The organism is Aquabacterium soli (assembly GCF_003933735.1).
GTDB lineage: Bacteria > Pseudomonadota > Gammaproteobacteria > Burkholderiales > Burkholderiaceae_C > Aquabacterium > Aquabacterium soli.
Genome location: NZ_RSED01000007.1, coordinates 229918 through 287588 on the forward strand (window position 1 = coordinate 229918; position 57671 = coordinate 287588).

The window sequence follows — 57671 nt, forward strand, 5'->3', positions numbered from 1 at the left end:
GTTGTGCGCATCGCACTGACGCGCTCTACGTAGACGAGTCGACGGGTTCCAGACGCCGCTAGGCCGTGTGGACTTGTGCTGCCAGGCTTCGGCTGAGGTGGGCAGGGCGGCCTCCCTGGCCCTGACCCGCCGCGGGAAAGCCCATCGGCTCGGAGACAATGCCCCGGCGCATCGCAACGTTGGCAGCCTCGGTGCGGCCGCGCACGCCCAGCTTGCCCAAGATGGCTTTCACATGACACTTGATGGTGCCTTCGGTCACGCCGAGCTGGTTGGCGATCATCTTGTTGCTTCGTCCCATGGCGACCAGGGTCAGGACTTCAACCTCGCGCTGAGTGAGGGGTTGGTAGCCGAACTGGCTTGCCACCAACTCGGCGGCGGACGCGGTCAGGAATCGTTGGCCTCGACCTGCGGCAATGACCGCATCGACCACCTCCTGCAACTGGCAGCCGAGAAGGAGATACCCCAGGACGCCTCGCGACAGGGCAAGCTGGACATCGGCCTCCTTGTCTCTTGGGGTCACGATGACCACACGGGGGCTGACGCGATTCCCCCACGCCTTCTCGACGAGCGTCAATCCAGTGTCGAAATCGCAGACGAAGACAGCGCCAGTGCCGTGCCCCCCGGATGGAGGTGCATTCTGGAATGGATCTATCCGGTTCACATGGAATCGATCAGTGCTGCGCAGCGCAGACGCGACCCCAAGAGAAATCAGTGGGTCGCAATGGCAGATGAAGACGTCACTTAGGTGTTCGTCGGCAATGCTTGTGGCATCAGGCACGATGGTCCCCCGGTTGAGAGCAGATGCCTTGACCATAGTCATGAAATCTCAAACTGAACATTGAGCCTTGGTATAGGCGCCGTTTGTGCCGCCAGCCATGTTGGCTTCGCTCCCCTTGACGGTGGGTCCGAACACTCTCTCCATCGGAGGATGTCCAGTGGGCCGTTGCTGTGCAGACTGCACTTGCGCGCAGGCGCTGGGCCGCATCAGACGTCTCAGCCGCGTCTGGCACCTGGACCTCAAAAGCACAACATGAACCGTACAACATTCGCCGCGGCGACTTCACGCCCGGGTACCACTTGTCCAACATCGTCTCGGCAGCCCTTCTTCAGGAGGGCTTGTCATGGTTGAGGGTGCCGTCAGCGCCATGCTGGCAGGGGACGCGTCTCAGGCGAAACGACCTGTGCTGTCACGGCTGTCCGTTGCCATGTTCGGCATGGTGATGGGCATCGGCGGCTTGGCCAATGCATGGGGCGCTGCGAGTAAGACCTTCGGCTTTCCCTTGGTCATCAGCCAGGTGCTCCTTGGGATCGCCACGGCCATCTTCGCTGTTCTGGTGCTGGCGCATCTTGCCAAGCTGCTCTTGCACTTTCCCGACGTGGCAGAGGAGTTCGCGCACCCGGTGCGGTCGAGCTTCTTCCCGGCCATCTCTGTCGCGTCCATCGTTCTTTCAATCGGCCTGCGGAACTATGCCTTCGAGGTGGCCAACGTCCTGTGGTGCATGGGTGCAGGACTTCACCTCATCTTCGCAATGGTGCTGATCCGCCGTTGGGTGCTGCATGCGCAGGACGAGGGTGTGTTGACCCCCGCGTGGTTCATCCCGGTCGTCGGAAACATCCTGGTGCCAGTTGGTGGTGTGCCGCTAGGCTACGTGGAAGTGAGCTGGTTCTTCTTCTCCGTCGGGCTGATGCTGTGGCTGTCCTTCTTCACCATCGTCCTGCACCGGGTGCTGTTTGTGCCTGCAATGAGCCAGAGAAGCCTGCCCACGCTGTTCATCCTGCTGGCACCACCGTCCATTGGCCTGTCGGCCTACTTGGCCTTTACCGGCGGCCAGGCGGGGGCGATGGGCGACATCCTCTACTGCCTGGCCTTGTTCATCGCGATGCTCTTGCTGAGCCTCATCCGCCACGCCGCGCACGGCCCATTCTTCATGAGCTGGTGGGCAATGACCTTCCCGGTGGACGGATGGGCGGGAGCCTCCATCGGCTACTACCATGCACGACCTTCCACTTACACGGCAGCGATCGCGCTGGTCGCGCTTGGTCTCGCGAGTTGCGTCGTCCTCTGGGTCACAACCCGCACCACGTTCCACATGGCCTCCGGCGCAGCCTTCAACGAAGACTGAGCCGGATGTGTGGTTCTCTCTCGGTCATGGCTGTGGTGCCGGCCGATGCGTCAAGCTGCCCCGCACTGCGACGGGGCAACTCGCTCAAGCTGGTGAGTCCTTGGCCACCGAAAGATCCACCCGGAACGTGATTTCGATGAGCTGCTCCGGGAAGGCCAGGCGAGAGACACCAATGAGATTGCTCGCCACACGCGGCGTCTTGCCATAGACGCCGCGTCGCACTTCACCGGCCACGGCAAACGCTGCGGGAACGTCGAGGACGAACAGGGTCTCCTCGACGACTTGATCGAAGGTCGCCCCGAAATGGGAAAGCAGTTTGCGAGCGTTCTCATAGGTCGCCTGCATCTGCAGGCCCATGTTCGAGAACCCCGAGGGGCGGCCGGCAGCGTCAAGCGTGGCCGCGCCGATCAGGTTGCCCTGCGCATCGTGGCTCAGTTGCCCTGACACGTAGATCGTGTCGCCCACCTTGACGGCTTGGGCATAGCCATAGGCATCCTCCCACGGCACACCGTGGTTGGCGATTTGCTTCGACTGAGGCGTTGTGGTCTGGGTCATTTCAAAATCCTGGATAAAAATGGCAACTCGCCAAGAGGCGGGGTTGCCCCGCCTCAAAGTCGTCAACGCTCGATGACAGCAGCGTGAACAGGCGCGAGCGATTCGTGCTGGGTCTGCGTGCGTTGAGCCGCCTTGTGAACCATGGTGTAGGCGTAATCGACGCCCATGCCATAAGCGCCAGAGTGCTCCTTGGCGACTTTCATGACGGCGTCGTATGTGTCGCGGTTCTTCCAGTCGCGTTGCCATTCCAGCAGGACTTGCTGCCAGGTCACTGGCACCACGCCGGCTTGCACCATCCGTTGCATGGCGTAGTCATGCGCGTCCTTCGTGGTGCCGCCCGACGCGTCGGCGACCATGTATATCTCGTAGTTCCCTTCAAGCATCGCGCACAAGGCGAAGGTGGTGTTGCAGACCTCGGTCCACAGGCCCGCGACGATGACCTTCTTGCGGCCGTTGGCGGCCAGGGCATCGCGTACCTTCTGGTCGTCCCACGAGTTCATCGAAGTGCGCTCCAGCGTCTTCTTCTCGGGAAAAACGTCGAGCAGTTCGGGATAGGTGAAGCCGGAGAAAGTCTCGGATTCAACCGTGGTGATGGTCGTGGGGACGTCGAAGATCCTGGCAGCCTTGGCCAGGCCGATGACGTTGTTCTTCATCGCTTGTCGGTCCATCGACTGCACACCGAAGGCCATCTGGGGCTGATGGTCGATGATGATCAGCTGACTGTTCTTGGGTGTCAGGACTTCAAGTTTGGCTTGGGAGGACATGTTCGTTCCAGAGGGAGTTGTAGAGCTGAGCCCACGGTTGGGGCAGCGGCCTTCGCGAGCGAGTTGAGCTCGCGAGTCCATGGGGACGTCGGCAGAATAGGTTTCCAGGCAGCCCTTGCCATCTCCACTTCGACATAGAGAGACGGTGCAGCCGCGCACAGAATCACGCCGATCCCGGCAGCGCCCGCGCTTTTCGCTCCTACGGCTTGGGTCGGCATCTTTCGATGGAGGGATGTGTGCCGACGGGAAGTCGGCCACCATCGGCTCGTGGAAGGAGCATCGCCGGTCAGCGTTGCACTGCGCTTTCCTGTGTTCCACGTATCAGACGCGAACTCGATGCTTCTTACCGACGACCGATTCAATGACTTGTGCGAGGCCTTTCGGTCGACGGGCGGTGTCATTGGGGCAGAGGAACTGGCGAGCACCCTGCAGCGCTCGCACGGACAAGGCGTCGGACTGGTCGCGCGCTGGATTGTCGACGGGCATCTGATCTCGTTCCACTGGCGAGGCGGCTACTGGATTCCGCGATTTCAACTCTTGCCGACCGCGGAGCACATCGCGCCACAGCTGCCCCCGGTGCTCGCGGAGCTCCCGCACACGAGCGATGCCCTGTCAAGAGCTGAATGGTTTGCCGATGCGAACGCTGCTCTTGACGGGGAAAGGCCATGCGATGTTCTGGCGAGGGCACCGCAACGTGTTCGCGAAGCCGCCAGAATGCTGCGCTTTGCCGTCGATGGTTGACTGCAAGCGCATGGGGGCACGTGGAAGAAGGGGCCGCTATACAAAGGTATAGTGGTCCTTCGGGTTGCGGTCGTGCAGCATGGGCCAATGAGCGTGCAGAATCGACGTCGGGTCGACTCTCCCTGCTTCTGCAGGATGTACCGACCTCACGCCATCTGTGGCCACCGCGTGCTGGGCTTTGAAACAACCGCTCAATGACAAGGTTTCCAGATGGCCGGCAACCAGTCCACAAGCTCCGCGTGGTCACCCGTGCATGCTAGACCCGTCTCCTTCGCTGCCCTTTTCTGTTGCTGACGCGCTGACAAGCGGTCGTGACGCCCAGTGTCCACTCGACGTTTCGGAGTTGCGCCGCGACGCCTGGACGCGGCTCTTTCGCGCACGCCACGGCGACAGGCACGACACCTCCCTGGTGCTGGTCGCCGATACCCATGCGCCTGACTTCGTCCGGCAGCGTCTGCGCCGGGCGGCAACGTTGTCACCGATGCTGTCTGGAGACTTCGCTGTTCAAGCCCAGCGATTGCTGGAGACGGATGCGGGCATGTGCCTCGTGTTGGACGACCCAGGCGGGCAACTGCTTGAGCATCCGACCTTGCGGGAACGCTCCGTCGGCGACGCGTTGCGCCTTGTCCGCGGCATCGCCGAGGCGGTGGCCAGCAGCCACGCTCGCGGCTGCGTGCACAACGACCTGCGGCCCGCGAACGTGCTGACACGCGACGATGGCCGAGCCTGGCTGCTGGGTTATGGCCGGGCGTCGTGCGCCGACGAGCCATCAGCGCCACTGGTTCTCACGGACGCAGCAGATTCGCTACCGTACATGTCGCCGGAGCTGACCGGCCGCATGAATCGGCCGGTTGACGAACGAAGCGACCTGTACTCACTGGGCGTCATGCTGTATGAGTTGCTGGCGGGTGATTTGCCGTTCACGGCCCACAGCCCGATGGAGTGGGTTCACTGTCATGTCGCACGTGAGCCGTTGAAGCTGTCTCAGAAGGTTCCAGACTGCCCGCTGATGGTGCTCGGTATCGTTGACCGGCTGCTCGCCAAGGCCGCCGAGGACCGCTACCAGACGGCCGGTGCACTCATCGAAGACCTTGACCGGGCCATCTCCGATTGGCATGCACACGATGGGGCTGCCGTCGTTTCCGCGGCAGAACACCTGCAGCGGCTCGCCGCTCCCCAGCGTCTGCGCGACCGGACAAGCCAACTCGATGCGCTGAAGGCCGCCTACGAGCGTGTCGGCAAATCCGGTGCGGTGGAGCTTGTGCTGGTGAGCGGCGCTTCAGGTATCGGCAAGTCGGCGCTCGTCCATGAGCTGCGCCGCCACGTCTCGCAGCAAGGCGGACTCTTTGCATCGGGCAAGTTCGAGCAAAGCCAGAACGACGCCCCGTACGCCACATTGGCCCAAGGCTTTGGCGCCTTGCTGGCCGATGTGTTGCTGCTGGATGAGGCCCAGCGCGCGCACTGGCGGAGCAAGCTCGGGGCCGCATTGGGCGTGAATGCCGTCAGCCTGCAGGGAACATTGCCCGAACTGGCGGCGCTGCTGGGACCCATCAACGCAGCGCCCGATCTTTCTCCGACCGATGCCGCCACGCGATTCCGGATGGCGATGGCCAATCTGGTCACGGCCCTGGTGGACGCCGGCCAGCCCCTCGTGCTGTTCATTGACGATCTGCAGTGGCTTGACGAATCGACGCTGGATGTCCTGCAGCACCTCATGTCGAGTGGTGAGCCATGCCGCTGGCTCTTCATTGGCGCCTACCGCACCAATGAAGTCGGTGCCGAGCATGGGCTGCACAGGCTCATCGGCACGGCTCAAGCACAGGGCGTGCGCACGACAGAGTTGCCGCTCTCAGCGTTGCCCGTCTCAGAACTCCGCAATCTGCTCGCAGAAACTCTGGACATGGCCCCGGAACGCGTGGCTTCGCTTGCCAGCTACCTGGCCGAATGCACAGGCGGTAATCCATTCTTCTCACTTCAGCTGATCCGGGCCCTGGCTGACGATGGCCTGCTTCATTTCGATGCCGCAAGCCAGGCCTGGAACTGGGACCTTGGCGCCATCAAGGCTCATGAACAGAAGAATGATGTCAGGGAGTTCCTGATCGCCAAGCTGGCGCGCCTGCCCGACGACCTGCGCTACCGCATCGAGACGCTGAGCTGCTTCGGCTCATCAGCCAACACGCGCTGCATGGCGGTCGCCTGCGACGTGGAGATGGATCAGTGCGGTGTCTATGCGGATGCTGCTGAGCAGGGGGGCTTCATCACCAAGACCGAGGGTGGGTACCGTTTCGCGCACGACCGCATCCAGGAGGCCGCCTACGCGCTCATTCCGGAGGCGGACAGACCGCGCAGGCATCTTGAGATTGCACGCCGCTTGTGCGCGAACCTGACAGACGACGAGGTCAAGACACACATCTTCGACATCGCGAACCAACTCGCACCCGGCATAACGCTCATAGAAGAGCATGAACGGCTGCGCGCCGCCGCTCATTTCAAGGCTGCAGGCGAACGTGCCAGGGCTGAGACGGCGTACGCCGCGGCGCTGCGGCATTTCGAACACGCCGATGCGCTGCTGGGCAGCGACCGTTGGACCTCCAGTTACGCACTCGCACTGGCCGTGGCCATCGGCATGGCGGAATGCCGATTCCTGCTCGGAGAGATGCACGCGGCAGAAGCGCTGTTGCTGGATGTTCAAGACCACGCACGAAACACCGTGGACCGCGCAGACGTGACCTGGCGGCAGGTCACGCTCTACACGGCGCTGGACCGCAGCGACGAGGCCATCCGCACCTGCCTGCGCTTCCTTGGGACAGCAGGCGTCGAGATTCCGCCGCATCCAGAAGACGCAGAGGTTGAGCGGGAATACCAGGCCATGGTCGAGCAGCTCGATGCCCTGGGTGGTGCACGTGCCCTGCTGACACTGCCGGCGGCAAGCGATCCGGCACAGCGCGCGGTGCTGGATGCCTTGGCGGCGATGCTTCCCCCAGCCTTCTTCAGCGATGCCAACCTGGTCTGCTATGCCCTGTGCCGCATGGCGCGCCTGAGCCTGGCGCACGGCAACGGCGATGCGTCGGCGCTGGCCTATGCTTACCTGGGCATGGTCATCAGCCACCGCTTCGATGCGTATGCCTTGGCCTTTGAGCTGGGGCGTGTCGGTTATGAGCTGGTCGAGCGCAACGAAGGCAACCGCTACCGTGGACGGGTCTACATGACCTTTGCGTACCACGTCAGCGCCTGGGCCAAGCCGCTGGGCAACAGCCTGGACCTGCTGCGTCAGGCCTATCGCATCGCACGCGATGGCGGCGACGTGACCTACGCGGGCTTCAGCTCCTGCACGCTTGTGACCAGCCTGCTGTCGCACAGCACCCACCTGGCGGATGTGCAAGCTGAAGCGCGTGAACGCCTGCGCTACGTGTCCCATGCCAAGTTCGGCCTCGTGAGCGACATCATGACTGCGCAGCTGCAGCTGATCGCCACACTGCGTGGCCAGACACGCGACATCGGATCGTTCGACGACGAGCACTTCTCGGAGGCAGAGCACGAGGCCCGGCTGATGGCCGACCGCAACCTGGACATCGCCCGCTGCTGGTACTGGATACGCAAGGCCCACGCGCGTTTCATGACCAACCGCTTCGAGGAGGCTGAGGAGGCGTTGCAGCAGGCCGAGCCGCTGCTGTGGACATCCACGGGCCATTTCGAAATGGCGCAGTACCAGTTCGGTGCCGCGCTCACACGGACGGCCTGTTGCCATGGCATGCCGCAGGCGCACCAGGATGCATTGATGTCCAAAGTGCAGACACACCTCAACCAGTTGCGAACCTGGGCCGTCCATTGCCCGGATACCTTTGGTTTTCGCGTGTCGCTGGTGGAGGCCGAGATGGCCGGCGTACAGGGCCGGATGATGGAGGCGATGCAAGGATACGAGCGTGCGTTGGCGCAGGTGCATCAGAAGGCCCCGCAACACATCGCCCTGACGCTGGAGACCGCGGCGCGCTTCTATCGGCGCAACGGGCTCGGTAGAACCGCGCAGAGTCTGCTTGCGCAGGCGCGCGACTTGTACCAGCGATGGGGCGCAGATGGCAAGGTCGCACAGCTTGAACGCGACTTCCCGGACATCCGCCCCACTGGCCTGCCGCGTCAAGTGTCTGAGGTGGCGCCAAACCCGTTTCAGGATGCCGATGCGGCTTCCATGCTCAAGACGTCCCAGGCCGTCAGCCATGATGCGGGCCTGGACGAACTGATGCGGGCGCTGATGGAAATTGCGCTGGAACATGCGGGCGCCAACCGGGGGGTGCTGATCCTGCCCAAGGGCGACCAGCTGCGCATCGAGGCACTGGCACGGTTTGGCGCGGATGGCGCGGAGGTCGGTCTGCAGTCCGTGGCCGTCGCTCCGACGGACCTGCCCCTTGCCGTGCTGCACCACGTCATCCGCACGGCGGGAGCGGTGCTGCTGGACGACGCTCGTGAATCAGATGAGTTTTCCAAGGACCCCTACATCGCCGAAGGCCGATGCCGGTCGGTGCTGTGCCTGCCGCTGATCCGGAAAAACGAGCTCATCGCCGTGCTGTACCTGGAGAACAGCCTGGTCAGCCATGTGTTCACGCAGTCCCGCGTGGCTCTGCTCAACCTGCTGGTCGTCACGGCTGCGCTCTACATCGAGAACGCCTCGCTGGAGGAGAAGGAGTCGCTTCTCAAGGAAGTGCACCACCGCGTCAAGAACAACCTGCAGCTGATCAGCAGCCTTCTGAGCCTTCAGGCATCGCGCATTCCCGACAAGGATGTCGCCGAGCTCTTCGCCGAAAGCCGTCATCGTGTGCGCTCCATGGCCATGGTGCACGAGAACCTTTACCGCGCTGGCAATTTCGCCCGGGTGCCCATGCCCGCCCACATCGGCAAGCTGTGCGCGGAACTGTCACACGCCTATGGGATGGCGGCACAGCGCGTCGAAGTGCAGGTCGAGGTCGACGACATCCAGCTTGACCTCGACCGCGCAGTCTCTTGCGGTCTCATCATCAACGAGCTGCTTTCCAATGCGCTCAAGCATGCCTTCCGGCAGCGAGACCATGGCCGGGTGCAAGTGAGCCTGCACCTGGTAGGCGACGGGCAATGCGAGTTGAGCGTTGCGGACGATGGCACGGGCTTGCCAGCCGACCTGGACATCTCGCGCGCGGCCACGCTGGGCTTGCAGCTTGTCGATGACCTTGCGGCCCAGTTGCGTGGTGAGTTGACCCTGGAGCGGGACGGTGGCGCGCGCTTTCGCATCCGCTTCCCTGTCAACGATGAAGGAGGTCGGTGAGCATGGTCAACATCCTGGTTGTGGAAGACGACCGCATCGTCGCGCGCGACATCCGGCAGCAGCTCGAGGCCATGGGCCATGCCGTGACTGCCATGACCGCGGACGGCGCGGACGCCGCAGCGCTGGCGAGCGCATCGAAGGCCGACATCGTCCTCATGGACATCCGGCTGGCCGGGCCGGTGGATGGCATCCAGGCCGCCCAGACCATCCGTGAGCAGTGCGACATCCCGGTCATCTTCCTGACAGCCTATGCGGACGACGAGACCATCCGCCGGGCCAACCTGACCGAGCCTTTCGGCTACCTGCTCAAGCCGTTCGAGACCACGCAGCTTCGTACCGTGGTCGAGATGGCGCTTTACAAGCATGCCGCCGAGCGCCGGCTGCGCCAGAGCGAGCGCCGTTACGCCGCGACACTGGCCAGCATCGGCGACGCCGTCATCGTGGTAGACCCGGGCGCTGTGGTGTCCTACCTCAACCCCGTCGCGCTGCGGCTCACGGGTTGGACGTCGGCCGAGGTCGCGGGACGCCCTCTTGAAGAGGTGTTCCGCATCGTCGAGGAGACGACGCGTGAGCCCCTGCGGTCCACTGCACTGGAGGTCCTGCAGGATCCGGAGCAGGGTGCGCCGCTGGTGCGCAATGCCTTGCTGCTCTCCCGCACGGGCGAGGAGTGGCCGGTCGAGGAGCAGAGTACGCCCCTCGCTGGTGACCGCGAGCCTTCGGCCGGCGCCGTGCTCGTGTTCCGCGAGCTGTCACGCCGCCGCGCCATGGAGCACGCGTTGCGTGTTGCACACCGGGAGCTTGGGAAGGCCTCCCTGCTCACAAGCATGGGCGAGGTCACGGCCTCGATTGCGCACGAAGTCAACCAGCCGCTGGCCGCCATCGTGACCAACGCCAGCGCAGGCCTGAACTGGCTTAGAAAGGCCGCGCCCGAGATAGAGGAGGCACGTCAATGCTTGGAGCGCATCAAGTCGGACGGCAGCCGCGCGGGCGAGGTCATTGCCAGCCTGCGAGCCCTGGTGAAGAGCGCGGCGTCTTCGGTCGACGTGCTGGATGTGCAGTCACTGGTGCTGCAGGCCGTGGAACTGATGCGCCCTGAGCTGGACCGCCATGCGGTGCGACTGCAGGTGCAGTTTCCCCACCAGCGCCCGCAGGTGCTGGCAGACCGCGTGCAGATTCAACAAGTCCTCATCAATCTGATCGCCAATGCCATAGACGCCATGGCAGAGCGGACGACTGGGGGACGAAGCTTGGACATCAGCATGCGGACCGAGGCTGCCGCGAGCAGAGTCCATCTTGCCATTGGCGATACAGGTTCAGGCCTGCCGCCTGGCGCTGCCAACGACATCTTCAAACCGTTCTTCACCACCAAGGCCGATGGCATGGGCATGGGGTTGTCCATCTGCCGAACCATCGTGGAAGCGCATGGCGGTACCCTGGTCGCTGCGCCCAGGCTTCCCTGCGGGGCCGTGCTGGCCTTCGACTTGCCGCTGGCGGCGGGGATGGCAGCGCATCCTGCCACGGGCTGAGAGTCCGGTGGGGCTCAGCCCGTGAGCTGCCACTGGCGCTGGGGTAGCCCCGCTACTTCTCCAGCGCTTTCGCCAGACAGTCCATGAGGGCTTCGGTCGTGAAGGGCTTGGTCAGCAGGCAGCACGCGCCGAGGGCATCGGAGCGTTCAGCGTAGCCTCTTGCCTTGTGAGCGGTCATGAAGATCACGGGCTGTTGGTGGCCGGCCGCGCGCAGGCGTTCGAGCAACTCGAAGCCGTTTGCATCCGGCATGACCACGTCGCTGAGGAAGCACCCGAACTCTGACAGTCTCGGCGATGCAAGCATGGCTTGAGCATCGCGGAACGCCTCGGACCGTATGTCAAACGACGCCAGAAGGCTGCCGATGGCTTCTCGTAAGGAGGCGTCGTCGTCAATGATGGCAACGACCGTACCTGCGTTCAAAAGAAGGCCTCCATTGAGAGGCCTGTGTAGCCAACGGAAGAGTAGAAGGGATGCTGCATGGCCGTGCGTGCGCACTCAAGCGCGGAGGAACAGGCCGCTCGCATCGAATGACCATTCCAGGCATCTTAACTGCTTGGTCTGCCGCGCACACCTATACCAAAGCACGAGGCTCTGAGCACTGGGGTGGCTTGCCCCGGGGAACGAGGCTTTCCTGGGAGAGCAGGCTGTCATCCGCCCATCGCCATATGGCCCAAGAGCATATTCCTGTTGCGGTTGTCAGCGCGACCGGCAAGCCGATGTACAGGACGCCGATGCCAGTGACCGAAGCGATGTGAGATGCCATGGTGTACCTGCTTGGTGTACCAATCCAGGCGGGCAGCGACATGCGGCACAAGTAAAAAGCCCCTGACTCCGTTAGGAATCAAGGGCTTGGCATTTGTGGTGGCCAAGGGCGGAATCGAACCACCGACACGCGGATTTTCAATCCGCTGCTCTACCGACTGAGCTACTTGGCCATCAACCCGATCTGCGCTGTAGCGATCTCGGGAAACCAAGAGTATATATCAGTTTGCGACCGCTTTGCGATTGCGGCTGAGATCGACGCCCAATTGTTTGAGCTTGCGGTAGAGGTGGGTGCGCTCCAGGCCGGTCTTTTCGGCCACGCGGGTCATGCTGCCGCCTTCGCGGGCCAGGTGGAACTCGAAGTAAGCGCGTTCGAAATCGTCGCGGGCTTCGCGCAGGGGGCGGTCCAGCTCGAACAGTTGCTCATGCGCCAGACCGCTGGACAGCGCGCCAGCAGCGCCGTGGCCGTTGTGCAGGCCATGTGCGGCCGGGTGGTGGCCATGGCTGCTGTGCAGCGGCTGGTTGCCGATCACATCGGTGCTGCGAAGCGGCACCACCTGTGAGGGCGCGTTGTGGTGGTACGAGGGCGCGGCCGTGATGGGGGTGACGCTGGCCAGGTGAGGGGTGCCAGGCATGCCCAGGCCCACAGGGCGTGACAGCGGTGCGGGTGTGGCGGGGGCAGGCTTGGCCAGACCCTGCTCGACCGCGCGCAGCAGCTTCTGCATGGTGATGGGCTTTTCCAGGAAAGCCTGGGCGCCCACCTTGGTGGCCTCGACGGCGGTGTCGATGGTGCCGTGGCCCGACATCATGATCACGGGCATCGTGAGCTGGCCGTTGGCGCCCCATTCCTTGAGCAGCGTGACACCGTCCACATCAGGCATCCAGATGTCCAGCAGCACCAGATCGGGGTTGCAGCGCTCGCGCATGGTGCGGGCCTGGGCGGCGTTCTCGGCCAGTTCGACGGAGTGGCCTTCGTCGGTCAGGATGTCCGACAGCAGGGCCCGAATGCCCAGTTCGTCGTCAACTACAAGGATGGTTGCCATGAATTTTGTGTCTCTGTGGTGTGCGCTACACGCCTGGATGCGCCGCCACGGGAGTATGGGATGACAGCTTTGAAAATGATAGCGAAACTTGTGCCCCTCTCAAACCGCCGGGCGCTGAGGGATTGCCAGGGGATTCCAGGTTTCGCAGCCGCACGGTGGCGTCGTGTTCGTCGGCGATCTTCTTGACCACGGCCAAGCCCAGGCCCGTGCCGTGTGATTTCGTGGTGACGTAGGGTTCGAACGCCCTTTTGAGCACCTGTTCTGGAAAACCGGGTCCGTTGTCTCGGATCACGAGTCGAACGGCAGGGGTGTGCCCCGGTGGGTTCTGCCGCACTTCGGTGAGCAGCGTGACGCGCGGTGGGCGGGTGTCGTCGCTGGCTGTCGTCTGCACGGCATCAAGCGCATTTTGCACCAGGTTGTGCACAACCTGGCGTAACAGGGTGGCATCGCCCAGGATGTGGGGCAGGTCGTGCGCCAGTTGAACGGTCAGCAGGCCGCTCTCGACGGCCTGGCCGTACAGGGCCAGGACATCGTTGACCAGGGTGTTGAGGTCCAGCGGCGCCAGCCGTGACGAGGGCAGGCGCGCAAAGTCGCGGAACTCGTTGATCAGTGTCTTGAGCGCCTGCACCTGGGTGACGATGGTGGTGACGGAGCGGTTGAGCAGGTGCTGGCCGGGCTCGTCCAGCTTGGCCTCCAGCTTCATCTGCAGGCGCTCGGCCGACAGCTGGATGGGCGTGAGCGGGTTCTTGATCTCGTGCGCCACACGCCGCGCCACCTCGCCCCAGGCCTTGGAGCGCTGGGCCGACACCAGCTCGCTGATGTCGTCGAACACGATCAGGCGGGCGTCGGCGGGCAGGTCGGCACCGCGCACCAGCAGGGTCTGGGCCGCGGCCTTCGGGTCCTCAGGGTTGGTGCTGCCGCCCTCGGCCAGGGGGCGCTCGAAGGATTCCTGCCATTGCTGGCGCTCGCCGGGTTCGGGGTCGCTGGCGTAGGACGCGAAGCGCTCGTCGATGGACACGGCCAGGGCCTGCAGGCCGGGCACGGCATGGAGCGGCTGGCCGCGGTAGGCCGACAGTGGCGCCCGCAGGATGCGCGTGGCGCCGGGGTTGACGGTGTCGATCAGGCCGTGCCGATCGAACACGATCACGCCCGAGGTCAGGTTGTCCAGGATGGTCTGCACGTGCACATAGGCGCTGTCGACCTGCAGGGCGCTGATCTCGGCCTGCGTGCGGGCATCGGCCAGTTGCTGGGTCATGGCCGCGAAATCGCGGGTCAGGCCGCCGAGTTCGTCCTTCGAGGCGAAGATGGGCTTGGGACTGAGGTCGCCGCCAGCCACGTCGCGCACGCCTTCGGCCAGCAGCAGCAGGGGGCGGGCCAACTGCTGGCCGAGGATGGCGGCCAGCACCATGGCGCCGAACACCGCCAGCACCAGCGACAGCGTCAGCGTGCCGATGTACATGCTGCGCAGCCCTTCACGCCCCAGCGAGCGTTGCTGGTATTCACGGTAGGCGTTCTGCACGTCCAGCGCATTGCGCACCAGATCGGCCGGCAGGCGCTGCTGCACCAGCAGGAAGTGGCCGCGGCCCTGCAGGCTGAAGCTGCGGTCGGGCATCCAGGCCAGTGCGATGACGCGGGGGGTGTCGCCCTCGTCCAGGCCGTCGATCAGGGAGATGACGCCTTTCTGGCGGGCATCCTGCCGCCAGGTGGCGTTGACGCGCTGGGTGCGCAACTGCGTGGCGGTGTCGCCGCCCACGCGGGTCTCGACCATGCCGGATTCGCTGACCAGGGCGATGGATTCGGCGCCCAGTTGCTCGCGCAGGCGCTCGAGCTCCAGCAGTTGCGGGGCGGTGTCGATGAGGCGCTGGCTGGGCAGGATGGACATGCGCTCGGCGGCCAGCTGGGTTTTTTGCCCCAGGTCCTGGCTGAGGGTGTCGAGTGTGTTGCGGCCCAGGTTGAGCCCGGCTTCCAGCGCCCCTTCGACGCGCACGTCGAACCAGGTCTCGATGCTGCGCGAGACGAACTGGTAGGACACACCATAGATCAGCAGGCCCGGCACCAGGGCCACCAGCGCGAAGATGCTGGCCAGCTTGAGCAGCAACTGGCTGCCGAACTTGCGCCGGCGTATGCGCAGCGCCAGGGTGCCCAGGGCCAGCACGATGGCCAGGCCGAGCAGCGAGGCGATGGCCACGTTCGTCCAGAACAGCCAGGCGAACAGGGGCTCGAAGCGCTCGCGGTTCTGCGTGGCGAACACCAGCATGAAGGCCAGCACGAGGCCGGCGCCCAGCATGGCCAGGCCGGCGACGATCCAGGCCCAGCGGTTGGCCTTGATGGTGCTCATCTCTGAAGACTCATCGGGTGGCGGGAACGGCCAGGCGGCGCTGCACGGCCAGCGTCCATTCGTTCTGGTCGCTCAGGCCGATCTGAAGGGGGCGGGGCAGCTCGTCGCGGTCGAGCTCGAAACTGAACTCGATGTAGTGGCTGCGGTCGTCGGGCGCGGGCGCGCCGTCCATGATGCGCCAGCGGCTGCTGCGCTGCAGCACGCCCAGCGCCTCGGTGAGGCTGGCGTAGTGCTGGCTCAGGCCGTCGAAACTGACGCGCCAGCGGCGGGTGAGGGGCTGGTAGGCCAGGCGCCAGCGGCGTTCGGCCACGGCGCGGGAGCGGTCGCTCCAGTACCAGCGTTCGCGAAACACCTCGGCACGGGCTACGAACACCACCGCCACGCCTTTGTAGAGCGCGTCTTCCACGTCCCGCGGCAGGTCGAAATGCACGTCGTAGCTCAGCACCAGGCCGTCCTCGGCGCGCTGGACCTGCAACTGGGTGAGCTCGACCTGGGGCTTGCCGCTGGTGGTGATCTGCGCGTGGACGGCCCCGGCCATGGCGGCTGCGGCCACGGTGGTGGCGACTCGCAGCAAAAAGACGCGACGGCGGGACTCGGGCATGGTCAGCGGGTGGCGGACTTGCTCAGCAAGGCGTAGTAGAAGCCATCCCCCGGATCGCGAGGGCCGGCAGACTCGGCGGGGCTGCCCGTGGGGACCGCCTCAAGGTATTCGACCACAGGCAGCAGGTGGCCTGGGGCCGGCAGGCGGCTCGCCTGGGGCTGGCGTTGCAAAAATGCGTCGATGCGCTGCTCGCCCTCCTGCTTGAAGAGCGAGCAAGTGCAGTAGAGCAGATGGCCTCCTGGCGCCAGCAGGGGCCACAGGGCGTCGAGCAGGCGGTCCTGGGTCTCGGCCAGGGCGGGGATGTCGCTGGCGCGGCGCAGCCAGCGGGCGTCCGGGTGGCGGCGCACGATGCCGGAACCGCTGCAGGGCGCGTCCAGCAGGATGGCGTCGAAGGGGCGGCCGTCCCACCAGGCGCTGGTGTCGGCGGCGTCGGCCGCGCGGGTGGTGGCACGGGCCGTGGCGGGCAGGTGCAGGCGCTGGAGGGTGTCGTCCACGCGGCGCAGGCGGGCGGCATCAAAGTCCAGGGCCAGCACGTCCAGGTCGGCGGTTTCCAGCAGGTGGGCGGTCTTGCCGCCTGGGGCGCTGCAGGCATCGAGCACCCGGGTGCCCGGCATCAGGCGATCGCCCAGCGCTTCGAGCAGCAAGGGTGCGGCGCGCTGGGCCGAGGTGTCCTGCACGGACACGTCGCCTTGCTCGAACCCGGGCAGCAGGTGCACCGGCACGGCCTGGGTGAGCAACAGCCCGTCGCCGAGCACCGGGGTGGCGTTCAATCCGGCGTCCTGCAGGCGGGCGAGGTAGGCCTCGCGCGTGCCGTGGCGCCGGTTGACGCGCAGCACCATGGGGCCGGGGTGCTGGTTGGCCTGCAGCAGGGCCTGCCAGTGATCGGGCCAGTCCTGCTTCAACTGGTCGATCCACCAGCGGGGGTGGTTCCAGCGCGCTTCTTCATCCTGCTCGGCCTGGGCGAGCAGGGCATCGCGCTCGCGCAGGAAACGGCGCAGCACGGCATTGACCATGCCCGAGGCCGGTCTGGCCTGGCGCTTGGCCGCGTCCACGGCCTGGTCGACCAGGGTGTGCGGGCTGTACTCTGTGCCGCAGGCCAGGGCCAGGGCCGACAGCAGCAGGCCATCGACCGAGGGGGCTGGCGCGCGCGGCACCAGCAGCGCGCGCAGCCGGCGCGCCAGGCCCAGGCGGCGCATCACGGCGAAGGACAAGGCCTGGGTGCCGGGTCGCACGGCGGGCGGGCAGGCGTCCAGCGCGTCGGTCAGCGATCGCCCGGCCTGCACGGCGGCCACGGCATCGGCGCAGTGGCTGAGCAGGCGCCACAAAGGCGGGGCGCCGGCGGGGCTGGCAGGGGCATTCCGGGATGCGGAATGCGGAGGTCGGGACGGAGCAGGCATGGCGCGCAGTCTATGCGCTGCGCGTGTAGTTTCGTGAAGCGGGGGGCAGGGGCCAGGCGGTCAGGCGCCCAGGAAGTGGCGGCGGTAGCGGGCCGGCAGGTCGGCGATGCGCATCATCATGGGCAGGTCGGCGGTGTTGAAATCAGGGTCCCAGGCGGGTGCGCCCAGGATCTTGGCGCCGCAGCGCAGGTAGCCCTTGATCAGCGCGGGCGGCTCGACGGCCAGGTGGCTGTCCAGGTCGGCCACGGGCAGGGGCAGGCGGGGGCGCACCTGCCACTCGATGGGGGCCAGGTGGGTGTGGCGCAGCTGCTCCCACAGGCTGGCGGCCACGTGGCCGCCGTCACGCATGCTGATGCTGGCGCAGCCGATCATGGTGTCCAGGTCGTTGCGCACCATGAACTCGGCCAGCGCGCCCCACAGGGCCAGGATCACGCCGCCCTGGCGGTGGTCGGGGTGCACGCAGGAGCGGCCCAGCTCGACCATCTTGCCGCGCAGCGGGCGCAGGCGGGTCAGGTCGAACTCGGTCTCGCTGTACAGGCCGCCCACGCGTTTGGCCGCTTCCGGCGTCAGCACGCGGTAGGTGCCGATCACCTCGCCGGGCTCGCCGCCTTGGCCTTCCAGGCGCACCAGCAGGTGCTCGCAGTAGGGATCGAACAGGTCGATGTCATGGCCGGGCGGGCTGCCGGCGGGCACGCTCAGGCGCGCCCCCATCTCGTCGGCGAAGATCTGGTGCCTCAGGCGCTGGGCCGCGAGAACATCCTGCGCAGTGCGCGCCCAAACGACTTCCAGTTTCGGGGCTGCGGCAGCATCGGGGGGTGTTGAGCCACGATGAAGGGACCTCCGGGACGGCGCGGAGCCGCGTGCGAGCGAAGGGCTCAGGTCCGACAGTGGCAGGGTGGGCAAAGGCAGGTCCCGCATCGTCATCTCCGGTTGGTCGTTGATGCACGGCAGTGTGGGCGGCGGGCATGACCGCGCCATGAACCTTGTGTGACGGAACCATGACGCAGGGCAAGACCCTGACGGGCTGCATCCTGGTTAAATCCGGAGTCCCTTCCACCGCCTGAACTGCTAGCATCCCCACATGAGCATCCAGATCTTCGGCCTGCCAGTTTCACGGGGGGTGGCCATCGGCCGCGCCGTGCTGATTGCGTCCGGACGTGTGGACGTGCCTCACCACTTCGTCGATCCTGCCCGGGTCGACGAAGAAATCGCACGCCTGACCGAGGCCCGCGACACGGTGGCGGTCGAGTTCGATGCCCTCAAGCGCGATCTGCCCAGCGACGTGCCGGCCGAACTGGCCGCCCTGCTGGACGTGCACCAGATGCTGCTGCAGGACGAGGCCCTGATCGGGGCCGCCGGCGACTGGATCCGCGAGCGCCACTACAACGCCGAGTGGGCGCTGTCGGCGCAGCTCGAGGTGCTGGCCCGGCAGTTCGACGAGATGGAAGACGCCTACCTGCGCGAGCGCAAGGCCGACCTGGAGCAGGTGGTCGAGCGATTGCTGCGGGTGCTGGGCCGAGGGGTGGGCCTGCCCGCCATGCAGCCGCACGCACGCGATTTCGGCGGCGATGAGCCGCTGGTGCTGGTGGCCAGCGATATTTCACCTGCCGACATGCTGACCTTCAAGCGCAGCGTGTTCACGGGCTTCGTCACCGATGTCGGCGGCAAGACCTCGCACACCGCCATCGTGGCGCGCAGCATGGACATCCCCGCGGTGGTGGGGGCGCGCCAGGCCAGCGGCCTGATCCGGCAGGACGACTGCATCATCATCGACGGCGACGCCGGCCTGGTGATCGTCGATCCCTCGCCCATCGTGCTGGAGGAATACCGCTTCCGCCAGCGCCAGAGCGAGCTCGAGCGCAGCCGCCTGGCCCGCCTGCGGCACACGCCGGCCGTCACGCTCGACGGCGAGCGCATCGAGCTGCTGGCCAACATCGAGATGCCCGAAGACGCGCCCGTGGCGCTGGAGGCGGGTTCGGCCGGTGTGGGCCTGTTCCGCAGCGAGTTTTTGTTCATGGGACGCGGCATCGACCTGCCCGATGAGGAAGAGCAGTACGGTGCCTACCGCCGCGCGGTCGAAGGCATGAACGGCCTGCCGGTCACCATCCGCACGGTCGACATCGGCGCCGACAAGCCGCTGGAGGGCATGACGCAGAGCGAGCTGCGCCACGAATCGGTGCTGAACCCGGCGCTGGGCTTGCGGGCCATCCGCTGGAGCCTGTCAGAGCCCAGCATGTTCCGCCGCCAATTGCGCGCGCTCTTCCGGGCGGCCGCCCATGGGCCGGTCAAGATCCTGATCCCGATGCTGGGCAGTGCCCACGAGATCCGCCAGACGCTGGAGCAGGTGGCGCTGGTGCAGCGGCAACTGTCTGAATCGGGCAAGCCGATCGGCAAGGTGCAGCTGGGCGCCATGATCGAGGTGCCGGCCGCGGCGCTCACACTGCCGATCTTCCTGAAGCACTTCGATTTCCTGTCGATAGGCACGAACGACCTGATCCAGTACACGCTGGCCATCGACCGCGCCGACGAGGCCGTGGCCCACCTGTACGACCCGTGGCACCCCGCGGTGCTCAACCTGGTCTACCAGACCATCCAGCAGGCCAATGCCGCCGGGCGCGGCGTGAGCGTGTGCGGTGAAATGGCAGGCGATCCGGCCTTCACCGAACTGCTGCTGGCCATGGGCCTGCGCAGTTTCTCGATGCACCCCACGCAGGTCGCGGCCGTCAAGCAGCGCGTGCTGCGCGCCGACACGCGCCGTCTGGCCGGTGCCGTCGACATCGTGCTGGCCAGCGACGAGCCCGAGAAGGCCTGGGCCGAGGCCCAGGTGGCGGGTGGGGCGCCCGCCCTGTCACCCGCGCGTCTGGCTTCCGTGGCCTGACCCGCTCTCTGCGGGCTCTGTGGGCCTGGTGTGAGCCCTGAGCGCCTCAGGCGCCGCCCAGTGTTTCCCAACGTTCGAGCAAGCCCAGCAGTTCTTCGTCGATGCTGGCGTGGCGCGCCTGCAGGCCGGCGATGCTGTGCGCGTCCTGCTTCTTGTAAAGATCAGGGTCGGCCAGCGCCGCGTTCAGTTGGGCCTGCTCCTCTTCCAGGGCTTCGATGCGGCCCGGTAGCTCGTCCAGCTCGCGCTGTTCCTTGTAGCTGAGCTTCTTCTTGGGCTGGCTGGTCACCGGCGGGGGCGCAACGGGCGCGGAGGCTGCCGGCGCAGGCGCTGCGGCGGCCTTGGGCGGGGTCGACTTGGACGCCGCCAGGGCCTGGGCACGGCGCGACTGGATCAGCCAGTCCTCGACACTGCCTTCGTACTCGCGCCAGCGGCCTTCGCCCTCGGCCACGATGGAGCTGGTGATCACGTTGTCCAGGAAGCGCCGGTCATGGCTGACCAGGAACACGGTGCCCGGGTAGTCGGCCAGCAGGTCTTCCAGCAGGTCCAGCGTGTCGATGTCCAGGTCGTTCGTGGGCTCGTCGAGCACCAGCACGTTGCTGGGACGCGCGAACAGGCGCGCCAGCAGCAGGCGGTTGCGCTCGCCACCGCTGAGCGTGCGCACGGGCGAGTTGGCGCGGGCAGGCGAGAACAGAAAATCCGTCAGGTAGCTCATCACGTGCTTGCGCGAGCCGTTGATCTCGATCCATTCGCTGCCCGGGCTGATGAAGTCGGCCAGCGTGGCATCGAGGTTGAGGTTGTCGCGCATCTGGTCGAAGTAGGCCACGCCCAGGTTGGCGCCCTGGCGCACCGTGCCGCTGTCGGGGGCCAGCTCGCCCAGGATCAGCTTGAGCAGCGTGGTCTTGCCGGCGCCGTTGGAGCCGATCAGGCCGACCTTGTCGCCGCGCAGGATGGTGCCGGTGAAGCCCTTGACGATGTCGCGATCGCCATAGCGCTTGGACACGTCTTCCAGCTCGGCCACGATCTTGCCGCCGCGCTCGCCCTGCGACACCTCCAGCTTCACGCGGCCGATCACGTCACGGCGCGAGGCGCGGGTGTCTCGCAGCACCTCCAGGCGCTTGATGCGGGCCACGCTGCGGGTGCGGCGGGCCTCCACGCCCTTGCGGATCCAGACCTCTTCCTGCGCCAGCAGCTTGTCGGCCCGGGCGTTGGACAAGGCCTCATCCGCCAGTTGCTGGGCTTTGAGCGCCTCATAGGCCGCGAAGTTGCCGGGGTAGGAGCGCAGGGTGCCACGGTCCAGCTCGACGATGCGGGTGCACACGGCATCCAGGAAGGCGCGGTCGTGGCTGATCAGGAAGACGCTGCCCTTGAAGGCGACCAGCAGTTCTTCCAGCCAGGTGATGGCGTCCAGGTCCAGGTGGTTGGTCGGCTCGTCGAGCAGCAGCACATCGGGGCTGGCCACCAGCGCGCGGGCCAGGGCCACGCGCTTCTTGGTGCCGCCCGACAGGCCGTCGATGGGCAGTTCGGGCGCCAGGCGCAGGCGCTGCAGGGTCTCGTCCACGCGCTGTTCCCAGTTCCAGCCGTTGCGGGCCTCGATCTGGGTCATCAGGGCGTCCAGATCCTCGCCATCGGCATGGGCCTCGAAGCGCTCGCGCAGGCTGCGGATGTCGCCCAGGCCTTCGCTCACGGTGCTGAACACGGTGGCGCCCGGGGCGAAATCGGGCTCCTGCGGCACATAGGCCAGCTCGGTGCCGCTCTGCATCTGCAGCAGACCGTCGTCCGGCTTTTCCAGGCCGGCCAGGATCTTGAGCAGGGAGGATTTGCCCGTGCCGTTGCGGCCGATCAGGCCGACGCGTTCGCCGGTTTCGAGCGAGAAGGCGGCATTGTCGAGCAGGGCGACGTGGCCGAAGGCCAGTTGGGCCTGGCTGAGGGTCAGAACGGCCATGGTGGGTGGGCAGGCGAAAAATGGGGGAAAAACGGCAGGAGCGACGACAAAGGCGGGCCCATCCGGAAACAGTCGGCATGTGGCCGAATCCCCGATTGTCGCCGCTTCGGCGCGGTATGGCCAATTCCCTGAAGGAGCGGGGGTGCGCGGCGCGGTGGACAAGGTCACAATCTCGGCCATGCACGATCGACATTGGATCGCCAGCCGGGCCCGCGTGGCGGCGCACCGGCGCCTGAGCCCCTCCGGGCTTGCGCTCTGGGGGCTGCTGTGCGCGTGCCTGCTGGCGCTGGTGTGCTGCTTGCCCGTGCGCGCGGCCGAATCTGCTGCGGCGGCGCCCGCTGAAATCCACCCCTGGGTGGCCTTGCCGCTGGGGCAGGTCACCGAGCTGCCCGAGGCCTGCCTGCTGGCCGATCTGCAACCCGGCCTGCCCCCGGGTGATGCGGCACCGTGGCTGCACGTGCATTTGCCTCACCGCTGGAAGGACACGCACGCCGGCTTCGAAGGCTCCATGTGGTATCGGTTCCGCATCACGCTGCCTGCGGCACCGGATGCGCCCTGGGCCGTGTACCTGCCGCGGGTGGTGATGAACGCGCAGGTGTGGGTCAACGGCGTGGCGCTGGACTACACCGGCTCCATGGCCGATCCGGTGACGCGGCACTGGTACGTGCCCCTGTTGTTCAGCGTGCCGGCGAACCTGTGGAAGCCGGGCGAGAACATCGTCCACGTGCGCGTGGCCAGTGGCTACCAGGCGCGCAACGGCCTGGCGCCCATCCAGATCGGTCCGGTGGACACCGTGGCCACCGTCTACAAGCACCGCAAGTGGGCCCAGGTCGATGGGGTGCAGATCGCCCATGTCGCCATGATCTCGCTGGGCCTGGTGATGGTGATCGTGTGGCTGCGTGACCGGGCGCAGTCGGCCTTCGGCTTCATGGGGGCATCGGCCCTGTTCTGGGGGCTGAGCACCTTGATGATGATCAGCCCGACGCCACTGACCGACCTGCTGGTCTGGGAGCGCCTGAGCTTCACGGCCACGGTGTGGTACCAGCTGGCGCTGACGGCCTTCTTCTTCCGCTTCACCGAACGGCCCTGGCCCTGGGTGGACCGGCTGGTCGTCACGATGGCGCTGCTGGTGCCGGCCTACTACCTGTTCTTCCCGCGCTTCGAGATCACGGCGGCCATCTACGCCCTGATCTACGGCATGGCGCTGACGGGCATGGTCGCGGCCATCGGCCACGTGCTGCGCACCCGCCGGCCCGATGGCGCCTGGCTGGTGCTGGGCTGCGCGCTGGTGGTGCCGGCCGGCGCGCACGACGTGATGGTGCAACTGGGCAGCCTGCCCTTCGATTCGGTGTACTGGCTGCCGCTGGCCGGCCCCAGCATGATCGCCTGCAGCTTCATGATCCTGGCGGGTGACTATGCCCGCTCGCGCCAGGCGCTGGCCGACCTCAACGCCAGCCTGGCCAGCCGCGTGGCCGAACGCGAACAGGCCCTGCGAGAGAGCTTCGAGCGCCTGGCCGCGCTGGAAAGCGCCCAGGCCGTGTCGGCCGAGCGCAGCCGCATCCTCAAGGACATGCACGATGGCGTGGGCGCCCACCTGACCTCGGCCCTGCGCCAGCTGCAGGGCCCGCCCGATACCCCGGTCGACGTGCCCCTGGTCACCCAGACCTTGCGCGATTCGCTGGATCACCTCAAGCTCTCGATCGATGCGATGTCGCTGCAGCCGGGCGATGTGGTGGGCCTGCTGGCCAGCTGGCGCTTTCGCCTCACGCCGCGCCTGAAAGCCGCCGGGCTGGAGCTGGTGTGGGATGTGGACGACCTGCCGTCCTGGCCGCCCGGCCAGACGCCGGTGCTGCGCCAGGTGCAGTACATCCTGTTCGAAGGCCTGTCCAATGTGCTGCAGCACTCGGGGGCGACGCGGCTGGTGCTGTCGGCCCGCGTGTTCGACGACCACCTGCGCCTGAGCCTGATCGACAACGGCCGCGGCTGGCACACCTCGCCCAAGGCCTCGGGCCATGGCCTGCAGACCATGCAGGGCCGGGCTTCGCTGATCGGTGCGAGGCTGGAGTTCCTGGTGCCCGCGCAGGGCGGTCTGGAGTTGCGCCTGAGTCTGCCGCGCACGGCCCGGCAGCCCGGTCCTGCCTTATCCTCGGCGGCATGAACCCGAACGAATCCAGTGTGTGGCGTGTCGTGGTGGTGGAAGACAACCACCAGCACCGTGAGTTCCTCGAATCCTGCGTGCAGGCCCACCCGGCGCTGAGCCTGTCGGGTGCGTTCTCGACCCTGGCGCCGGCGCGCCACTGGTTCGCGCAGCACGAGGCGGATCTGCTGCTGATCGACCTGGGCCTGCCCGATGGCAGCGGTCTGACCCTGATGCGCGAGGTGCACGCCCGCTGGCCGGCCTGCGACATGCTGGTCGTCTCGATGTTCGGGGATGAAGAGAACGTGGTCGCCAGCATCGAAGCCGGCGCCGTGGGCTACGTGCACAAGGACGATGACGCCGCCGACATTGCGCAGACCCTGCTGGCCGTCAAGCAGGGCGCCTCGCCCATCTCGCCGATGATCGCGCGGCACCTGCTGCGCCGCATGCAGCCCCTGGCCAGGCCCGAGGCCCCGCATGCGGATGCGCTGGCTGCACCGGTGGCAGTGGAGGGCACCGAGGGTACGTCGGGCGATGAAGCCGCCCCCGTGGTGCTGTCGCGCCGGGAGCAGGAGGTGCTGGAGTTCATCGCGCGGGGCTTCTCATACGCCGAGATCGCCCGCCAGCAGGGCATCACCGTGCACACGGTGCAGACCTACATCAAGAAGCTCTACGGCAAGCTGGCCGTGCACTCACGCAGCGAGGCCGTGTTCGAGGCGCACCGCCTGGGGCTGCTGGACACCTTCAGCGCGCCGGCCCGGGCCGATGGGGCCGCGGCCAAGCGCTGAGGGCCGCGCTGACTTGCGTGCTTACTCGCGGTAGTCGGCCGTGGTGGCCTGCGCGGCCGTGGCTGCGGCCACCTGCTGCTCCAGCGCATCGATGAAGCGCGAAGCCACATCCCAGCCCGTCTGCTGCGTGATCTCCTGAAAGCACGTGGGGCTGGTCACGTTGATCTCGGTCAGGCGGTCGCCGATGATGTCCAGGCCCACCAGCAGCAGACCGCGCGCGGCCAGGATTGGGGCCAGGGTCTCGGCGATGGCGCGGTCGCTGGCGCTCAGCGGCTGGGCCACGCCCTTGCCGCCGGCCGCCAGGTTGCCGCGCACCTCGGTGCCCTGCGGGATGCGGGCCAGCGCGTAAGGCACCGGCTCGCCGCCGATCAGCAGCACGCGCTTGTCGCCCTGCGTGATGGCCGGCAGGTAGCGCTGCGCCATGATCGTGCGGGTGCCCAGCAAGGTCAGCGATTCGAGGATGCTGCCCAGGTTCAAGGCGTCCTGCTTGACGCGGAAGATGCCGGCGCCGCCCATGCCGTCCAGCGGCTTGAGGATCACATCGCCATGCTCTGCGTGAAAGGCCTTGAGCGTGTCCACGTCCGAGCTGACCAGCGTGGGTGCGATGAACTGGGGAAACTCCAGGATCGCCAGCTTCTCGGGGTGCTCGCGCAGGGCCTGCGCACGGTTGAACACGCGCGCGCCTTCTCGCTCGGCCTGGGTCAGCAGGTGGGTGGCGTAGAGGTACTCGGTGTCGAAGGGCGGGTCCTTGCGCATCACCACCGCATCCATGTCGCGCAGCGCGATGCGGGCTTCTTCTTCCACGGTGAACCAGGCCAGCTCATCGCCCGTCAGGCGGATGCGGCGCGCTGCCGTGCCCACGGGGTGGTCCTGGCGCCAGCCCATCTCGCGCGCCTCGCAGGCCCACAGTTCGTGGCCGCGGCGGGCGGCCTCGCGCATCATGGCGAAGGTGCTGTCCTTGTAGGTCTTGAAGGTGGCCAGCGGGTCGGCGACGAACAGCAGTTTCATGGCGAATCGGCGGAATCGGGTGAGGGAGCCCTGTAGTGTTCCACGAACAGCGCGATCGTGCCGGCGACCAGCCCCCAGAAGGCCGAGCCCACGCCCCACAGCGTCATGCCCGACAAGGTGACCAGGAAGGTGATCAAGGCCGCTTCACGGTGTGCCGCGCCGCTCAAGGCCGTGGCCAGGCCACCCCCGATGGTGCCCAGCAGGGCCAGGCCGGCCACGCCCATCACCAGCGCCGGCGGAAACGCCGCCAGGATGCCCGCCACGGCGCCGCCCAGCAGGCCCATCAGCACATAGAACAGCCCCGACCACAGGGCGGCCGTGTAGCGCTTGCCTGGTTCGTCATGGGCGTGCGGGCTGAGCACGATGGCCGCCGTGATGGCTGCCAGGTTGAAGGTGTAGCCGCCAAAGGGCGCCAGCAGCAGCGTGAACACGCCCGACCAGCTCATCAGCGGCGACACGGGGGGTTTGTAGCCCGCCACGCGGATGGCCGACACGCCAGGCACCGCCTGCGAGGCCATGGTCACGATGAACAGCGGCACGCCCATGCCCAGCACCGCCTGCCACGACCAGGCCGGCATCACCGGCACGGGCACGGCCAGCCCGCCTTGCAGCGCCGACGGGTTGAGCAGGCCGTGCGCCAGGGCCACCACCGTGCCACCCAGCAGCACGCCCAGCACCGCGAAGCGCGGCCACCAGCGCCGTCCGACCAGGTACAGCAGGAACATGGTGATGACCAGCCCCGGCTGCTCGGTGGTACCGGCAAAGGCCAGCAGGGCGAACTTGGTCAGGATGCCGGCCAGCAGCGCGGCGGCCAGCGTGATCGGGATGCGGTTCATCAGCTTGTCGAACCAGCCGGTCAGGCCCGACAGCAGCATCAGCGCACCGCACACCAGAAAGGCCCCCACCGCTTCGGGCATTGAAATGCCCCCCGCCCCGCCGGCCGCTGCGGCGATCACGGCGGCGCCTGGTGTGGACCAGGTGATCAGGATGGGGATGCGTGTCCACAGCGACAGGCCAATGGTGCCCAGGCCCATGCCGATGCCCAGCGCCCACACCCAAGAGGCCGTCTGCGCCGGCGTGGCACCCAGTGATTGCGCCGCATGGAAGACCAGCGCGATGGTGCTGGTGAAGCCCACCAGCATGGCCACGAACCCTGCGGCCACGGCGGCGAAGGACGAATCGGCCACCGCCCGCAGCAGGCGCGGGATCAGGGCGTTGTCGGAAGTGGGTGAGGTGCTCAGATCTCGACCTTGGAGCCCATCTCGATGACGCGGTTGGCAGGCAGGCTCAGGAAGTCAGCGACACCGGACGCGTTGCGGTGCATGGAGGCAAAGAGTTTTTCACGCCAGGGCGCCATGCCGCTGCCGATGGTGGGAATGACGATGTCGCGCGACAGGAAGTAGCTGGTCTCCATGTCGTCGAGCTTGACGCCGCGCTGCTTGAGCAGCTTGAGTGCCTCGGGCACATCGGGCTCGTTCTTGAAGCCGAAGTGCAGCATCACCTGCCAGCAGTCCTTGCCCAGCGATTTGAGCTCCACGCGCTTTTCGAAGCCGATCCAGGGCACCTCGTGCGAGCGCACCGTGACGAACATGTTCTGCTCGTGCAGCACCTTGTTGTGCTTGAGGTTGTGCAGCAGGGCGTTGGGCGTGGTGCCCGCATCGGCGATCAGGAACACGGCCGTGCCGGGCACGCGCGTGGGCGGGCTGGAGAACACCGCGTCCAGGAAGGGTTCGAGCTCGATGGAATCGGTGCGCAGGCGCTCGCTGAGCAGCGCGCGGCCTTCCTTCCAGGTCATCATCAGCGTGAACATCACCGCCCCGATCAGCAGCGGGAACCAGCCGCCATCGATCACCTTGACCACGTTGGCGCTGAAGAACAGCACGTCGATGACGAAGAAGAAGCCCGTGGCGAACAGGCACAGCGCCAGGGACAGCTTCCACGCGTAGCGGATCACGAAGAAGGTCATCACCGTGGTGATCAGCATGTCGATGGTGACGGTGATGCCGTAGGCCGCCGCCAGCTTGCTGGCCGAGCCGAAGAACACCACTGCCAGCACGATGCAGGCGTACAGCGTCCAGTTGACGAAGGGGATGTAGATCTGTCCTGTCTCGTTGACCGAGGTGTGCAGGATGCGCAGGCGAGGCAGATAGCCCAGCTGGATGATCTGCTTGGTGACCGAGAACGCTGCCGAGATCAGGGCCTGCGAGGCGATCACCGCAGCGAAGGTGGCCATCACCACCAGCGGGTACAGCGCCCAGTGTGGCGCCATCTCGAAGAAGGGGTTGTTGATGTTCTCGGGGTGCTGCAGCAGCATCGCGCCCTGGCCGAAGTAGTTCAGCACCAGGGCTGGCATGGCCAGCGCGAACCAGGCCACGCGGATGGGCTTCTTGCCGAAGTGGCCCATGTCGGCGTAGAGCGCCTCCACCCCTGTGGCGCACAGGATGATGGCGCTCAGGGCCACGAAGGCCAGCTGTGGGTGGTTGACGATGAAGCTCAGCGCGTAGTGGGGGCTCATCGCGGCCAGCACCGCGGGGTTGCGGGACACGTGGATGAAGCCCAGGACGGCCAGCACCAGGAACCACATCACCATGATCGGCCCGAAGAACTTGCCGATGCCGCCGGTGCCGTGCTTTTGCACCATGAACAGGATGGTCAGCACCACCAGCGTGATGGGCACCACGAAGCGCTCCAGCCCTGGGGCGGCCACTTTCACGCCCTCGACGGCCGAGAGCACCGACACCGCTGGTGTGATCACCCCATCGCCGAAGAAGATGGCCGTGCCGAAGATGCCGACGGCGAGCAGCAAGCGCCGCAGCGCCGGCTTGTCCTTCACGGCGGTGGAGGCCAGGGCCAGCATGGCGATCAGGCCGCCTTCGCCGTTGTTGTCGGCCCGCAGGATCAGCGTCACGTACTTGAGCGAGACGATGATCGTCAGCGTCCAGAACATCAGCGACAGGATGCCGAAGATGTTCTCCGCGGTGACCGGCAGGTGCCCGTGGGTGAAGGCTTCCTTGAAGGCGTACAGGGGGCTGGTGCCGATATCGCCATAGACAATACCGATGGCGCCCAGCGTGAGCGCGCCCAGCTGAGCGCGGCTCAGCGTTTCTTTGGAGCTTGGTTGCACGGAAACTCGTTGCAGATCGGCGGAAGCCGCATTGTGCCGTGAACCCAGCCCCAAATGTCAGCCCTGCATGTCAGTCGTAGACCTCGGCGTTCGGGTCGGTGGCCTCCAGCTCGTAGGCGGCGGCCAGCATGGCCAGGCGGCCCACCACGCCGTACATGTAGAAGCGGTTGGGCACGCTGGCGCCGGGTTTGGCGCCCGGCTTGGGCAGGTGCGAAGGCTCGGCAAAGCCCAGCGGCACGAAGCTCGAGCCCGGGGCGTTGAGGTTCTCGTCGATGCCGCGGTCGGCGTGCACGCGGTAGAAGCCCCCAATCACGTAGCGGTCCAGCATGTAGACCACCGGCTCGGCCACGGCGTCGTTGATCTGCTCGTAGGTGGGCACGCCCTCCTGGATGATCACGCGGGTGACCTCCTGGCCGTCTTTCACCACCGACATCTTGTTGCGGGTGCGGCGGTTCAGGTCGGCCAGGTCCTTCGCATCGCGCACGGTCATGATGCCCATGCCGTAGGTGCCGTTGTCGGCCTTGACGATGACGAAGGGCTTCTCGTTGATGCCGTATTCCTTGTACTTGCGGCGGATCTTGTTCAGCAGCGTCTCGACCTGCACCTGCAGGTTCTCGTTGATGGTGTCGTCCTGGAAGTTGATGTCGTCGCAGACGGCGTACATCGGGTTGATCAGCCACGGGTCCATGCCCAGCAGCTTGGCGAACTTCTTGGCGACTTCCTCGTAGGCCTGGAAATGCTGGCTCTTGCGGCGCACGGCCCAGCCGGCGTGCAGCGGCGGCAGCAGGTACTGCTCGTGCAGGCCCTGCAGGATCTCAGGGATGCCGGCCGACAGGTCGTTGTTGAGCAGGATGGTGCAGGGATCGAAGTGCTTGAGGCCCAGGCGGCGCTTGGTGCGCACCAGCGGCTCGAGCGTGAGCGTGTTGCCGTCGGGCAGGTTCAGCACGGTGGGCTCGGTGATGGTTTCATCGAGCGAGCCCAGGCGCACGTTCAGGCCGGCGGCCGAGAAAATCTCGACCAGGCGCGCGACGTTGGTCAGGTAGAACGAGTTGCGGGTGTGGCGCTCGGGGATCAGCAGCAGGTTCTTGGCTTCGGGGCAGATCTTCTCGATGGCGGCCATGGCGGCCTGCACGGCCAGGGGCAGCATCTCGGGCGTCAGGTTGTTGAAGCCGCCGGGATACAGGTTGGTGTCGACCGGGGCCAGCTTGAAGCCGGCATTGCGCAGATCGACCGAGGTGTAGAACGGGGGCGTGTGCTCCATCCATTCCAGGCGGAACCAGCGTTCGATGGCGGGCATGGATTCCAGCATGCGCTGTTCCAGCTCGTTGATGGGGCCGGTCAGCGCGGTGATCAGGTGTGGAACCATGGGGTGGTGCTCTTCGGTGTCGTGGCGGACATTGTAGGCCGGCCGTCGGGGGCGTTTTTCGTGACGATATGCCCAAGTGGGGATGCTTTGGCAGATTTCCAGGGGGTGTTCGCTGACGTTGGTCATTTGTCCGGAAATGCAAAAGGGCTGCCCGAAGGCAGCCCTTGAAGCTTGGCAGGGGATCCGCCCGGTGGCGGGGCCCCTTGGTCTATCACTTGTGATAGGCCGTTTCGCCGTGCGAGGTGATGTCCAGACCTTCGCGCTCTTCGTCCTCGGGGACACGCAGGCCCACCACCAGATCGACGATCTTGAAGGCGATCACGGAGACCACACCCGACCACACGATGGTGATCAGCACGCCCTTGAGCTGGATCCACAGCTGGCTGGCGATGGAGTAGTCGGCACCAGTCACCATGGTGACGGTCGTCCAGTCGGCCACCAGCGAGGGGCCACCCAGGTTGGGCGAGTTGAACACGCCGGTCAGCAGGGCACCCAGGATGCCGCCGACACCGTGCACGCCGAACACGTCCAGCGAGTCGTCCGCGCCCAGCAGCTTCTTCAGGCCGGTCACACCCCACAAGCAGATCAGGCCGGCCAGCAGGCCGATGATCAGGGCACCACCGATGCCGACGTTGCCGGCGGCGGGGGTGATGGCGACCAGGCCGGCGACGGCACCGGAAGCCGCACCCAGCATCGAGGCCTTGCCCTTGAGCAGCGACTCACCCAGGATCCAGCCCAGCACGGCGGCGGCGGTGGCTACCAGCGTGTTGGCGAAAGCCAGGGCGGCAAAACCGTTGGCTTCCAGGGCGGAGCCGGCGTTGAAGCCGAACCAGCCCACCCACAGCAGCGAGGCACCGACCATGGTCAGCGTCAGCGAGTGAGGGGTGAAGGATTCCTTGCCGTAGCCGATGCGCTTGCCCACCATGTAGGCACCCACCAGGCCAGCGACGGCGGCGTTGATGTGCACCACGGTGCCGCCGGCGAAGTCCAGCGCGCCGTGTTGCCAGATCAGGCCGGCCTTGCTGTTCATCTCGGCGACGACGTCAGCCGAGGTGTAGGCATCCGGGCCCATCCAGAACCAGACCATGTGGGCCATCGGGATGTAGCTGAAGGTGAACCACAGCACCATGAACAGCAGCACGGCCGAGAACTTGATGCGTTCGGCAAAGGCGCCGACGATCAGGGCGCAGGTGATGCCGGCGAACGTGGCCTGGAAGGAGGCGAACACGATCTCGGGGATCACGACACCCTTGCTGAAGGTGGCGCCATTGGCGAACGTGCCGGCGACGTTGTCCCAGATGCCCTTCATCATCAGACGATCGAAACCGCCGATGAAGGCATTGCCCTCCGTGAAGGCCAGGCTGTAGCCATACACGAACCACAGCACGGCGATCAGCGAGAAGGTCACCATGACCTGCATCAGCACCGACAGCATGTTCTTGCTGCGGACCAGGCCGCCGTAGAACAGGGCCAGGCCGGGCACGACCATCAGGATCACCAGGATGGTGGAGACCATCATCCAGGCGGTGTCGCCCTTGTTGGGCACGGGGGCTGCCGCGGCGGCAACAGGCGCGGCCGCGGAAGCGGCGGCTTCTGCGGCGGGTGCGGGTTCAGCGGCGGGCGCTGCTGCGGATGCGGTATCGGCTGCGGCCGAAGCTGCAACCGGGGTCGCCGTGGCGGCGTCCTGGGCGTGCGATACGCCCAGCAGACCGAACGCTGCGAGACCCAGTGCGAGCGACGCAATGAGTTTTCTCATGGATTGCCTCTTGGAATCGGGTTGAATGGACAGGTCGAAGCCGTGGTGCACCAGGCGGTGCCGGCGAAGTTCAGAAAATGGCGCAGGGCGTCAGAGCGCGTCCTTGCCGGTCTCGCCGGTGCGGATGCGGATGACCTGTTCGAGCGAGGTCACGAAGATCTTGCCGTCACCGATCTTGCCGGTGCGGGCAGCTGCTTCGATGGCTTCGATCACGCGGTCGAGGATGGACTCGTCGACGGCCGCTTCGATCTTGACCTTGGGCAGGAAATCGACCACATACTCCGCGCCACGGTACAGCTCGGTGTGGCCCTTTTGGCGACCGAAGCCTTTGACTTCGGTCACGGTGATGCCTTGCACGCCGATGGCGGACAGGGCCTCACGCACTTCATCAAGCTTGAACGGCTTGATGATGGCGGTCACCATTTTCATGAGGGGCTCCTTTAAAGATGGAAAGCTTTGCGGGAACTCAAACTGCACGATCCATGCCACCTCGGGCCTTCAGGGTGCACTCACAACCGTGCGCCTGACTTGGCACCAAGATAAGGCAATGAGGACATTGAGCACCGGCATGGTGCATTAATTTGGTGCATTTGTCTGCTGCGGCAGCGCTGCAAGGGTGTTTGCACTGTAGTGGTGCTGGTTGGTGTTGGGCGGTGCGCCAGCAGATGGTCCATCCTGGGGCTTGAGGTGAGGTCGCCCATCACCCTTCAGGGGGGCATGGCGTCCGGTTTTCCTCCACACAATGGGCGATCAGGCGTGAGCGTCGCTCGCAGCCCATCACAACATCAGGAAGACGACATGACCTTGGCAGTGGTCCGCAGCCGCGCGCTCGATGGCCTGAACGCGCCCGAAGTGACGGTGGAGGTGCACCTGGCCAATGGCCTGCCTTGTTTCACCCTGGTGGGCTTGGCAGACACCGAGGTCAAGGAGGCGCGCGAACGGGTACGTGCGGCTCTGAGCAACAGTGGCCTTGAGTTCCCGCACAACAAGCGCATCACGATCAATCTGGCGCCTGCCGATTTGCCCAAGGAATCCGGGCGCTTCGATTTGCCCATGGCCGTGGGCATCCTGGCGGCGCTGGGGCATGTGGATGCGCGCCAGCTTGAGGCGATGGAGTTCGCCGGCGAATTGTCGCTGGGCGGCGAGTTGCGGCCCGTGCGCGGCGCCCTGGCCATGGCACTGGCGCTGCGGCGCCAGGCCTCGGGCGATTCGTCTGGGCGTGATACCCGCCCAGCGCCGCCCGCTCGCAGCCTGGTGCTGCCCACCGACAGCGCCAGGCAGGCCGCACGGGTGGAGGGTGTGACCTTGCTGGAGGCGCAGCACCTGTCGCAGGTGGTGGCCGCGCTGCGGCCGCACCGCGATGGTGAGCCGCCGCCCGAACCACTGCGCGTGGCCCGCCCGGACGGCATGGTGGAAGAGTCCTTGTCCGCCGCCTTCGGCGATCTGCAGGACGTGAAGGGGCAGGGCGCGGCCAAGCGAGCGCTGGAAGTGGCGGCCGCCGGCGCGCACAGCCTGCTGATGGTCGGCCCGCCGGGCACGGGCAAGTCCATGCTGGCACGGCGCCTGGCCTCGGTGCTGCCGATGCTCACGCAGGATGAAGCACTGGAGGCCGCGGCCGTGCAGAGCCTGGCGGGCAGCTTCCGGCCGGAGGCCTGGCGCCACAGGCCCTGGCGTGCGCCGCACCATTCAGCGTCGTCGGTGGCATTGGTGGGTGGGGGCTCGCCGCCCAGGCCGGGTGAGATCTCCCTGGCCCACCGTGGCCTGCTCTTCCTCGATGAACTGCCCGAGTACGCCCGCGGGGCGCTCGAGGCCTTGCGCGAGCCGCTGGAAACCGGCCACATCACCATCTCCCGGGCGGCGCGGCGCCATGATTTCCCGGCCTGCTTCCAACTGGTGGCGGCCATGAACCCGTGTCCGTGCGGCCACCTGGGCAATCCGCTCAAGACCTGCCGTTGCACGCCCGAGCAGGTGCTGCGCTACCAGTCCCGCCTGAGTGGCCCCTTGCTCGACCGCATCGATGTGCAGGTGGAGGTGCCGGCCGTGAGCCCGGAGGTGCTGTCCGGCGCGCCCGATGGCGAGCCCAGCGCGGTGGTGGCCGAGCGCGTGCTGCGCGCCCAGACAAGGCAGCGTGCCAGGCAGGGTTGCCTGAACGCCGCACTGGACGGCAGCGGCCTGGACCGGCATGCCGCGCTGGAGCCGGCGGCCCAGCAGTTCCTCAAGGCGGCCAGCGCCCGGCTGGGATGGTCTGGACGGGGCTTTCACCGCGTGCTGCGGCTGGCACGCACCATCGCGGACCTGGCCGAGGTGGACACGGTGTCGGCCGCGCACGTGGCCGAGGCGATCCAGTACCGGCGGGCCTTGCCGGGCGCTTGAGGCCGCCGCGGCGTCTCCCACGTTCTAGGTGGTGCACGGGCAGGGCTGCCGTGCCACATTGTGAAGTTCAAGGGTGGCCCTGGCGTCGCTTCGAGAACCATACACAACCATGCAACAGGGGGCTCCCCATGTGGATGTCACGTTTGGCGGCATTGGCGGCCGTGCTCAGCCTGCAGGGCTGCGCTTACTTCACCACCTACAAATCCGATCTGGGTTCACCAACGACGGGCGTCTCTGTCGACATCAAGCAGCGCATGCTGTTGATGAACACCAAGATCGGCGATGCAGACGGCAAGGAGTGGAAGCGCATCTGCGTGGAGCCGAGCCCCGATGCACTGGCGTCTCTCGGCGCGAGCCTGGGCGCAAGCCATTCGACCCCGGTGGGGTCGAGCTCCCAGTTGTCGGCCGCCATCAATGAGAGCGCGGCCTATGTCGGCCTGAGGACGCAGTCCATCCAGTTGATGCGTGACGCCATGTACCGGGCCTGCGAAGCCTACATGAGCGGCGCCATCGGCAACGACGATTACCTGTTCCTGCAGCGGCGCTTCCAGGCCCAGGTGGTGGGCCTGCTGGCCATCGAGCAACTGACAGGCGCCATCGCCTCGCAACCGATCTCCGTGCACACCAATGCCTCGGCCTTGACCGGCGGCGGTGCGAATGCAGAGGCGGACCGTCTGGTGGAAGCTCAGAAGAATCTGGCGCAGCAGCAGGCGCGGCTCGATGAGCTCAAGGCAGTCCATGACGAGGCCCAGGCCAGCTTCCATGCCTTGGACCAGCAATCCGCGCCGCTCAAGGGCAAGGAAGAGTCCGCCCTGAGCGAGGCCGAGAAGAAGGCCCTGGCCGACACCAAGCTGGCACAGGATGAACTGAAGAAGGCCCACCGGGACGTCAACCTGCAGGCGCATCTTGTGGAGGTCTACCAGGAGGCGGTAGAGATCGCCGAGTCCGATTTCAAGGCGGCCAAGGGCCGAACCGCGGCGTCGACCTCCGGGTACTCCACGGCCCCCATGCGGATCGCGTCCAGGCCGGTGTCCGATCGTGCGGTCGAGAAGGTGGCCGATGCGGTGACCAACATTGTGAAGACGGTGTTCTCCGGCGCATTCAATGACGAAGGCGGGCGCTGCCTTCGCAAGCTCTATGCAAGCACGTCCGACGTGGAGTGGTCGAGGCTGACTCCGGTGTGCTTTTCCGTGGCCGTGCAGGATTACAAGGCCGCCGTGATCGAGGCCAAGGAAGACGTCAAGCGCAAGACGGGTGCCTCCGAGGTCGATGATGCGGCAGTGCAGAATGACCCCCGGGTGCAATCGACCCGGGCTGTGCGGGACGCATTGCAGTCGATCGTTCCCAAGGGGGCGGCTGTTCCGGGCAGCAGCACCCCACCGTAGTCGACCCCTGTCAGCGCTTTCACATGGACCACCTGCATTACCTCACTGTCGACCTCAGCGATGACACCGATGGCGTCGGCACCATCGAGGCCTCGGCCTCCACGGCGCCCGAGCAGGGCGATGCCGTGGATGCAGAGATCCAGCAGGTGCTGGGCTGGGCGTCGCGGCGCTTTCCTGGTGACCACGGCCCGCTGGACGAAGGCCATGCCTGGGACCACGACCTGCAGGTGACGCAGGAGCGCACTGGCGACCGTTTGTGGCGCACCGTGACGCTCACGATCAGTGCCTCCCCCGCGTTCATGGAGGCGTTCGCCGCGCACTTTGCCGAGGCGCTGGACGGCTGACCGCTCCACGGCGGTCAATGGAAATTGCGGCTGTGGATGCTCAAGCCCTGCAGCAGCGGCGTGAGGTTCTCCAGGTGATGGGCCACCAGGTTGCACACGCCATCCACGTTCTGCCATGTGCCGTGCACCGCCAGCAGCTGTGATTGCAGCAGCGCGGCGCGGCACTGGTCGCGCACGCTGCTCCACACCACCACATTGACACTGCCGGTCTCGTCTTCGATCGACACGAAGATGGTGCCCTTGGCGGTTTCCGGTTGCTGGCGCATGGTGACCAGGCCGCAGGCGCGTGCGGGTTTGCCGTTGTCCAGGCTCTGCAATGCGGCGGCGCTGTGCAGCCGGCGGCGTGTGAGCTCGTCGCGCAGCAGGGCCAGGGGGTGGCGGCGCAGCGTCAGGCCCGTGGCGGCGTAATCGATGGTGATCTCATCGGCTTCGGGCGCGGCGGGCAGCAGCAGGATCTGTTCGTGCACAGGCGCCTCGCGCAGCAGGGGCGGGGCCTTGTGCCGGGCCGCGGCCTCCCACACCTGCTGGCGCCGGTGGCCGGCGAGGCTCTGCAGGGCATCGGCGGCGGCCAGGTGGCGCAGGTCTGATTGGTCGAGCTGGGCGCGGCGGGCCAGGTCGTCCACGTTGGCGAAGGGCTGCTGGTGGCGTGCGTCGACGATGCGCTGTGCCGCGGCCGATCCCAGGCCGGACACCAGGGCCAGGCCCAGGCGAACGCGCTGGGGACGGTTGTCACGCAGCAGGTGCGAGAAGCTGCCTTTGTCGATGGCTTCGAGCGTGGCGCCGATCTCGCTGTGCGTCACGTCGATGGGGTGCACCTCCACGCCATGGCGCTGCGCATCGCGCACCAGTTGGCGTGGCGAGTAAAAGCCCATGGGCTGGGCGTTGAGCAGGCCTGCCAGAAAAGCGGCGGGCTCATGGCACTTGAGCCACGAGCTGATGTAGGCCAGCTTGGCGAAGCCCACGGCGTGCGATTCGGGGAAGCCGTATTCGCCGAAGCCCTTGATCATTTCGAAGATGTTTTCTGCGAATGGGCGATCGCCGGTACTCACGACCAGGCCTTCGATGACGCGGTCCCTGAAGGGTTCCAGGCCACCTTTGCGCTTCCAAGCCGCCATGGCGCGCCGCAACTGATCGGCCTGGCCTGGCGTGAAGCCCGCGCCATCGATCACGATCTGCATCACCTGCTCCTGAAAGATCGGGACGCCGAGCGTGCGGTCCAAGGCCTTGTGCAGCAGCTTGGGGTAGGGCGCGGGCTTCTTTTCTTTTCGCGCCTTGAGGTAAGGGTGCACCATGCCCCCCTGGATGGGCCCGGGCCGCACGATGGCCACCTGCACCACCAGGTCGTAGAACCTTGCTGGCCTCAGGCGCGGCAGCATGCTCATCTGCGCACGGCTTTCGATCTGGAATACGCCGATGGTGTCGGCCTGCTGGATCATCTGGTAGGTCTCTGGATCTTCTTTGGGGATGTCCTGCATCGCCCAGGTCCGGCCCGTTCGCTGGCTGATGAAGGCCAGTGAGTGCTTGATGGCGCTGAGCATGCCCAGGGCCAGCACATCCACCTTGAGCAGGCCCAGTGCTTCCAGATCATCCTTGTCCCACTGGATGACGGTGCGGTCCTTCATGGCAGCGTTTTCCACGGGCACCAGCCGTCCCAGCGAATCGGCGGCGATGACGAAGCCACCCACGTGCTGGCTCAGGTGGCGCGGTGTGCCCACCAACTGCTGCGTGAGTGCCAGCCATTGCTGGAAGGCAGGTGTGTCCGGGTCGATGCCCATCTCGAGCAGCCGCAGGTCCAGGGCCTCGCGGCTTTCCCACCATTGGTGGCTCTTGGCCAGCGCATCGATCGTTCCGGGATCGAAGCCCAAGGCCTTGCCGACATCGCGCACGGCGCTGCGGGTGCGGTAGCTGATGACGGTGGCGGCCAGCGCCGTGCGATGGCGGCCGTACTTCCCGTAGAGGTACTGGATGACCTCTTCGCGGCGCTGGTGTTCGAAGTCGACGTCGATGTCGGGCGGCTCATTGCGCTCCTTGGAGAGGAAGCGTTCGAACAGCAGGCTTGATTCGCTGGGGTCGACCTCGGTGACGCCCAGCATGTAGCAGACCGCCGAGTTCGCGGCCGATCCGCGCCCTTGGCACAGGATCCCTTCGTTTCGGGCATGGCGCACGATGTCTTCAACCGTGAGGAAGAACTTCTCGTAATCCAGCTGCTGTATCAGCCGGAGCTCCTTGATGATCTGGCGCAGCACGCGGTAGGGCGGCGGAGGTCTTTGGTCGTAACGCCGGCGAAGGCCAGCCGATGTCAGCCGGCGCAGGTGGCTGGTCGGTGTCTCTCCGGCAGGCACCAACTCCTGCGGGTAGTCGTAGCTCAGCTGGCCCAGGTTGAACTTGCACTGGCTGGCCACCTCCAGCGTGGCGGCCAGCAAATCAGGCGGGTAGTGCCTGGCCACGCGCATGCGCGAACGCAGATGCCGCTCGGCATTGGGCTGCAACTCGAAGCCGCATTCGGCCACGGGCTTGCCCACCCGCACGGCGGCCATCACATCCTGCAGGGGCTTGCGTGAGCGCACATGGAAGTGCACGTCGCCTGCAGCCACCAGTGGCACGCCGCTGGCCTCACTGGTATCGCGCAATTGCGCCAGCCATTCGGTGTCGTCCCAGGCGCTGAGCAGTTCTACGGCGATCCAAACCTTGTCCTTGAACAGGCTGGCAGCCCACTGGGCCAGGCGGTGCAACGCTGACGTGGTGCAGGGCCGAGGAGGCACCACCAGCATCACGCATTCCGTCAGGGCATCGGCCGTGATCTGGTCGATGTCCAGGCGGTATTGACCCTTGGGGCTGTTGCGGCGCAGCCGGGTGATGAACTCGCTCAGGTGCCCGTAGCCATCGCGGTTGCACGCCAGCACCACCAGCTTGAACGGCAGGCCTTGCGGGTCATCAACGGCAGGTTGCACGGTGAACTCGCTGCCGATCAGCAACTGCAGCGTGGGCACGATGCGGTCGTTCACCACCGCTTGCCGAACGATGTCTTTCAACGCTGCATGCGCCCGCACCACCCCTGCCAGCGAACACTCATCGGTGATGGCCAGTGCGCTGTAACCCAACTGGCAGGCGCGCTCCACCAGCTCGGCCGGGTGAGAGGCCCCGCGCTGGAAACTGAAGTGGCTCAGGCAGTGCAGTTCGGCATAGGCTGGCAGGCCCGCACGCGCGTTCATCCGTACACCCCGTGCAGGTACCAGTGTGCCGTGGTGCTGTCTTCGGCCGCCATCGGCACGCGCTCCTTGTAGATCCACAGCAGGCCCGCCGCTGGCGAGTTGGCGATGAAGTAATCACGGGCCTGCGATCCGTCGGCATGGGCCTGGTCCCACCAGCCGCCTTCGATGCGTTGCGGCCCGGCCAGCAGGCTGAGGGGCCCGTGGTGCTGAGGCTGGTGGCCGCGCACGGTCAGGGCTTGTGGCGATTCGAGAATCCAGGCCGGCAGCGGCATGGCCTGGGGTGGTGGGGCCGATGGGCCGGTGCCGAGCGTGGAGGCGGGCTGTGTGCACGGCACCCAGGCCTGCATGTGCCCAGGCCGGTGGTCGGCCAGCGCGATGGGGCGCAGCACCCGCTCGGCGCCCAGGCGCACGCTGAGCTTTTCCAGCGTGTGGCGCAGCGCTTCGCCGCTGGGCAGGGCATCGGGCAGCAGCGACAGGGCCTGCCCGGGCAGGCGCTCGATCTCGCTGGCGTGCAGGCTCAACTCGCCCACCGGGGCTTTCAGCTTGACCAGGGCCAGGTGCTCGGCCAGCAGGCGGGCCAGGTGGTCCACCTGGCGCACGGGCTGGGCGGTGCGCACTTCCAGTTCCTCGCCCGGGCCGGCCTGGCGCGAAGCCATGTCGTGCCGCCAGCGCAGCACCACAGCCAGCACGCCGGCATGGCGCAGCGTCAGCCAGTCCTGCAGGCGCTGCAGCAGGTGGTCTGCGGCCTGCAGCACGGCCTGGGTGGAGTCCACGCGGAAAGGCAGTTCCAGCCGCTCATCGAAGACCTCCGGCAGTGTCAGCCAGGCCGGCACGGTGTCCGGGCGCAGGCCGTGGGCCTGGTCCAGCGCGTCCAGCAGTGGTGCGCCAAAGCGCCGGGCCAGGCCGCCGCGTGGCAGCCGGCGCAACTGGCCCAGCGTGTGGCAGCCCAGTTGGGACAAGGTTTCCAGGTGGGGCAGCGCGGCGCTCAAGGTGTGCACAGGCAAGGGCGACAAGCGCTCGGCCAGGGCGTCCATCGTGGCGGGGGCTTCATCGATGTCACCCTCTGCTTCATGGCGCAACAGGGCCAGGGCCGCCAGGCTGGTCGGCGCCAACGCCAGGCGTTGGCATCCCGGTGCGGGCGCGCCGTCGAGCAGGCGCTGCCGCAAGGCCTCAGCGCCGCCGAACAGGCGCAGGCTGCCAGACACCTCGACCAGCACGGCCTCGTCCAGCAGCACCACGCGGGGGCTGAAGCGCAAGGCCCACCAGCCCAGCAGGCGCTGAGCCCAGGTCTGCGTTTCGGGCGTGCTGCCTTCAGGCGCCAGGGGGATCAGCGAGCACCAGAGCATGGGGTGTCCTCACGTTGATCTCGTCCACGCGTGCGGCGTGGGCGGCCATGGCGACCGGGGCGGCTTGGGCCTCGGCCGGCTGGGGCACCTGGGGCAGGGCGGGGGTGGGCACGCGGTGCTGCCAATGCGCCAGGCCCGGCGGCCAGGCGTGCAGGGTCAGCGGGGCTGCATGCGCAGGGCCCTTGCGCTTGAGGATCTCCACGCGCAACTGGCCCGGCCCCTGCAGGTCGATGCGCAGCCGCAAGGGCGCGGCCGAGGCCTGTGCCGCCACCTGCACCGGCCGCACGATGAACACCGGCGCATCGCATTGCAGGGCCCAGGTCTGCAGGCGCCGGATCTGGGCGGCGGTGGCCTGGGGCAGCCAGCTCACCAGGCCCGCCAGCTCCCGGGCGGCGCCGGGCCCCTTGATCAATTGCTCGGTGGTCCACAGCCGTTCGTGGGCGGTGTCCACGGGCACCCAGACCACCCGTGAGGCGGCCACGCCGGCTTGTTGCAGGCCCGGCAGATGGGGCGCGAGCGGAGGCCCCACGAAGACCAGGCTCTGGCCAGCGGCGCCTGCCAGGCCGGCCAGGCCAGGCCGCAGCAGCCGCCACTCGGCCAGCGGGGCGCCCAGGGCCGGCCGGGGTTGCAGCAATTCGGTGAGGGCATGGGTGGGCCAGCCTCCGCCGGGCAGTTCGCGGTCCAGTGCCGCAAAGCCCGTGGCGCACGCACGCTGCCGGCCAGGGCTGACCTGGCTGGCCGACCACAGCGCATCCTGGAGCGCCGGGGGCAGGGAAGAGAGTGCTTGCGCGGCGCCCATGATCAAAATACTGTGATTGCATACAGTATATGGCGTGTGCCTGCCGCGGCGCCGTTCAGCCCTTCGCCTGGCTGGGAGAAGTGCCGACAAGTTGACGTCTTCAATTAGAAGATTTATTCTAATTGGATGGTCCGACTCGCCAAATTCAACGACGACACCTTCGTGCAGGCCGCCATCGAGGTGGCCGCCACCTGCGGTGTGGGTGCCGTGTCCATGGCCGCCATCGCCAGCAAGGCCGGCGCGCCCATGGGCTCCGTCTACCACCGCTTCGGGTCACGCAGCGAGGTGCTGGCAAGGGCGTGGCTGCAAGCCCAGGCCGGCCTGCGCCAGGCCGTGGCCGCGCACTGGCAGGCGGGCCGCACCTGGCCGGCCGTGCAGGCCTTGCTGGCCTGGTGTCGGCAGCACCCCTTGCACGCGCGTTTCCTGATGCAATGCGAAGGGCACCCCCCCATCGACGAGGCCCTGGCCGGACCCTGGCGCCAGCGCCTGGACGACGAGCAGCTCGCGATGGAGCAGGCCTTTGAGCAGGCCGTGCGGCGTTGCGCACCTTGGTGCACTTCGACCGACACCACCACCACCTTGCTGCGCTTCGTGCTGCTCGATGCCCCGCTGGCCATGCTTCGGCCGGCCTTGTCGCAAGGCCGCGAGATCCCGGCGAACGCCGAAGACCTGCTGCGGACCTCGCATGAGGCCTTGTGTCCCTGGTGGCAGCAGGCGGCCGTGAATGACCACGATGTGCAGGAGCGGCTCCTCGCTGATCCGGCCATGCGCCCTGTCACGTCGTCTGCCGTGCCTGCCCGGGCTTCTTCCACCCATTGACCCGTTCCTGCTGAGCCTGCCCCATGCGCCCTTCCACCCAACAAGACGCCGGCCGTCCCATTCCCCTGCACGACGAGGCCGAGTTCGCGGCCATGCGCCGCGCCGGCCGCGTGGCCGCCGACACACTCGATTTCATCGCACCGCATGTGCGCCCCGGTGTCAGCACTGCCGAGCTGGACCGCCTTTGCGAAGCCTTCATGCGCGAGGCCGGCGCCATCCCCGCCACCATCGACTACAAGGGCTACAAGCACGCCTCCTGCATCTCGGTGAACCACGTGGTCACGCATGGCATTCCGTCCGACACCAAGGTGCTCAAGGTGGGCGACATCGTCAACATCGACGTCACGCCCAAGCTCGATGGCTGGCACGGCGATTCCAGCCGCACCTTCACCGTGGGCAAGGTCTCCATCCTGGCGCAGCGCCTGGTCGACACCACCCACGCAGCCATGATGCTGGGCATTGCCCAGGTCAAGCCCGGCGCGCGGCTGGGCGATGTCGGCGCGGTGATCGAAGCCTTCGCGCGTGAGGCGGGTTTCTCGTCGGTGCGCGATTTTTGCGGGCATGGCACGGGCCAGGTCTTCCACGATGCACCCCAGGTGCTGCACTACGGCCAGCGCGGCACGGGCGTGCTGCTCGAGCCGGGCATGATCTTCACCATTGAGCCCATGCTCAATGCCGGCAAGGTCGATGTGAAGGTGCTGGGCGACAGCTGGACCACGGTCACGAAAGACCATTCCCTGTCGGCGCAGTTCGAGCACACCGTGGGCGTCACCGACACCGGCGTCGAGATCTTCACCTGGCCCGGCGGCAGCCGGCTGGGCGTGCCAGGCTGAGCCTGACGCGGGTCAGCCCAGCACGGTCTCTTCGACCGTGACCGAGGGTGGCGCCGTCTCGCTGGTCAGCTGATACAGGCCATTGAGCGCATGGCGCACGTCCACCGCGTCGATGCGGCCTTGCAGATCCAGCTGTGCTGCATCGAAGCGGCCATGCTCGGTCACCTGCGCGATGATGCGCCCGCGGATCACGCCCTGCAGCGGCGTCATCTGCGGGCCCAGTCGCTTGAGGGCCGGTACCAGCGCGGCCCAGTCTTCAGGCGCTGCCAGAGGCGTTGCCATCTGCAGCGACACCTCGTCGGGCAGTTGCCATCCGTTCGGCCTGACAAAGGTGGCCTGCAGGCCGCCGGACACGCGCAGGTGGGTTTCCAGCCGGCACAAGGCCAACTCCAGCAGTTCACCGGTGGGCCAGGCCTCGGCCAGGTCCCACACGAAGGCCATCTGCGGGGCCTCGCTCAACGGCAAGGCAATGGAGATCGGCTGGCCCAGTTGCTTCTCGGCGATGGCGACCAGGGCGAACAGGTCGGGCGGCCCGGGCCGGTAGGCGAAAGGTGCCTTCAGGGCAGCTGCTGACATGGGGGCTGCCTGCGCTGCGGCCTGGGCCAGTGCGGCCCGCGCGATGCCCAGCACCTGATGCCAGTCCACGTTGCCTTGTCTCAGGCACAGGCCGATGGCGTAGAGCGCGGCTTGTGGCGAGACAGCGGCCAGGCCCACGGCCTTGTCCACCAGCGCTGTCGCGTCACCCACCAGTGGCGAGGCCAGGCGGCTGCGCAGGCTGTCGATCAGGCGCATCTCGGGCGCCTGCAGGGCCGGCAGGCGGGCGTGCGGCCACGACACGATGGACGCCTCGGCCAGCCGCAGTCGCACACGGCCCTCGCCGGGCAGGCGCAGCGTGTCGCGCAACTCGCAATCCACGAAGACCTGGGTGGTCTGGCCATCGGACACGTGCACGGGGATCTCCAGGGAGCGAGCCTCTAGCGCATCGCTGTCGCGCCAGGACAGCCAGTGCACGCCTTCCCACGGACTGGCCCTCAGGAAGCGCCAGCCGCTGGGGGCGTCGCGGTCATCCTGGTCGAGTGGCAGTGCCTGATGCTGCGCATCGCGCAGGGTCAGCCGCGTCATTGCCTCGTCGACATCGGCATCCCGGCCGCCCGGGGCATGCTGCGAGGCGCGCACGAACACCAGCAATTGCCCGGGCGTGCGCGGTGTCGCGTCGGCCAGCCGTGCCTGCTGGATCAGGTGGTCGGCCGGGCCGGACTGGTACTCGTGCGTGGTGGCGGTGTCAGGCAGGGGCACCGGGCTGGAAAAGCGCAGCCGTTGCGGGCAACGCACCACCAGGGGGGCGCTCAGCACCTGGAAGGGCTCTTCCAGCAGGGCATCGCCCAGGCGAAAGCGCGCCGTGTATCGGCCGGCCGGCAGCTTCACGATCAGGTCACCCACACCCGTGGCCACGGTGTGCAGGTGCTTGTCCAGCACCTCGATGTGGGCCAGATCGTCTTGCGTCTCGATGCGCACCTCCGAGCGGCGCAAGACAACCGGCGCCACGGACCCTGCGGGTGTCTCGGGCGGGCCACCGAAGACGGCGGTCGGCAGGCTGGCCCCGGCCGAACCGGCGCCCAGCGCGTCCTTGGTAGCGCGTACACCGGTGCGTATGGCTGTGGTGCGTGCGGTGCTGCCCACCGGCTCCATCCGCGGGATGGCGTTGGTGGGCGGCAACCGGATGGCTGCTGGTGTCTGTGGCGTGCTGCCCTTGCGGTAGAAGCGGATGTCCTCTGACGGCAGGTCGATGGGCGGCACATTGCCGGTCTTGTCCTGCAGGCCGCTGTCCTTCCACAGGCGCAGCGCGCGCCGGCGCACGGTGTCGCTGGTCACCCAGCCCTCGTCGTCGGCATCCGCCGAGGCCAGGGCCTCGCACCAGATGCGCGAGAAGTTGCCATGCACCGGACCGCCCTCCGCCACAGCTTCTTCATAGGCCGCCTGCCCGCGCGGTGCGCCGAAGGCCTGGAACACCTTGACCTGGTTGGACAGGTTGCGCGCGGGCGGTGTCCAGGTCGGATTCATCACCTCCTTGGTGAAGAAGAAGTCCTGGCAGCAGTCCATCACCAGCACGATCTCGTCGAACAGCCCGGCATCGGCCATGCGCGTGGCATAGCGCGGCGCGGCGATGTGCACGGCGTCGTAGGCCTGGGCCTCGGCGGTGAACAGGGCCGGGTCGTTCTTGATGGCGCCCGCCGTGAAGCCGTGGCCGGCCAGGAAGAGGTAGAGCCGCCGACCCGCGCGGGTCTTGAACTGGCGCTGGGCATCCAGGGTGAGGCGGTCCAGCGCACGGTGGAAATCCTTGATGGCGGGGCGCTCGTCGTAAGGATCGACCGGGGCAGGGTGATCGCTCGAGAAAATGCTCGTCACCTGCTGCTCTGGCACCGCGCCACCTTGGGGAGACACCAGCCAGGCCCTGAAGGCCTGGGCATCGTTCTCCGGGCCTTTCAAGGGGGTGAGGCCGGGGTAGCGGTTCACTGCCAGCAAGATGGCGTGGTCTTCGGTGTTGAGGGCAGGGGTGGCGCTCATGGTGGCCTCACAGCGGCTGGCTCAGGGCGTGCTGCAGGGATGCCAGCGTGAGCTCGTCGTTGTCGAAGCCGCCGTGGTCGATGCTGTGGCTCTGAAGGCCGGCTGGCGTGCCCTCGGCAGTGCGTGACCACACCAGCCGGCCAGGCTCCGCATCCAGCCACTGGCGTGTGCGCACCACCGCCGGAAAGCCCGCCTCGTCGAACACCGAGGCCAGGCGGTAGAAGCGCTCCATGCCCAGCAAGGGCGTGTCGGCCGTGTCGACCTCCTGGCCATCGGCATCGGCCTGGGTCTCCAGGATGCCGGAGACCAGGTACAGCAGCGAGGACGGATAGATGAAGCGCCGCCAGTCGCGCTCGCCTTCATGCAGCTTGTGGTCTTCGCCCCAGACCTGGTCGTCGCGTTCCAGCTCGTCGGTCATCGCGAACATGCGGAAGCGTTTGACCGGCGCCCAGTACTGGCGCAGCGTCTGGTCGAACAGGCTGTAGGTGATGGCCGGTGCCAGGAACAGCACCTGGGTGGGCACCTGAGCCAGCGGGGTGCCCGCACAGGCCTTGAGCCATTGCGCGATGTAGATGGCGCCCGTGCTGTGGCCGATCAGGCTGATGCGCTTGAGCGAGCGCCCGGCCTGCGCCTGCTGGTTCAGGGCGTGCACCAGGGCCGTGCCGACATAGCGGTCGGCATCGGGCTGGAAGGCATCCAGCGTGTCCTGCTTCATGCGGTTCCATTGCAGGGCCTGGCCCCACTGGTTCAGGCTGGAGCCGCCCAGCTTGATCTCCCGCGTGATCTCTTCCAGCACCGTGGCGTACAGGCCGTGGTCACGCGCGCCCGCGTAGCGCTTGAGCACGCGGCGCAGGCAGGCCACGACGAAGGCCGCGACCTTGAACCAGGCGATGAAACCTCGCTGGCCCGGCCGGCTGGAAAACTCGTGGCTCAGGATGTCGGCCACCGGGGTGTCGCGCTCGACCACGGGGCCCAGGCCAGCGGCGAAGCTGGATCGGGTCTGCGTGGGCACGCCCGGCAGCCCGGCCAGCGCTGCGCGCAACTCCGGGTCGTTCTCGAGGTCGGCCTGGATCTCGGCCTCGTTGACCTGACCGGCGCTGCTGCGCGCCTGCAGTTCGCTGACATGGGGGCGTTCGTGGCGATAGGGCACGTTCTCAGGCCTCGGGTCGGCCCAGAAGCGATCGACCGCCTCGCGCACCTGGCGTGCGTCCACGGCGGCCGGCGCGATCGATCGCGTGCCCGACACGGAGCCCAGGCGTTTGAGCGCGTGTTCCATCACCTTGCGCAGCAACTGCTTGACCACCGGCTCGTCGGCCAGCTCAGCGAAGTTGTTGCGCAGGGTCTCGAAAAAGCCCGACTCCCAGACAAAGAAAAGGGGGTGGCCGGCGTCCTCGTAGGTGCCCAGCAGCTTGCCGGCCAGATCGAGCCCGGTCTGCTTGCTGACCAGCCCGCCGTGGAAGTGCAGGATCAGGTGGCCATCCTTGTGCGCCAGCGCAGCCTCCACGGCCGCGGCGATGTCCTGCGCCGAGGTGTCGGTGTCCGGGCCGAAGGCGCCCCCCCGGCTGTGGACGTAATTCAGCTTGTCCATGGTGTCTTCCCCTTTTGACTGACCTTGACCCATTTGGCATTGACCATTGACGAGGTCGAATCGTCTGCGTGTTGTCCGCAAAGCGCAAGGGTATGAATCAGGGATTGCCGCCACCCTGGGGCTGTGCCACATCTGCCCATCGCTCTGGTTAGACTGCGAAGCTGGTGTGCGGCCCTGGCCGGCGACACCGCATCCGAACCCTGAGGAGACCCCATGAAAGCCAAGCGCTCGATGTTCCTGACAACGCCCTTGCTGAGCCTGGCCTGTGCGGCCGGCGGTCTGGTCGGCACGGCTGCACTGCTCGCGCCGGGCACCGCGCTGGCCGATCACCAGCATCCAGGGACGGCATCGACGCACGGTTCGGCCAAGCCCGTCGCCAAAACCAAGGCCCAGGTTGCGGCGGTCGAGGTGAGCGGCGCCTGGGTGCGGGCCACCGTGCCGGGTCAGAGCGGCACCGGCGGCTTCATGAGCCTGCGCAGCAAGGACGGCCCCTTGCAACTGGTGGGCTTCAGCACCCCCGTGGCCGGCTCGGCCGAGCTGCACGAGATGGCGATGGACGGCAACGTGATGCGCATGCGCCCCGTGGCCTCGCTGGACCTGCCGGCTGGCCAGGCGGTCGAACTCAAGCCCGGTGGACACCACCTGATGCTGATGTCCCTGAAGACGCCCCTGAAGGCCGGCGCCAGCGTGCCGGTGGTGCTGCAGCTGAAGACGCCCGAGGGGCGTGTGCTGGAGCAGCGGGTGAGCGTGCCCGTGCGCAGCGCCGCACCGGTGGGGACACCGGTGGCCGACACGCATGAGCACCACAGCCATTGATGGCCGTTACCGCCCCCTGACGCGTCACTGGTCTTCCAGGCGGCGCGGCGGGTAGGTGTCCCAGCCCTGGCAGCCAGGGCATTGCCAGAAGTAGTGCTGGCCTTCGAAGCCGCAGGCGGCGCAGCGGTAGCGCTGCAGGGGTTTGGCGGCCGTGTGCAGGGCCTGTTGCAGGGATTCGATCTCCTGGTTGCTCAAGGGAACACCGGTGGCCAGGCGCTCGCGGATCAGGCCTTGCGCGGCTGACAGCGAAGGCTGCAGGTGCAGGTGGTTCAGCAGACGGGTGCGGCGTTCGGCGCTGTCGTCCTGCAGGCTGTTGAGCGCCTGCAGCACATCCACCGATGGGTACTGGCCATACAGTGCCTGCAGCTTGTGGCGGGCGTTGTCAGCCTGGCCACACTGCTGTGCGGCCTTGGCGTAGTCGGCCGCCACCAGGGTGAAGGATTGCGGCTGCAGCGCCATCAACTCGTCCCATGCGGCCAGCGCCTCGGCCGGCTGGCCACGGCGGGCATGGCGCTGGCCCTGCAGCACCAGCGGGCGTGCGGCCTGGGGCGCGGCCTCGCGGGCGCGGCGCAAGGCCTGATCAGCTTCGTCGGTGTGGCCTCGGGCATCCGATTCCAGCGCGATCTCGCACCAGTGGTGCGCCATGCGGGGCGCGAACGAGCCGGTGCCGGCGGCCTCCAGTTGGCGGGCTACCTCGATGGCCGGGTGCCAGTTGCGTGAGCGCTCGTGCAGCGTCAGCAGGGCCAGGCGGGCATCGGTGCCGAAGGCCGTGCCTTCCAGCGCCTTGAAGGCCTCTTCGGCCCGGTCGAACAGGCCGGCCTTCATGAAATCGTGCGCCAGCGCGTTCTGGGCCTTCTCGCGCTCTTCACGCTTGAGATCGCCGCGGGCCAGCAGGTGCTGATGAACGCGGATGGCGCGTTCGTACTCGCCACGGCGGCGGAACAGGTTGCCCAGGGCGAAGTGCAGGTCGGAGGTGTCCGGGTCGTGCTGCACGGCTTCGATGAAGGCATCGATCGCCTTGTCCTGCTGTTCATTGAGCAGCAGGTTCAGGCCCTTGAAGTAGGCCTGGGGCGTGGCACCTTCTTCGCGGCGCATCTGGCGCAGATCCAGGCGCGAGGCCAGCCAGCCCAGCAGGAAGGCGCCGGGCAACGCCAGCAGCAGCCATTGCAGATCGAAGTCCATCGTGTGTGGCGCAGGAGATGTCAGCGGCCAGGCTTGCGAGGCGCGGGCATGTCAGGCGGGTGCGGCAGTTGGGAGGGCACGGCGCCCGCGGTATCAGGGGCGGCCTGCGGGTCGTCGGCCGCCGGTGACTGTTCGGCGATGATGTGCAGGCGCTTGCGCGCATCGCGGCGGTGACGCCACCAGCTGGGCACCATGGCCACCACGCCAATGGCGCAGCCGGCGCCGAACACGCCCAGCATGACGAACACCATCGGGGCCTGCCAGCTGTAGCCGAAGAATCCCCGCACGTCGACCACATGCTGGTTCTTCAGGGCGAAGGCGAACAGCACGAAGAACAGAAACGCACGCCACAGCCAGGTCAGTGCACGCATGGATGTCGGTCCCTCTTCTTGGCTCGGTTGGGGATGGGGAGGCTTTTTGCTCAGCGCTGAGGCTGATTGTCCACCATCGTGGCGTCGGCATCCGCGGTGTCGTCCCCTGGGGCTGTTGCGTTGTTGCCCGGTGAGCGGGCGTCCACCGATTCACGCAGGGCCTTGCCGGGCTTGAAGTGCGGCACGAGCTTCTCGGGGATCAGCACCTGCTCGCCAGAGCGCGGGTTGCGGCCCATGCGCGGCGGGCGCCGGTTGATCGAGAAGCTGCCGAAGCCGCGCAGTTCGATGCGGTGGCCTTTTGCCAGCGCTTCCGACATGGCATCCAGGATGGTCTTGACGGCGAACTCGGCATCGCGTTGCGTGAGCTGGCCGAAGCGCTCGGCCAGCTTGGCCACCAGGTCGGAACGGGTCATGGGTGATGCGACAGAACTGATTCAGGGGCTGTGATGAAGGGGCGTGGGGCCTGCGGTGCGGCGTGCCGCTTCATCACAGCCCCCAGGGAGAGCCGGCCCAGGCCTGCTTGACGCGGGCCCGGACCGGAGCGGTCTCTGGGAGCGGCCGGCGAACCCGAAGGCCCGCCAGCGGTAACAGCCGAAGATCAGCCGTTGTTCTGGTCCAGCTTGGCCTTGAGCAGGGCGCCCAGGCTGGTGGTGCCGGAGCCTTCCTTGGTCGTGTCGGCGCGCAGGGACTGCAGGGCTTCTTGCTGCTCTGCGTTGTCCTTGGCCTTGATCGACAGCTGGATGTTGCGGGTCTTGCGGTCGACGTTGATCACGACGGCCGAGACTTCGTCGCCTTCCTTCAGCACGTTGCGGGCGTCTTCGACGCGGTCGCGGCTGATTTCCGAGGCACGCAGGTAGCCGAGGATGTCATCGGCCAGCTTGATCTCGGCGCCCTTGGCATCAACCGTGGCAACCACGCCGGTCACGGTGGCACCGCGATCGTTCAGGGTCGTGAAGTTGGTGAAGGGGTCGGAATCCAGCTGCTTGATGCCCAGGGAGATGCGCTCGCGTTCCACGTCGATGGCCAGCACGATCGCTTCAACTTCCTGGCCCTTCTTGTAGTTGCGGACAGCGGCTTCGCCAGCTTCGTTCCACGACAGGTCGGACAGGTGCACCAGGCCGTCGATGCCGGCAGCCAGGCCCACGAACACGCCGAAGTCGGTGATCGACTTGATGGGGCCCTTGACGCGGTCGCCACGGTTGAAGTTCTGCGAGAAGTCGTCCCAGGGGTTCGGCTTGCACTGCTTCATGCCCAGCGAGATGCGACGCTTGTCTTCGTCGATCTCCAGGACCATGACTTCCACTTCGTCGCCCAGGTTGACGATCTTGTTGGGCGCCACGTTCTTGTTGGTCCAGTCCATCTCAGACACGTGCACCAGGCCTTCGATGCCCGGTTCGATCTCGACGAAAGCACCGTAGTCAGCGATGTTGGTGACCTTCCCGAACAGGCGGGTGCCCGAGGGGTAACGGCGCGAAACGCCAACCCACGGATCGTCGCCCATTTGCTTGAGGCCCAGCGAGACGCGGTTCTTCTCGGCGTCGAACTTCAGGACCTTGGCGGACAGCTCTTGACCAACCGTCACCACTTCCGAAGGGTGACGCACGCGGCGCCATGCCATGTCGGTGATGTGCAGCAGGCCGTCGATACCACCCAGGTCCACGAAGGCGCCGTATTCGGTGATGTTCTTGACCACGCCATGGACGATCGCGCCTTCGCGCAGCGTTTCCATCAGCTTGGCGCGCTCTTCGCCCATCGAGGCTTCGACCACGGCACGGCGCGACAGCACGACGTTGTTGCGCTTGCGGTCCAGCTTGATGACCTTGAACTCCATGGTCTTGCCTTCGAACGGCGACATGTCCTTGACAGGGCGCGTATCGAGCAAAGAACCAGGCAGGAAGGCGCGGATGCCGTTGACCAGGACGGTCAGGCCGCCCTTGACCTTGCCATTGACCGTGCCGGTCACGAAATCGCCCGATTCCAGGGCGGTTTCCAGCGACAGCCACGAGGCCAGGCGCTTGGCCTTGTCGCGCGACAGGATGGTGTCGCCGTAGCCGTTTTCGATGGCGTCCACGGCCACGGAGACGAAGTCGCCCACTTGGACTTCGAGCTCGCCCTGGTCGTTGCGGAACTCGTCGATGGGCACATAGGCCTCGGACTTCAGGCCGGCGTTGACGACCACGAAGTTGTGGTCCACAGCCACGACCTCGGCGGTGATGACTTCGCCAGTGCGCATGTTGGCGCGCTGCAACGACTCTTCAAATAGGGCGGCAAATGATTCAGACATGAGGTTTCCTGTGTCGGCTTTGGGGCCGACGGTAACGCTTGGACCGACAGGCAACGGAACAAGCGGTTAGGTTGAAGAAGCGATGTACGGCCTGGCCTTGTTGCCGTGCCGAGGTTCGAAACCTCGCCTCCGCGCCGGGCGGCGGGGAGGGCACATCACACCTAAAATTGGCCTTGCCTGATCACGCCTGGGGCGTGACCACATGGGGCCACCCGTCTGTCCACCAACCCAGCACCGTGTCCACCGACTGGTCGATGGACAGCGCAGAGTTGTCGAGCAAACGGGCATCGGCAGCAGGCACCATCGGGGCAACCGCACGAGACTTGTCCCGCAGGTCGCGCGCCTCAAGGTCTGCGCAGATCTCATCAAGGGTAACAGAAATCCCCTTTGAAATCAATTGGTTATACCGGCGCTCCGCCCGCTGTGCCACGGAGGCCGTCAAAAACACCTTCAGGCCGGCGTCCGGGAAGATCACGGTGCCCATGTCGCGGCCGTCGGCCACCAGGCCGGGCAGCTTGCGGAAGGCCAGCTGCTGGCGCACCAGGGCCTGGCGCACACCCGGCAGGGCCGAGATCTTCGACGAGTTCTGGCCGACTTCTTCCTGGCGCAGGTCTTCGCTGACCTCCTGGCCGTCCAGCCAGACCTGATGCCCTTCGAAGCGCAGGGGGATCTCTTCGCCCAACTGTCTGGCCAGGCCCACCAGGGCGGGCTCATGGTCGGCAGGCACGCCACGGCGCAGGGCCAGCAGGGCCGTCACGCGGTACAGGGCGCCGGAATCCAGGAACTGGTAGCCCAGGCGGGTGGCCAGGGCGCTGGCCAGCGTGCCCTTGCCCGACGCGCTGGGGCCGTCGATGGTGATGACCGGGATTTGGCGAGATTCATTTTTCGCCACCTGGAAAAGCGTCTCGAAATAATCCGGGAAGGTTTTGCCGACACAGCGCGGGTCTTCGATGCGCACCGACACGGTCTGCCCTGCGCCAATGGTGGGTGCCAGCGGGTGGAATGCGGCCAGCGAGAAGCACATGGCCATGCGGTGGTCGTCGTAGGTGTGGATGCTGGCGTGCGTCCAGGCGCCGGGGGCGGGTGGCATCACCTCGATGTAATCCCCGCCTTCGGTGACCACGGCGCCCAGCTTGCGCAACTCGGTGGCCATGGCGGCGATGCGGTCGGTTTCCTTCACGCGCCAGCTGGCGATGTTGCTCAGGCGCGTGGTGCCTTCGGCGTACAAGGCCATCACCGCCAGCGTCATGGCCGCGTCGGGGATGTGGTTGCAGTCCATGCTCACGGCCTTCAAGGGCCATGCGCCGCGCTTGATCTCCAGCCAATTCGGGCCGCCCTCGATCTGGGCGCCCATGGCGCGTGCGGCTTCGACGAAGCGGATGTCGCCCTGGATGGAGTCCAGGCCCACGCCCTCGATGCGCACGGGTTGCTCAATGCCCGCGATGGCGCCGGCCGCGATGAAGTAGGACGCGGACGAGGCATCGGCCTCGATGTGGATCTCGCCGGGCGACTGGTAGCGGCTGCCCTGCGGGATGATGAAGCGCTCCCAGCCCTGGCGCTCGATGGCGATGCCGAAACGCGCCAGCAGGTTCAGGGTGATCTCGATGTAGGGCTTGGAGATCAGCTCTCCCTCGACCTCGATGGTCAGGGCCTGGTCTTTCGACACCAGAGGCAAGGCCAGCAGCAGCGCGGTCAGGAACTGGCTGGAGACATCGCCGCGCACCTTGATGGGGGCGTCCAGCTTCAGCATGCCGCCGTTCAGGCGCAGGGGCGGGTAGCCCTCCTGGCCCAGGCATTCGATGTGGCAGCCCAGCGGGCGCAGCGCGTCGATCAGGTCACCGATGGGGCGCTCGTGCATGCGCGGCACGCCGCTGAGTTCGAACACGCCGCCCTGGGTGGCCGACAGCAGCGCCAGTGCGGCCGTGAGCGGGCGCATGGCGGTGCCGGCATTGCCCAAAAACAGTTGTGCGTTGGGCACGCCCAACTGGCCACCCAGGCCGGTGATCGCCAGCGTCTCTCCCTCGGGACGGATGTCGCAGCCCAGGGTGCGCAGCGCATCGAGCATCACGCGGGTGTCGTCGGAGGCCAGCAGGTCGTGCACGCGGGTGGTGCCTTCGCTCAGGCCGGCCAGCAGCAGCACGCGGTTGGAGATGCTCTTGGAGCCGGGCAGGCGCACCGAGCCCTCGGCTTGGAGCAGGGGAGGCAGGTCGAGGAAGGCGGTGGTGTACATGGCGGCGGTTCAGAAAAGAGAAGGCCCCGGAACATCGTGTCAGGGGCCTGTGTGCATCAGCGGGAGGTCTTGCCCCCGCCAGAGGGCCCGCTGGGCGGTGTGTGCGTGCTGAGCGTCCACTGGCTGCGCGAATCGGAGGCAGACTGGATCTGCTGCTGCAAGGCCTCGCCGTCCCAGTCTCGCATGCTGCGTTCCATGGCGTCCAGCGTGGCGCGGAAAGCCTCGGACTGTTTCAGGATCTCTTCGCGGTTGGACAGCAGGATGTCGCGCCACACGGTGGGCTCGCTCGCGGCGATGCGCGTGAAATCGCGGAAACCCGGGCCGGCCAGCGACAGGAACTCGCGCCCAGAGGGCTGCTGCTGCATCGCGTTGATGTAGGCAAAGGCGACCAGGTGCGGCAGGTGGCTCACCGCCGCGAACGCCGTGTCGTGGTTCTCCGGCGTCATCTTGAGCACCTGGCAGCCGATGGCGGCCCACACGTCGGTGGCTTTTTGCACCAGCACCGGGTCGGTCTGCTGCAGCGGTGTCAGGATGACCTTGCGGCCTTGGTAGAGCTGTGCGTCGGCATGCTCGATGCCGGCCACTTCACGGCCGGCAATGGGGTGCGCAGGCACGAAGGAGGGCAGGCGTTCCTTCAGCACACGGCGGGCCGCATCGACCACGTCGCGCTTGGTGCTGCCCACGTCCATGAACAGCACGCCCGGATCCACCAGGTGGCGGATGGCGCGGAAGGTGCTCTCGGTGGCGGCCACCGGCACGGCGATGATGACGATGTCCGAGCCGGACACAGCCAGCAGCGCCGATTCGGCCGCCACGTCGATCACGCCCAGGCGGCGCGCCTTCTCGACCGTGGAGGGTGATTTGCTGTAGCCCACCACGCGGCGCACCAGGCCTGCCTTTTTCAGGGCCAGTGCGAAGGAGCCGCCCATCAGGCCGCATCCGATCAGACCGAGTTGGTTGAACATGCCAGATCGTCCAGGGAAATCAGAAACAAAACTACCGGCGCATCAATGCGCATCGAGCGGGAAACTGCCCAGCACCTTGAAGAAGCGGCACTGGGCACGCAGTTCGTCGAGTGCCTTGGCGACGTTGGGCTCTTGCGGGTGTCCGGCCAGATCGATGTAGAACACGTATTCCCACTGGCCCGAACGGGCCGGACGGGATTCCAGGCGGGTCATGGACACGCCATTGACCTTGAGCGGCACCAGCATGTCGTGCACGGCGCCGGGCCGGTTGTCCACCGACACGACCACGCTGGTGCAGTCGTGGCCTGTGGGGGTTGAAGGCGGGTGGCGATCGGTGCGGGTCACGACCACGAAACGGGTGCGGTTGTGGGCCTGGTCCTGCACCGCGCGCTGCACCACGTGCAGTCCGAACTGCGAGGCCGCGCGCTCGCTGGCCAGTGCGGCCAGGGAATCATCCTCGGCCGCCAGGCGGGCGCCTTCAGCATTGCTGCTCACGGCGCGCCGCTCGGCATCTGGCAGGTGTTGGCTCAGCCAGCCCTGGCACTGCGCCAGCGCCTGCGGGTGGGCCACCACGGCGGTGATGCCATCGCGCGAGAGCGTCTTGCGCAGCAGGTTGTGCGTGACCAGCAGCGAGGTCTCGCCCGCGATGGTCAGTGGCGATTGCAGCAGCAGGTCGAGCGAGCGGGCCACCACGCCTTCGGTAGAGTTCTCGACCGGCACCACACCGTAGTCGGCCGAGCCGGCCTCGGTGGCGCGGAAGATCTCGTCGAAGCTGGGGCAGGGCAGCGGCTCGATGGACGAGCCGAAGTAATCCAGCATGGCCTGTTCGCTGAAGGTGCCCACCGGGCCCAGGAAGGCCACACGCAGGCGCGCTTCCAGCGAGCGACACGCCGACATGATCTCGCGCCAGATGGGCGCGATGCTTTCGGCCCGCACCGGGCCGGGGTTGGCGGCCTTCAGGCCGTCGATGACCTGGGCCTCGCGATCGGGCCGGAACACCGGCGAGCCATCGACCTTCTTGACCTCGCCCACGGCCTGCGCCAGTTGGGCGCGCTGGTTCAGCAGGCCCAGCAGTTGCCGGTCCACGCTGTCGATGCGCACGCGCAGGTCGGCCAACTGCTCGTCCACCGGGCGCCCATCGGGCACATGGTGGAAAGCGGGGGTGTGGGAAGAATCAGCCATGGCGCCGCGCGAAATCGTTGAGGTAATCGACCAGGGCCTGCACCCCGGCCAGCGGCATGGCGTTGTAGATGGAGGCGCGCATGCCGCCCACGCTCTTGTGTCCCTTCAGTTGAAGCAAACCCCGTTCCTTGGCCCCGGCCAGGAAGGCATCGTTCAGGCTGTCGGAGGGCAGGAAAAAGGGAACGTTCATGCGCGAGCGCGCTTCGGGCACCACCTTGGTGGCGTAGAAGCCCGAGGTGTCGAAGCACTCGTACAGCAGGCGCGCCTTGGCCACGTTGCGGGCCTCGATCGCGGCCAGACCGGACAGCTCACCCTCGCGCTGGCGCTGGATCCACTGGAACACCAGTCCGGCCACGTACATGGCGTAGGTGGGCGGGGTGTTGTACATGGAGTCGTTGTCGGCCACCACCTTGTAATCAAAGGCGGTGGGCGTGACCGGCAGGGCGTGGCCCAGCAGGTCCTCGCGGATGATGACCAAGGTCAGGCCGGCCGGTCCGATGTTCTTCTGTGCACCACCATAGGCCACGCCCACGCGCGACCAGTCGATCGGGCGCGAGGCGATGTGCGACGAGCAGTCGATCACCAGCGGTGCATTGCTGCCGAGCGCCTTAAGATCGGGCAGCTCGTGCATCTCCACGCCGTTGATGGTCTCGTTGCTGCAGACATGCACGTAAGCGGCCTGATTGCTCAGCGCCCACGTCGATGGGCTCGGGACCGTGGTGTGGCCGTCGCCTTCGTTGGTGGCCACCACGCTCACGTCGCAGTACTTGCGGGCTTCCTTTTGCGATTTCAGCGACCACGATCCCGTGACCACGTAATCGGCTCGGCCGCCGCGCGACAGGTTCAGGGGCAGGATTGCGTTCTCGGCGATGGCCCCGCCCTGCATGAACAGCACCTTGTAGTTGGCCGGGATGGCCAGGATGTCGCGCAGGTCAGCCTCGGCCCGCCTGGCAATGGAGATGAATTCCTTGCCCCGGTGGCTCATCTCCATCACGCTCATGCCAGAGCCCTGCCAGTCGAGCATCTCGGCGGCGGCTTGCGCCAGCACCTCTTCGGGCAGGACGGCCGGACCGGCCGAGAAATTGAAGGGACGCGTCGTCATGCCTGCAACCACCCTCGCTCCGTCACTTGGCCTTGGGCTTGGCCGCGGCGGGCTTGTCCTGGGGCTGTTGCTGGCTCAGCTTGCCGCCGGTGGCCTTGTCCAGGATCGAGCGGATGGCGGTCTGTGTGGCTT

Annotated in this window: 44 protein-coding genes and 1 tRNA gene (2 of these 45 only partly in view); 14 read left to right on the forward strand and 31 right to left on the reverse strand. The window is 66.8% G+C overall.

The genetic code is table 11. The annotated features are described in order from the left end of the window. A protein-coding gene (locus tag EIP75_RS11080; RefSeq protein ID WP_125243327.1) for a response regulator crosses the window boundary here: on the forward strand, positions 1-33 show its 3' end. The gene continues 372 nt to the left of window position 1, outside the view; 33 of the gene's 405 nt are visible here — the last part of the coding sequence; its start codon lies off the left edge, out of view; it ends in the stop codon at positions 31-33. A gap of 25 nt (positions 34-58) precedes the next feature. Here EIP75_RS11080 and EIP75_RS11085 read toward each other — a convergent pair whose 3' ends face one another. Then, the gene (locus tag EIP75_RS11085) at positions 59-820 is read right to left on the reverse strand and encodes a LuxR C-terminal-related transcriptional regulator (RefSeq protein WP_125243328.1); all 762 of its coding nucleotides are present in this window, start codon (positions 818-820) and stop codon (positions 59-61) included. A 301-nt stretch (positions 821-1121) separates the two neighbouring features. Between EIP75_RS11085 and EIP75_RS11090 the strand changes: the two genes are divergently transcribed. After that, positions 1122-2123, forward strand: a complete 1002-nt coding sequence (locus tag EIP75_RS11090; RefSeq protein ID WP_125243329.1) for an SLAC1 anion channel family protein — start codon at positions 1122-1124, stop codon at positions 2121-2123. 84 nt (positions 2124-2207) lie between these two features. Here EIP75_RS11090 and EIP75_RS11095 read toward each other — a convergent pair whose 3' ends face one another. Both EIP75_RS11095 and EIP75_RS11100 read right to left on the reverse strand, forming a co-directional pair. After that, a complete protein-coding gene (locus EIP75_RS11095) occupies positions 2208-2678 on the reverse strand; it encodes a RidA family protein (RefSeq protein ID WP_125243330.1) in 471 nt (156 codons plus the stop codon). A gap of 62 nt (positions 2679-2740) precedes the next feature. Continuing rightward, positions 2741-3442 carry a hydrolase gene (locus EIP75_RS11100; protein WP_125243331.1) on the reverse strand — a complete coding sequence of 234 codons (702 nt, stop codon included), beginning with the start codon at positions 3440-3442 and terminating at the stop codon, positions 2741-2743. 267 nt (positions 3443-3709) lie between these two features. Here EIP75_RS11100 and EIP75_RS11105 point away from each other — a divergent pair, with 267 nt between their 5' ends. From EIP75_RS11105 to EIP75_RS11115, 3 genes are all read left to right on the forward strand, one after another. Further along, the gene (locus EIP75_RS11105; RefSeq protein WP_125243332.1) at positions 3710-4183 is read left to right on the forward strand and encodes a hypothetical protein; all 474 of its coding nucleotides are present in this window, start codon (positions 3710-3712) and stop codon (positions 4181-4183) included. 343 nt (positions 4184-4526) lie between these two features. Beyond that, positions 4527-9476 (forward strand): AAA family ATPase, encoded by a 4950-nt coding sequence (locus tag EIP75_RS11110; protein WP_158622821.1) that lies wholly within the window; start codon positions 4527-4529, stop codon positions 9474-9476. A 2-nt stretch (positions 9477-9478) separates the two neighbouring features. Beyond that, a complete protein-coding gene (locus EIP75_RS11115) occupies positions 9479-11002 on the forward strand; it encodes an ATP-binding response regulator (protein WP_125243334.1) in 1524 nt (507 codons plus the stop codon). A 52-nt stretch (positions 11003-11054) separates the two neighbouring features. Here the strand turns inward: EIP75_RS11115 and EIP75_RS11120 are convergent, their stop codons facing one another. The 7 genes from EIP75_RS11120 to EIP75_RS11150 all read right to left on the reverse strand — a co-directional run bounded on the left by EIP75_RS11120 (position 11055) and on the right by EIP75_RS11150 (position 18062). Beyond that, positions 11055-11423, reverse strand: coding sequence for a response regulator transcription factor (locus EIP75_RS11120; RefSeq protein WP_158622822.1), 369 nt, complete (start codon positions 11421-11423; stop codon positions 11055-11057). Positions 11424-11862: 439 nt separating this feature from the next. Next, positions 11863-11938 (reverse strand) — tRNA-Phe (locus EIP75_RS11125). Positions 11939-11986: 48 nt separating this feature from the next. Further along, positions 11987-12808, reverse strand: a complete 822-nt coding sequence (locus EIP75_RS11130) for a response regulator (RefSeq protein ID WP_125243336.1) — start codon at positions 12806-12808, stop codon at positions 11987-11989. Between the two features lie 25 nt (positions 12809-12833). Next, positions 12834-15146 (reverse strand): sensor histidine kinase, encoded by a 2313-nt coding sequence (locus EIP75_RS11135; protein WP_125243337.1) that lies wholly within the window; start codon positions 15144-15146, stop codon positions 12834-12836. A gap of 10 nt (positions 15147-15156) precedes the next feature. Continuing rightward, the gene (locus tag EIP75_RS11140; protein ID WP_125243338.1) at positions 15157-15747 is read right to left on the reverse strand and encodes a DUF4390 domain-containing protein; all 591 of its coding nucleotides are present in this window, start codon (positions 15745-15747) and stop codon (positions 15157-15159) included. A gap of 2 nt (positions 15748-15749) precedes the next feature. Then, complete coding sequence (rsmB, locus tag EIP75_RS11145) at positions 15750-17144, reverse strand: 16S rRNA (cytosine(967)-C(5))-methyltransferase RsmB (protein ID WP_125243339.1); 1395 nt, start codon at positions 17142-17144, stop codon at positions 15750-15752. Positions 17145-17204: 60 nt separating this feature from the next. Beyond that, positions 17205-18062, reverse strand: coding sequence for a GNAT family N-acetyltransferase (locus EIP75_RS11150; RefSeq protein ID WP_125243392.1), 858 nt, complete (start codon positions 18060-18062; stop codon positions 17205-17207). A 163-nt stretch (positions 18063-18225) separates the two neighbouring features. On the opposite strand from EIP75_RS11150, the gene ptsP reads away from it, so the two are divergent. Then, the gene (gene ptsP / locus EIP75_RS11155) at positions 18226-20022 is read left to right on the forward strand and encodes a phosphoenolpyruvate--protein phosphotransferase (protein ID WP_125243340.1); all 1797 of its coding nucleotides are present in this window, start codon (positions 18226-18228) and stop codon (positions 20020-20022) included. A 46-nt stretch (positions 20023-20068) separates the two neighbouring features. Here the strand turns inward: ptsP and EIP75_RS11160 are convergent, their stop codons facing one another. Beyond that, positions 20069-21964, reverse strand: coding sequence for an ATP-binding cassette domain-containing protein (locus EIP75_RS11160; RefSeq protein WP_125243341.1), 1896 nt, complete (start codon positions 21962-21964; stop codon positions 20069-20071). 178 nt (positions 21965-22142) lie between these two features. On the opposite strand from EIP75_RS11160, the gene EIP75_RS11165 reads away from it, so the two are divergent. Together EIP75_RS11165 and EIP75_RS11170 are read left to right on the forward strand one after the other, a co-directional pair. Beyond that, entirely contained in the window at positions 22143-24122 is a 1980-nt protein-coding gene (locus EIP75_RS11165) for a sensor histidine kinase (RefSeq protein ID WP_125243342.1), read from the forward strand. Then, positions 24119-24889 (forward strand): response regulator, encoded by a 771-nt coding sequence (locus tag EIP75_RS11170; protein WP_125243343.1) that lies wholly within the window; start codon positions 24119-24121, stop codon positions 24887-24889. The genes EIP75_RS11165 and EIP75_RS11170 overlap by 4 nt, the downstream gene beginning before the upstream one ends. 21 nt (positions 24890-24910) lie before the next feature. Here EIP75_RS11170 and gshB read toward each other — a convergent pair whose 3' ends face one another. From gshB to glnK, 6 genes are all read right to left on the reverse strand, one after another. After that, the gene (gshB, locus tag EIP75_RS11175; RefSeq protein WP_125243344.1) at positions 24911-25897 is read right to left on the reverse strand and encodes a glutathione synthase; all 987 of its coding nucleotides are present in this window, start codon (positions 25895-25897) and stop codon (positions 24911-24913) included. Beyond that, the gene (locus EIP75_RS11180) at positions 25894-27093 is read right to left on the reverse strand and encodes a benzoate/H(+) symporter BenE family transporter (RefSeq protein ID WP_125243345.1); all 1200 of its coding nucleotides are present in this window, start codon (positions 27091-27093) and stop codon (positions 25894-25896) included. The genes gshB and EIP75_RS11180 overlap by 4 nt, the downstream gene beginning before the upstream one ends. Positions 27094-27134: 41 nt before the next feature. Further along, positions 27135-29021, reverse strand: a complete 1887-nt coding sequence (locus EIP75_RS11185; protein ID WP_199758560.1) for a potassium transporter Kup — start codon at positions 29019-29021, stop codon at positions 27135-27137. A gap of 70 nt (positions 29022-29091) precedes the next feature. Next, positions 29092-30387, reverse strand: a complete 1296-nt coding sequence (gshA, locus tag EIP75_RS11190) for a glutamate--cysteine ligase (RefSeq protein ID WP_125243346.1) — start codon at positions 30385-30387, stop codon at positions 29092-29094. Between the two features lie 211 nt (positions 30388-30598). Continuing rightward, positions 30599-32143, reverse strand: coding sequence for an ammonium transporter (locus tag EIP75_RS11195; protein WP_125243347.1), 1545 nt, complete (start codon positions 32141-32143; stop codon positions 30599-30601). A gap of 90 nt (positions 32144-32233) precedes the next feature. Next, the gene (gene glnK / locus EIP75_RS11200) at positions 32234-32572 is read right to left on the reverse strand and encodes a P-II family nitrogen regulator (protein WP_125243348.1); all 339 of its coding nucleotides are present in this window, start codon (positions 32570-32572) and stop codon (positions 32234-32236) included. A 369-nt stretch (positions 32573-32941) separates the two neighbouring features. Between glnK and EIP75_RS11205 the strand changes: the two genes are divergently transcribed. From EIP75_RS11205 to EIP75_RS11215, 3 genes are all read left to right on the forward strand, one after another. Beyond that, positions 32942-34516, forward strand: coding sequence for a YifB family Mg chelatase-like AAA ATPase (locus EIP75_RS11205; protein WP_125243349.1), 1575 nt, complete (start codon positions 32942-32944; stop codon positions 34514-34516). 128 nt (positions 34517-34644) lie between these two features. Next, positions 34645-35901 carry a hypothetical protein gene (locus EIP75_RS11210; protein WP_125243350.1) on the forward strand — a complete coding sequence of 419 codons (1257 nt, stop codon included), beginning with the start codon at positions 34645-34647 and terminating at the stop codon, positions 35899-35901. A 23-nt stretch (positions 35902-35924) separates the two neighbouring features. Next, a complete protein-coding gene (locus tag EIP75_RS11215) occupies positions 35925-36245 on the forward strand; it encodes a hypothetical protein (protein WP_125243351.1) in 321 nt (106 codons plus the stop codon). 14 nt (positions 36246-36259) lie between these two features. On the opposite strand, the gene EIP75_RS11220 is transcribed toward EIP75_RS11215, so the two are convergent. From EIP75_RS11220 to imuA, 3 genes are read right to left on the reverse strand one after another with little or no spacing between them, the layout of a single operon-like run. Continuing rightward, positions 36260-39457, reverse strand: coding sequence for an error-prone DNA polymerase (locus EIP75_RS11220; RefSeq protein ID WP_125243352.1), 3198 nt, complete (start codon positions 39455-39457; stop codon positions 36260-36262). After that, a complete protein-coding gene (locus EIP75_RS11225; protein WP_125243353.1) occupies positions 39454-40803 on the reverse strand; it encodes a Y-family DNA polymerase in 1350 nt (449 codons plus the stop codon). The genes EIP75_RS11220 and EIP75_RS11225 overlap by 4 nt, the downstream gene beginning before the upstream one ends. Then, positions 40769-41602, reverse strand: coding sequence for a translesion DNA synthesis-associated protein ImuA (gene imuA, locus EIP75_RS11230; protein ID WP_125243354.1), 834 nt, complete (start codon positions 41600-41602; stop codon positions 40769-40771). The genes EIP75_RS11225 and imuA overlap by 35 nt, the downstream gene beginning before the upstream one ends. A 126-nt stretch (positions 41603-41728) precedes the next feature. Between imuA and EIP75_RS11235 the strand changes: the two genes are divergently transcribed. Together EIP75_RS11235 and map are read left to right on the forward strand one after the other, a co-directional pair. Next, on the forward strand, positions 41729-42421 hold the full coding sequence (locus EIP75_RS11235; protein ID WP_125243355.1) for a TetR/AcrR family transcriptional regulator: 693 nt from the start codon (positions 41729-41731) through the stop codon (positions 42419-42421). A 23-nt stretch (positions 42422-42444) separates the two neighbouring features. Further along, positions 42445-43254: a type I methionyl aminopeptidase gene (gene map / locus EIP75_RS11240; RefSeq protein ID WP_125243356.1), complete on the forward strand. Its 810-nt coding sequence runs from the start codon at positions 42445-42447 to the stop codon at positions 43252-43254. Positions 43255-43266: 12 nt separating this feature from the next. Here map and EIP75_RS11245 read toward each other — a convergent pair whose 3' ends face one another. Both EIP75_RS11245 and EIP75_RS11250 read right to left on the reverse strand, forming a co-directional pair. Next, positions 43267-45819: a caspase family protein gene (locus EIP75_RS11245; RefSeq protein WP_125243357.1), complete on the reverse strand. Its 2553-nt coding sequence runs from the start codon at positions 45817-45819 to the stop codon at positions 43267-43269. A gap of 7 nt (positions 45820-45826) precedes the next feature. Then, positions 45827-47407, reverse strand: a complete 1581-nt coding sequence (locus EIP75_RS11250; RefSeq protein WP_125243358.1) for a hypothetical protein — start codon at positions 47405-47407, stop codon at positions 45827-45829. Positions 47408-47620: 213 nt separating this feature from the next. Here EIP75_RS11250 and EIP75_RS11255 point away from each other — a divergent pair, with 213 nt between their 5' ends. Continuing rightward, positions 47621-48223, forward strand: a complete 603-nt coding sequence (locus tag EIP75_RS11255) for a copper chaperone PCu(A)C (protein ID WP_233584806.1) — start codon at positions 47621-47623, stop codon at positions 48221-48223. A 24-nt stretch (positions 48224-48247) separates the two neighbouring features. Here the strand turns inward: EIP75_RS11255 and lapB are convergent, their stop codons facing one another. The 9 genes from lapB to EIP75_RS11300 form a co-directional block, all read right to left on the reverse strand. Continuing rightward, positions 48248-49405, reverse strand: coding sequence for a lipopolysaccharide assembly protein LapB (lapB, locus tag EIP75_RS11260; RefSeq protein ID WP_125243359.1), 1158 nt, complete (start codon positions 49403-49405; stop codon positions 48248-48250). Between the two features lie 20 nt (positions 49406-49425). After that, a complete protein-coding gene (locus EIP75_RS11265) occupies positions 49426-49776 on the reverse strand; it encodes a LapA family protein (protein WP_125243360.1) in 351 nt (116 codons plus the stop codon). 50 nt (positions 49777-49826) lie between these two features. Next, positions 49827-50189 (reverse strand): integration host factor subunit beta, encoded by a 363-nt coding sequence (locus EIP75_RS11270; RefSeq protein WP_233584807.1) that lies wholly within the window; start codon positions 50187-50189, stop codon positions 49827-49829. Positions 50190-50374: 185 nt separating this feature from the next. Beyond that, the gene (gene rpsA / locus EIP75_RS11275) at positions 50375-52060 is read right to left on the reverse strand and encodes a 30S ribosomal protein S1 (RefSeq protein ID WP_125243361.1); all 1686 of its coding nucleotides are present in this window, start codon (positions 52058-52060) and stop codon (positions 50375-50377) included. A gap of 181 nt (positions 52061-52241) precedes the next feature. Then, positions 52242-54290 (reverse strand): bifunctional 3-phosphoshikimate 1-carboxyvinyltransferase/cytidylate kinase, encoded by a 2049-nt coding sequence (locus EIP75_RS11280; RefSeq protein WP_125243362.1) that lies wholly within the window; start codon positions 54288-54290, stop codon positions 52242-52244. Positions 54291-54346: 56 nt separating this feature from the next. After that, positions 54347-55255: a prephenate dehydrogenase gene (locus EIP75_RS11285; RefSeq protein ID WP_125243363.1), complete on the reverse strand. Its 909-nt coding sequence runs from the start codon at positions 55253-55255 to the stop codon at positions 54347-54349. A 42-nt stretch (positions 55256-55297) separates the two neighbouring features. After that, positions 55298-56437, reverse strand: a complete 1140-nt coding sequence (gene pheA, locus EIP75_RS11290; protein ID WP_125243364.1) for a prephenate dehydratase — start codon at positions 56435-56437, stop codon at positions 55298-55300. After that, positions 56430-57539: a 3-phosphoserine/phosphohydroxythreonine transaminase gene (gene serC, locus EIP75_RS11295; protein ID WP_125243365.1), complete on the reverse strand. Its 1110-nt coding sequence runs from the start codon at positions 57537-57539 to the stop codon at positions 56430-56432. Before serC ends, pheA begins: the two co-directional genes overlap by 8 nt. 22 nt (positions 57540-57561) lie before the next feature. Next, positions 57562-57671, reverse strand: partial view of a DUF2059 domain-containing protein gene (locus tag EIP75_RS11300; RefSeq protein ID WP_125243366.1) — the 3' portion only. It continues 493 nt past the right edge of the window; the window shows 110 of its 603 coding nt (coding positions 494-603); its start codon lies beyond the right edge, outside the window; the stop codon is at positions 57562-57564.

What these genes read in the sequence shown, in the direction of transcription:
- EIP75_RS11235 (WP_125243355.1), top strand. Translation starts at nt 41,729, where the DNA reads ATGGTCCGACTCGCCAAATTCAACGACGACACCTTCGTGCAGGCCGCC.
- serC (WP_125243365.1), bottom strand. Translation starts at nt 57,539, where the DNA reads ATGACGACGCGTCCCTTCAATTTCTCGGCCGGTCCGGCCGTCCTGCCC.
- glnK (WP_125243348.1), bottom strand. Translation starts at nt 32,572, where the DNA reads ATGAAAATGGTGACCGCCATCATCAAGCCGTTCAAGCTTGATGAAGTG.
- EIP75_RS11090 (WP_125243329.1), top strand. Translation starts at nt 1,122, where the DNA reads ATGGTTGAGGGTGCCGTCAGCGCCATGCTGGCAGGGGACGCGTCTCAG.
- rsmB (WP_125243339.1), bottom strand. Translation starts at nt 17,144, where the DNA reads ATGCCTGCTCCGTCCCGACCTCCGCATTCCGCATCCCGGAATGCCCCT.
- EIP75_RS11215 (WP_125243351.1), top strand. Translation starts at nt 35,925, where the DNA reads ATGGACCACCTGCATTACCTCACTGTCGACCTCAGCGATGACACCGAT.
- ptsP (WP_125243340.1), top strand. Translation starts at nt 18,226, where the DNA reads ATGAGCATCCAGATCTTCGGCCTGCCAGTTTCACGGGGGGTGGCCATC.
- EIP75_RS11170 (WP_125243343.1), top strand. Translation starts at nt 24,119, where the DNA reads ATGAACCCGAACGAATCCAGTGTGTGGCGTGTCGTGGTGGTGGAAGAC.
- EIP75_RS11250 (WP_125243358.1), bottom strand. Translation starts at nt 47,407, where the DNA reads ATGGACAAGCTGAATTACGTCCACAGCCGGGGGGGCGCCTTCGGCCCG.
- gshA (WP_125243346.1), bottom strand. Translation starts at nt 30,387, where the DNA reads ATGGTTCCACACCTGATCACCGCGCTGACCGGCCCCATCAACGAGCTG.
- lapB (WP_125243359.1), bottom strand. Translation starts at nt 49,405, where the DNA reads ATGGACTTCGATCTGCAATGGCTGCTGCTGGCGTTGCCCGGCGCCTTC.
- EIP75_RS11210 (WP_125243350.1), top strand. Translation starts at nt 34,645, where the DNA reads ATGTGGATGTCACGTTTGGCGGCATTGGCGGCCGTGCTCAGCCTGCAG.
- EIP75_RS11285 (WP_125243363.1), bottom strand. Translation starts at nt 55,255, where the DNA reads ATGTTCAACCAACTCGGTCTGATCGGATGCGGCCTGATGGGCGGCTCC.
- EIP75_RS11270 (WP_233584807.1), bottom strand. Translation starts at nt 50,189, where the DNA reads ATGACCCGTTCCGACCTGGTGGCCAAGCTGGCCGAGCGCTTCGGCCAG.
- EIP75_RS11100 (WP_125243331.1), bottom strand. Translation starts at nt 3,442, where the DNA reads ATGTCCTCCCAAGCCAAACTTGAAGTCCTGACACCCAAGAACAGTCAG.
- EIP75_RS11150 (WP_125243392.1), bottom strand. Translation starts at nt 18,062, where the DNA reads ATGCGGGACCTGCCTTTGCCCACCCTGCCACTGTCGGACCTGAGCCCT.
- EIP75_RS11165 (WP_125243342.1), top strand. Translation starts at nt 22,143, where the DNA reads ATGCACGATCGACATTGGATCGCCAGCCGGGCCCGCGTGGCGGCGCAC.
- EIP75_RS11130 (WP_125243336.1), bottom strand. Translation starts at nt 12,808, where the DNA reads ATGGCAACCATCCTTGTAGTTGACGACGAACTGGGCATTCGGGCCCTG.
- EIP75_RS11265 (WP_125243360.1), bottom strand. Translation starts at nt 49,776, where the DNA reads ATGCGTGCACTGACCTGGCTGTGGCGTGCGTTTCTGTTCTTCGTGCTG.
- rpsA (WP_125243361.1), bottom strand. Translation starts at nt 52,060, where the DNA reads ATGTCTGAATCATTTGCCGCCCTATTTGAAGAGTCGTTGCAGCGCGCC.
- EIP75_RS11225 (WP_125243353.1), bottom strand. Translation starts at nt 40,803, where the DNA reads ATGCTCTGGTGCTCGCTGATCCCCCTGGCGCCTGAAGGCAGCACGCCC.
- EIP75_RS11255 (WP_233584806.1), top strand. Translation starts at nt 47,621, where the DNA reads ATGAAAGCCAAGCGCTCGATGTTCCTGACAACGCCCTTGCTGAGCCTG.
- EIP75_RS11135 (WP_125243337.1), bottom strand. Translation starts at nt 15,146, where the DNA reads ATGAGCACCATCAAGGCCAACCGCTGGGCCTGGATCGTCGCCGGCCTG.
- gshB (WP_125243344.1), bottom strand. Translation starts at nt 25,897, where the DNA reads ATGAAACTGCTGTTCGTCGCCGACCCGCTGGCCACCTTCAAGACCTAC.
- map (WP_125243356.1), top strand. Translation starts at nt 42,445, where the DNA reads ATGCGCCCTTCCACCCAACAAGACGCCGGCCGTCCCATTCCCCTGCAC.
- imuA (WP_125243354.1), bottom strand. Translation starts at nt 41,602, where the DNA reads ATGGGCGCCGCGCAAGCACTCTCTTCCCTGCCCCCGGCGCTCCAGGAT.
- EIP75_RS11195 (WP_125243347.1), bottom strand. Translation starts at nt 32,143, where the DNA reads ATGAGAAAACTCATTGCGTCGCTCGCACTGGGTCTCGCAGCGTTCGGT.
- EIP75_RS11245 (WP_125243357.1), bottom strand. Translation starts at nt 45,819, where the DNA reads ATGAGCGCCACCCCTGCCCTCAACACCGAAGACCACGCCATCTTGCTG.
- EIP75_RS11095 (WP_125243330.1), bottom strand. Translation starts at nt 2,678, where the DNA reads ATGACCCAGACCACAACGCCTCAGTCGAAGCAAATCGCCAACCACGGT.
- EIP75_RS11140 (WP_125243338.1), bottom strand. Translation starts at nt 15,747, where the DNA reads ATGCCCGAGTCCCGCCGTCGCGTCTTTTTGCTGCGAGTCGCCACCACC.
- EIP75_RS11160 (WP_125243341.1), bottom strand. Translation starts at nt 21,964, where the DNA reads ATGGCCGTTCTGACCCTCAGCCAGGCCCAACTGGCCTTCGGCCACGTC.
- EIP75_RS11205 (WP_125243349.1), top strand. Translation starts at nt 32,942, where the DNA reads ATGACCTTGGCAGTGGTCCGCAGCCGCGCGCTCGATGGCCTGAACGCG.
- EIP75_RS11115 (WP_125243334.1), top strand. Translation starts at nt 9,479, where the DNA reads ATGGTCAACATCCTGGTTGTGGAAGACGACCGCATCGTCGCGCGCGAC.
- EIP75_RS11085 (WP_125243328.1), bottom strand. Translation starts at nt 820, where the DNA reads ATGACTATGGTCAAGGCATCTGCTCTCAACCGGGGGACCATCGTGCCT.
- EIP75_RS11220 (WP_125243352.1), bottom strand. Translation starts at nt 39,457, where the DNA reads ATGAACGCGCGTGCGGGCCTGCCAGCCTATGCCGAACTGCACTGCCTG.
- EIP75_RS11280 (WP_125243362.1), bottom strand. Translation starts at nt 54,290, where the DNA reads ATGTACACCACCGCCTTCCTCGACCTGCCTCCCCTGCTCCAAGCCGAG.
- pheA (WP_125243364.1), bottom strand. Translation starts at nt 56,437, where the DNA reads ATGGCTGATTCTTCCCACACCCCCGCTTTCCACCATGTGCCCGATGGG.